This is a genomic window from Singulisphaera rosea (assembly GCF_054877945.1).
Genome location: NZ_JBTYIP020000032.1, coordinates 53999 through 111669 on the forward strand (window position 1 = coordinate 53999; position 57671 = coordinate 111669).

General features: G+C 63.6%; 56 protein-coding genes (1 of these 56 cut by a window edge). 41 read left to right on the top strand and 15 right to left on the bottom strand.

Annotated features, from left to right (window positions below; translation table 11 throughout):
- Window positions 1-140: 140 nt before the first annotated feature.
- Together ACYOEI_RS34490 and ACYOEI_RS34495 are read right to left on the bottom strand one after the other, a co-directional pair.
- Window positions 141-395 (bottom strand): hypothetical protein, encoded by a 255-nt coding sequence (locus tag ACYOEI_RS34490; RefSeq protein WP_462854755.1) that lies wholly within the window; start codon window positions 393-395, stop codon window positions 141-143.
- A 248-nt stretch (window positions 396-643) separates the two neighbouring features.
- Window positions 644-1039: a hypothetical protein gene (locus ACYOEI_RS34495; protein WP_462854756.1), complete on the bottom strand. Its 396-nt coding sequence runs from the start codon at window positions 1037-1039 to the stop codon at window positions 644-646.
- Between the two features lie 260 nt (window positions 1040-1299).
- On the opposite strand from ACYOEI_RS34495, the gene ACYOEI_RS34500 reads away from it, so the two are divergent.
- On the top strand, window positions 1300-1461 hold the full coding sequence (locus ACYOEI_RS34500; RefSeq protein ID WP_462854757.1) for a hypothetical protein: 162 nt from the start codon (window positions 1300-1302) through the stop codon (window positions 1459-1461).
- Here ACYOEI_RS34500 and ACYOEI_RS34505 read toward each other — a convergent pair whose 3' ends face one another.
- The gene (locus ACYOEI_RS34505) at window positions 1462-2079 is read right to left on the bottom strand and encodes a helix-turn-helix domain-containing protein (protein ID WP_462854759.1); all 618 of its coding nucleotides are present in this window, start codon (window positions 2077-2079) and stop codon (window positions 1462-1464) included.
- Window positions 2080-2221: 142 nt separating this feature from the next.
- On the opposite strand from ACYOEI_RS34505, the gene ACYOEI_RS34510 reads away from it, so the two are divergent.
- The 25 genes from ACYOEI_RS34510 to ACYOEI_RS34630 all read left to right on the top strand — a co-directional run bounded on the left by ACYOEI_RS34510 (window position 2222) and on the right by ACYOEI_RS34630 (window position 29341).
- Entirely contained in the window at window positions 2222-2512 is a 291-nt protein-coding gene (locus ACYOEI_RS34510; protein WP_462854761.1) for a hypothetical protein, read from the top strand.
- A gap of 140 nt (window positions 2513-2652) precedes the next feature.
- The gene (locus ACYOEI_RS34515; protein WP_462854763.1) at window positions 2653-3384 is read left to right on the top strand and encodes a Rad52/Rad22 family DNA repair protein; all 732 of its coding nucleotides are present in this window, start codon (window positions 2653-2655) and stop codon (window positions 3382-3384) included.
- Window positions 3385-4308: 924 nt separating this feature from the next.
- On the top strand, window positions 4309-4902 hold the full coding sequence (locus ACYOEI_RS34520; protein WP_462854765.1) for a hypothetical protein: 594 nt from the start codon (window positions 4309-4311) through the stop codon (window positions 4900-4902).
- Window positions 4899-6293, top strand: coding sequence for a replicative DNA helicase (dnaB, locus tag ACYOEI_RS34525; RefSeq protein ID WP_462854766.1), 1395 nt, complete (start codon window positions 4899-4901; stop codon window positions 6291-6293). The genes ACYOEI_RS34520 and dnaB overlap by 4 nt, the downstream gene beginning before the upstream one ends.
- Before the next feature lie 96 nt (window positions 6294-6389).
- Complete coding sequence (locus ACYOEI_RS34530; protein WP_462854767.1) at window positions 6390-6764, top strand: hypothetical protein; 375 nt, start codon at window positions 6390-6392, stop codon at window positions 6762-6764.
- Entirely contained in the window at window positions 6754-7776 is a 1023-nt protein-coding gene (locus ACYOEI_RS34535; RefSeq protein ID WP_462854768.1) for a DUF5131 family protein, read from the top strand. Before ACYOEI_RS34530 ends, ACYOEI_RS34535 begins: the two co-directional genes overlap by 11 nt.
- Window positions 7777-7790: 14 nt before the next feature.
- The gene (locus tag ACYOEI_RS34540) at window positions 7791-8579 is read left to right on the top strand and encodes an AP2/ERF family transcription factor (protein WP_462854769.1); all 789 of its coding nucleotides are present in this window, start codon (window positions 7791-7793) and stop codon (window positions 8577-8579) included.
- Window positions 8580-8687: 108 nt separating this feature from the next.
- Window positions 8688-10607 carry a DNA cytosine methyltransferase gene (locus ACYOEI_RS34545; protein ID WP_462854770.1) on the top strand — a complete coding sequence of 640 codons (1920 nt, stop codon included), beginning with the start codon at window positions 8688-8690 and terminating at the stop codon, window positions 10605-10607.
- Window positions 10604-11221 (top strand): hypothetical protein, encoded by a 618-nt coding sequence (locus tag ACYOEI_RS34550; RefSeq protein ID WP_462854771.1) that lies wholly within the window; start codon window positions 10604-10606, stop codon window positions 11219-11221. Before ACYOEI_RS34545 ends, ACYOEI_RS34550 begins: the two co-directional genes overlap by 4 nt.
- Window positions 11221-11787 (top strand): RusA family crossover junction endodeoxyribonuclease, encoded by a 567-nt coding sequence (locus ACYOEI_RS34555; RefSeq protein ID WP_462854772.1) that lies wholly within the window; start codon window positions 11221-11223, stop codon window positions 11785-11787. The genes ACYOEI_RS34550 and ACYOEI_RS34555 overlap by 1 nt, the downstream gene beginning before the upstream one ends.
- Before the next feature lie 12 nt (window positions 11788-11799).
- On the top strand, window positions 11800-12165 hold the full coding sequence (locus ACYOEI_RS34560; RefSeq protein ID WP_462854774.1) for a hypothetical protein: 366 nt from the start codon (window positions 11800-11802) through the stop codon (window positions 12163-12165).
- Window positions 12162-12635, top strand: a complete 474-nt coding sequence (locus ACYOEI_RS34565) for a hypothetical protein (protein WP_462854776.1) — start codon at window positions 12162-12164, stop codon at window positions 12633-12635. The genes ACYOEI_RS34560 and ACYOEI_RS34565 overlap by 4 nt, the downstream gene beginning before the upstream one ends.
- The gene (locus ACYOEI_RS34570) at window positions 12632-13477 is read left to right on the top strand and encodes a thymidylate synthase (protein WP_462854777.1); all 846 of its coding nucleotides are present in this window, start codon (window positions 12632-12634) and stop codon (window positions 13475-13477) included. Before ACYOEI_RS34565 ends, ACYOEI_RS34570 begins: the two co-directional genes overlap by 4 nt.
- A gap of 58 nt (window positions 13478-13535) precedes the next feature.
- On the top strand, window positions 13536-16580 hold the full coding sequence (locus tag ACYOEI_RS34575) for a vitamin B12-dependent ribonucleotide reductase (protein WP_462854779.1): 3045 nt from the start codon (window positions 13536-13538) through the stop codon (window positions 16578-16580).
- Between the two features lie 118 nt (window positions 16581-16698).
- The gene (locus ACYOEI_RS34580; RefSeq protein ID WP_462854781.1) at window positions 16699-17055 is read left to right on the top strand and encodes a hypothetical protein; all 357 of its coding nucleotides are present in this window, start codon (window positions 16699-16701) and stop codon (window positions 17053-17055) included.
- The gene (locus tag ACYOEI_RS34585; RefSeq protein ID WP_462854783.1) at window positions 17052-17930 is read left to right on the top strand and encodes a DNA-methyltransferase; all 879 of its coding nucleotides are present in this window, start codon (window positions 17052-17054) and stop codon (window positions 17928-17930) included. Before ACYOEI_RS34580 ends, ACYOEI_RS34585 begins: the two co-directional genes overlap by 4 nt.
- Entirely contained in the window at window positions 17927-18562 is a 636-nt protein-coding gene (locus ACYOEI_RS34590) for an HNH endonuclease signature motif containing protein (RefSeq protein ID WP_462854785.1), read from the top strand. Before ACYOEI_RS34585 ends, ACYOEI_RS34590 begins: the two co-directional genes overlap by 4 nt.
- Window positions 18546-18830, top strand: a complete 285-nt coding sequence (locus ACYOEI_RS34595; RefSeq protein ID WP_462854787.1) for a hypothetical protein — start codon at window positions 18546-18548, stop codon at window positions 18828-18830. Before ACYOEI_RS34590 ends, ACYOEI_RS34595 begins: the two co-directional genes overlap by 17 nt.
- Window positions 18831-19289 carry a peptide chain release factor family protein gene (locus ACYOEI_RS34600; protein ID WP_462854788.1) on the top strand — a complete coding sequence of 153 codons (459 nt, stop codon included), beginning with the start codon at window positions 18831-18833 and terminating at the stop codon, window positions 19287-19289. It abuts the gene before it with no gap.
- Window positions 19290-19959: 670 nt separating this feature from the next.
- Entirely contained in the window at window positions 19960-20787 is an 828-nt protein-coding gene (locus tag ACYOEI_RS34605; protein WP_462854789.1) for a ParA family protein, read from the top strand.
- Window positions 20784-21686 carry a ParB/RepB/Spo0J family partition protein gene (locus ACYOEI_RS34610; protein WP_462854790.1) on the top strand — a complete coding sequence of 301 codons (903 nt, stop codon included), beginning with the start codon at window positions 20784-20786 and terminating at the stop codon, window positions 21684-21686. The genes ACYOEI_RS34605 and ACYOEI_RS34610 overlap by 4 nt, the downstream gene beginning before the upstream one ends.
- Window positions 21687-21847: 161 nt before the next feature.
- Window positions 21848-22903: an NAD-dependent epimerase/dehydratase family protein gene (locus ACYOEI_RS34615; RefSeq protein ID WP_462854792.1), complete on the top strand. Its 1056-nt coding sequence runs from the start codon at window positions 21848-21850 to the stop codon at window positions 22901-22903.
- Between the two features lie 616 nt (window positions 22904-23519).
- Window positions 23520-27770: an FG-GAP repeat domain-containing protein gene (locus ACYOEI_RS34620; protein ID WP_462854794.1), complete on the top strand. Its 4251-nt coding sequence runs from the start codon at window positions 23520-23522 to the stop codon at window positions 27768-27770.
- Between the two features lie 245 nt (window positions 27771-28015).
- Window positions 28016-28951 carry an IS4 family transposase gene (locus ACYOEI_RS34625; protein ID WP_462854795.1) on the top strand — a complete coding sequence of 312 codons (936 nt, stop codon included), beginning with the start codon at window positions 28016-28018 and terminating at the stop codon, window positions 28949-28951.
- Between the two features lie 123 nt (window positions 28952-29074).
- Window positions 29075-29341, top strand: a complete 267-nt coding sequence (locus ACYOEI_RS34630) for a hypothetical protein (protein WP_462854797.1) — start codon at window positions 29075-29077, stop codon at window positions 29339-29341.
- Between the two features lies 1 nt (window position 29342).
- On the opposite strand, the gene ACYOEI_RS34635 is transcribed toward ACYOEI_RS34630, so the two are convergent.
- From ACYOEI_RS34635 to ACYOEI_RS34650, 4 genes are all read right to left on the bottom strand, one after another.
- A complete protein-coding gene (locus ACYOEI_RS34635) occupies window positions 29343-29492 on the bottom strand; it encodes a pentapeptide repeat-containing protein (RefSeq protein WP_462854832.1) in 150 nt (49 codons plus the stop codon).
- Between the two features lie 46 nt (window positions 29493-29538).
- Window positions 29539-30381 (bottom strand): IS630 family transposase, encoded by an 843-nt coding sequence (locus ACYOEI_RS34640; protein WP_462854799.1) that lies wholly within the window; start codon window positions 30379-30381, stop codon window positions 29539-29541.
- Window positions 30365-30676, bottom strand: coding sequence for a helix-turn-helix domain-containing protein (locus tag ACYOEI_RS34645; protein ID WP_462854800.1), 312 nt, complete (start codon window positions 30674-30676; stop codon window positions 30365-30367). Before ACYOEI_RS34645 ends, ACYOEI_RS34640 begins: the two co-directional genes overlap by 17 nt.
- Window positions 30677-30977: 301 nt before the next feature.
- Entirely contained in the window at window positions 30978-31850 is an 873-nt protein-coding gene (locus ACYOEI_RS34650) for a transposase (protein ID WP_462854801.1), read from the bottom strand.
- A 140-nt stretch (window positions 31851-31990) separates the two neighbouring features.
- On the opposite strand from ACYOEI_RS34650, the gene ACYOEI_RS34655 reads away from it, so the two are divergent.
- From ACYOEI_RS34655 to ACYOEI_RS34705, 10 genes are all read left to right on the top strand, one after another.
- Window positions 31991-33955 carry a hypothetical protein gene (locus tag ACYOEI_RS34655; protein ID WP_462854803.1) on the top strand — a complete coding sequence of 655 codons (1965 nt, stop codon included), beginning with the start codon at window positions 31991-31993 and terminating at the stop codon, window positions 33953-33955.
- Between the two features lie 267 nt (window positions 33956-34222).
- Window positions 34223-34690 (top strand): hypothetical protein, encoded by a 468-nt coding sequence (locus ACYOEI_RS34660; RefSeq protein ID WP_462854804.1) that lies wholly within the window; start codon window positions 34223-34225, stop codon window positions 34688-34690.
- A 939-nt stretch (window positions 34691-35629) separates the two neighbouring features.
- The gene (locus tag ACYOEI_RS34665; RefSeq protein WP_462854805.1) at window positions 35630-35953 is read left to right on the top strand and encodes a hypothetical protein; all 324 of its coding nucleotides are present in this window, start codon (window positions 35630-35632) and stop codon (window positions 35951-35953) included.
- A gap of 122 nt (window positions 35954-36075) precedes the next feature.
- On the top strand, window positions 36076-36732 hold the full coding sequence (locus tag ACYOEI_RS34670; RefSeq protein ID WP_462854806.1) for a response regulator: 657 nt from the start codon (window positions 36076-36078) through the stop codon (window positions 36730-36732).
- Window positions 36733-36829: 97 nt separating this feature from the next.
- Entirely contained in the window at window positions 36830-37306 is a 477-nt protein-coding gene (locus ACYOEI_RS34675) for a hypothetical protein (RefSeq protein ID WP_462854807.1), read from the top strand.
- 29 nt (window positions 37307-37335) lie between these two features.
- Entirely contained in the window at window positions 37336-37638 is a 303-nt protein-coding gene (locus ACYOEI_RS34680) for a hypothetical protein (RefSeq protein ID WP_462854808.1), read from the top strand.
- A gap of 252 nt (window positions 37639-37890) precedes the next feature.
- A complete protein-coding gene (locus tag ACYOEI_RS34685) occupies window positions 37891-38358 on the top strand; it encodes a hypothetical protein (protein ID WP_462854809.1) in 468 nt (155 codons plus the stop codon).
- A gap of 514 nt (window positions 38359-38872) precedes the next feature.
- Window positions 38873-39229: an ArsR/SmtB family transcription factor gene (locus tag ACYOEI_RS34690; RefSeq protein ID WP_462854810.1), complete on the top strand. Its 357-nt coding sequence runs from the start codon at window positions 38873-38875 to the stop codon at window positions 39227-39229.
- 1471 nt (window positions 39230-40700) lie between these two features.
- Window positions 40701-41237, top strand: a complete 537-nt coding sequence (locus ACYOEI_RS34700; protein ID WP_487247904.1) for an STAS-like domain-containing protein — start codon at window positions 40701-40703, stop codon at window positions 41235-41237.
- 248 nt (window positions 41238-41485) lie between these two features.
- Window positions 41486-41920, top strand: coding sequence for a hypothetical protein (locus ACYOEI_RS34705; protein ID WP_462854811.1), 435 nt, complete (start codon window positions 41486-41488; stop codon window positions 41918-41920).
- 25 nt (window positions 41921-41945) lie between these two features.
- Here the strand turns inward: ACYOEI_RS34705 and ACYOEI_RS34710 are convergent, their stop codons facing one another.
- The 3 genes from ACYOEI_RS34710 to ACYOEI_RS34720 all read right to left on the bottom strand — a co-directional run bounded on the left by ACYOEI_RS34710 (window position 41946) and on the right by ACYOEI_RS34720 (window position 43697).
- Window positions 41946-42122 (bottom strand): ComEA family DNA-binding protein, encoded by a 177-nt coding sequence (locus ACYOEI_RS34710; protein ID WP_462854813.1) that lies wholly within the window; start codon window positions 42120-42122, stop codon window positions 41946-41948.
- 253 nt (window positions 42123-42375) lie between these two features.
- Complete coding sequence (locus ACYOEI_RS34715; protein ID WP_462854814.1) at window positions 42376-42897, bottom strand: low affinity iron permease family protein; 522 nt, start codon at window positions 42895-42897, stop codon at window positions 42376-42378.
- A 161-nt stretch (window positions 42898-43058) separates the two neighbouring features.
- Window positions 43059-43697, bottom strand: a complete 639-nt coding sequence (locus tag ACYOEI_RS34720) for a cysteine hydrolase family protein (RefSeq protein ID WP_462854815.1) — start codon at window positions 43695-43697, stop codon at window positions 43059-43061.
- 268 nt (window positions 43698-43965) lie between these two features.
- Between ACYOEI_RS34720 and ACYOEI_RS34725 the strand changes: the two genes are divergently transcribed.
- The 3 genes from ACYOEI_RS34725 (at window position 43966) to ACYOEI_RS34735 (ending at window position 47771) form a co-directional block, all read left to right on the top strand.
- Window positions 43966-44577 carry a hypothetical protein gene (locus tag ACYOEI_RS34725; RefSeq protein WP_462854816.1) on the top strand — a complete coding sequence of 204 codons (612 nt, stop codon included), beginning with the start codon at window positions 43966-43968 and terminating at the stop codon, window positions 44575-44577.
- Between the two features lie 378 nt (window positions 44578-44955).
- Entirely contained in the window at window positions 44956-46941 is a 1986-nt protein-coding gene (locus ACYOEI_RS34730; RefSeq protein WP_462854817.1) for a PAS domain-containing hybrid sensor histidine kinase/response regulator, read from the top strand.
- A gap of 443 nt (window positions 46942-47384) precedes the next feature.
- Window positions 47385-47771, top strand: coding sequence for a hypothetical protein (locus ACYOEI_RS34735; RefSeq protein ID WP_462854818.1), 387 nt, complete (start codon window positions 47385-47387; stop codon window positions 47769-47771).
- Between the two features lie 134 nt (window positions 47772-47905).
- Here ACYOEI_RS34735 and ACYOEI_RS34740 read toward each other — a convergent pair whose 3' ends face one another.
- The 4 genes from ACYOEI_RS34740 to ACYOEI_RS34755 all read right to left on the bottom strand — a co-directional run bounded on the left by ACYOEI_RS34740 (window position 47906) and on the right by ACYOEI_RS34755 (window position 52991).
- The gene (locus ACYOEI_RS34740) at window positions 47906-48256 is read right to left on the bottom strand and encodes a ComEA family DNA-binding protein (protein ID WP_462854819.1); all 351 of its coding nucleotides are present in this window, start codon (window positions 48254-48256) and stop codon (window positions 47906-47908) included.
- Window positions 48253-49668, bottom strand: a complete 1416-nt coding sequence (locus tag ACYOEI_RS34745; RefSeq protein WP_462854820.1) for a hypothetical protein — start codon at window positions 49666-49668, stop codon at window positions 48253-48255. The genes ACYOEI_RS34740 and ACYOEI_RS34745 overlap by 4 nt, the downstream gene beginning before the upstream one ends.
- Window positions 49669-50475: 807 nt before the next feature.
- Window positions 50476-52434 (bottom strand): PAS domain-containing hybrid sensor histidine kinase/response regulator, encoded by a 1959-nt coding sequence (locus ACYOEI_RS34750; RefSeq protein ID WP_462854822.1) that lies wholly within the window; start codon window positions 52432-52434, stop codon window positions 50476-50478.
- A gap of 8 nt (window positions 52435-52442) precedes the next feature.
- The gene (locus ACYOEI_RS34755; RefSeq protein ID WP_462854823.1) at window positions 52443-52991 is read right to left on the bottom strand and encodes a methanogen output domain 1-containing protein; all 549 of its coding nucleotides are present in this window, start codon (window positions 52989-52991) and stop codon (window positions 52443-52445) included.
- A 681-nt stretch (window positions 52992-53672) separates the two neighbouring features.
- Here ACYOEI_RS34755 and ACYOEI_RS34760 point away from each other — a divergent pair.
- Entirely contained in the window at window positions 53673-53873 is a 201-nt protein-coding gene (locus tag ACYOEI_RS34760) for a helix-turn-helix domain-containing protein (RefSeq protein WP_462854824.1), read from the top strand.
- Between the two features lie 37 nt (window positions 53874-53910).
- Complete coding sequence (locus ACYOEI_RS34765; RefSeq protein WP_462854825.1) at window positions 53911-54174, top strand: hypothetical protein; 264 nt, start codon at window positions 53911-53913, stop codon at window positions 54172-54174.
- A 314-nt stretch (window positions 54175-54488) separates the two neighbouring features.
- Here ACYOEI_RS34765 and ACYOEI_RS34770 read toward each other — a convergent pair whose 3' ends face one another.
- Window positions 54489-57671: the 3' portion of a PAS domain-containing hybrid sensor histidine kinase/response regulator gene (locus tag ACYOEI_RS34770; RefSeq protein WP_462854826.1), read on the bottom strand. The gene runs 447 nt beyond the window's last position; the window shows 3183 of its 3630 coding nt (coding positions 448-3630); its start codon lies beyond the right edge, outside the window; it ends in the stop codon at window positions 54489-54491.

Below are 57671 nucleotides of genomic sequence, written 5' to 3' on the forward strand. Positions count from 1 at the left end.
ATATACGCCAGCTTAGTCGATTTGTGACGGATCGGCAATTCGTGCGACAAACGAAGGGGAAACTTTGGCGAGATCAGGCCAAGATCTCGAGCGGTTTCAAAGCGGAATCTATCGAAGCGGGGTAGTCAACGTAAGCCGCCTCACCTGGCGTCAGGCTTTTGTGCCGTCCAACGCCCTATGCCGAAGCCGCCGGCGCTACCTGCCACGAAACCTAAGATGAGGTTCAGCACCTTCTCGAGGGCAGCGGATTGCTGGAAGGTGAGAAAAATAAGGCAAAGAAAGGGGATGAGTACAATCGTGGCACCAACGATCCCGGCGGTCAACCACATGCCCCACAATCGCTCGTCATGTTTCCTCTTGTCGGAGCTTTCAGATTGAGTGATGACCGAGGTCATTTGGGCCTCGGTCAGCTTGCCGACGAGCGAGTCTTGGGCGGTTGCTGGTGGGCCAAAGGCTACTTGGACGCCAAGATTGTGGCCGGTCAAGATCGGCGGCTGCGCAGAGACAAGATTGGGAAATGGTGAGACCGGGGAAACTATAGTCGACTCAGACGGTGGCGGAGGAGACACCGTGGCGACTGTTTCCGCGTCCCGAACTCGTTCAATCTCAGAGTCCGGTGGGTCGGTATGAGAGTCGCCGGTCATCAGAACGATCCCGAGTAAAGACTACTGAGTCTCCGGCTGATCTTTCGTAACTGTCGCAAAGCCCCTCTATCGATCTGCTGGCGGACTTGCTCCTCCGCCCAGGCGCGGACGATAGCCCGCTCGATCTGACGCTCATATTCCTGAAGGAACTCAGGCGCGATCTCGATTCCAGCTTGCCGGATTGTACTGACCACTGCCTGGGCCGCTTCACGGCTGTCTGTATACGTTTTCATCGCGATGGCCTTGGGAGTCGGCGATGGGCAAATCGGTTCAATCCATCCCATCGTTTTTTTCCTTCGGTTCCTACCTGCGTTCTCTGTAACAATGTTGACGCGATACGGAAGAAAGTCCAGCGGAAAGACAAAAAGCGTATTTGACACCATTTCCTGTGCCACTGCGGAGACCTGATCGAGATTCCGGGAATGATTCCGCGCGCGATTCCAAAACGGAATCTATTGCGGCATCACGTCGCGCGTATGTATTTTTAAGTGTGCCGCTCGACAGGCGTCGATGAAGACCGCTCTGATCTCCCCGAAGCCGCTACAGGTGAACGATGTCACTACGCTCCTCCAGGGACGCGGATCCCGCGTCATCGACCCATATTCGCGCCTTCTCTCGACACGGTCGCTGTGCGGCCCCTGCTCCGCTCTGCGAGATGGTCAGATTCCATAACGACCTCGGCGGAGATCGCGTCCTGGAATCGGACGTCCTGGTCGCATCGCCCGAGGAATGGCGGAATCTCCCGCAATCCCGCGACGAGCGATGGCAGGCGATCGAGAGAGGTCGGGTCGTGATCGCGCTCCGGTGCCTGGCCTGATCAGCCTTCTCGTCCGGCCGGCCTGCTCCGCGTCGGCCGGTACGGCTCGGGCGTCGGACGCGGCGTCGTCGGCGAAGGCAACCCGACCGGGTTTCCCAGGCCGCGTCGGTACTCGACGCCGACCTCGGAATCTGCGGACGAGCCGGTCGTGCCGAGGATCCGGTTCAAGGCCTCGTGGACCCCGATCCGTCGGATCGCCTCCCAAAGGAGCTGCTCGGCTCCGGACATCTGCTGAACAGGCGGCCACGGAGGGGCCGAGGGAGAGGGCAACGGGGGTGGCGCCGGGGCCGCCTCCCGTGAATTCCTTTCCTCATCGCCGTCGTATTCGTCCCAACTGTCGTCGGCGAGGAATTCCATAGGGACGTCAAAGTATCGGGCTATTGCCAGCATGTCGCTCGGCGTCGGATGGCCCACCCCGTTCGACCACTTCGAGACCCGGCTCTGCGAACGGCCGACGATGGCCGCGAGGTCGTACTGGGTCCGCTGCTTCTTTTCGAGCAGACTCACAAGCTTCTCACCGAACTTCATGGTCGGCTCCGCATACGGTGCGCCACAGGGGACGGCCTCCAACACCTCTGACGCCGTCGCCTTAACCTTCAGGGTACTCATTCGCGACATCGCCGTAATCCTTGTCGTGAATCAGATCCGAAATTATTTCCGAATCGCGATTGAAACCCGGATCTTCAGGCGCTAAAATGATTCCAGATCGGAATCAAAACCTGAATAATCACTCGGGGAACGGTAACTGGGAGGCCAATCCATGCCAGCGGTAAACGGAATCGACCTGCGGGGCTGTCGCAAGACGAAGGAGGCGGCGGACGAATTAGGGATCCCGCGATCCCAGGCGGAGGCGCTCTGGTATCTCAGCGGGACCGAGCGCGTCGACTTCGGTCCGACGAAAGTCTTCGACGCCGAAGGATTCGAGCGGCTTTCGCGGTCCAAGCAGGTGATGCAGGCGGCGGCCAAGATCGGCCCCTTGCAACGCGAACGACTCCAGTCGCTCTGGGATGAGTTCGAACGGCAGGTCCTCGACCTTGCGGCGGCGTCCTAACGCCGCCCCGTCCGTCCAAGATTATACCATCGCCGAAACCCGCGCAAACGTGACTTTGCGGAATTTGATCCCGCATCGATTCCGCGTTTCGATCCCGCATCGATCGGGGAATTATTCGCCATCGCGAAAAGGATCTGCCCATGACCCAGCATCCCGACCTATTCGCGGCCCTCGCCGCGCCGTTCGACCCCAGCGAGGTCAAGGTCCGGTCGCAGAGCGGCCGCCAGCTCAGTTACATCACGGCCAGGACCGTGATGAACCGGCTCGACGAAGTCCTCGGGCCCGAGAACTGGTGGGACCGCTACGTGCCTGGCGAAAACTCGGTCCTCTGCGAGTTGACGATCCGGCTCCCGGACGGATCCACGCTGATGAAGTCCGACGCCGGTGGCTATGCGGGCATGGCCGACTCGGGTGACGACGACAAGTCCGGCTACAGCGACTCGTTCAAGCGCGCCGCGGTGAAGTTCGGGGTCGCCCGCTACCTGTATCGAGACGGGGTGCCGAGCTTCGTCCGCGAACGATACCCGGCCGACGGGCATCCTGAGGCTGCCGAGGCCCACGTGGCGTCGACCTCTCCCCCGCCCCAGGCGAGCCAAGCGACGAGCGGGAAGCCGAACGGCAACGGGAACGGACATCAAACGCCGCCCCGTTCTGGTAAAGCCCTGTTCGCTTGGGTGCGAGACCAGGAGCAACGCCACTCCGTCGGGTTGTTGAAGTACCTCAACGGATGGGCCAAGCTCCAAGAGTTCTCCGGCAGGATGGTCGATTGGGATGCCGAGCAGGTGAGCATCGCCTACGCGGAGGCCAGCCGTAAGCTCTATGCACTCAAAGCGGCGAGCTCCGACTCGATCGACGAAGCTCCCGAGAACTGATCGAACCCCGGACGCCAATGACCGGATCGACGCGGATCCGGGTTTGAGCCGCACCAAGACTTCGCGCAACGGCACGGCGTGACCGGTGCCGGTGCGCGCACATCGACCGGATGGGGGCGCGGGAGCATGGCGGGAAACGAGGGGCGGATCGCCATCGGCCTTTTGAAGGCGATCCTCGCCGAAGTGGGCGGCCACAAGGGCGTTGTCCTCGGGGCCGTCCTCGAGCGGACGGGCCTCCTGGATCCGTCCGCCGAGCGGAAATCCCCTACCCCATGCCAAATCAACTTCACCCGCCTGGCCGAACAGACGGGCCTCAATCGCGCGACCCTCAGCGAGGCGAAGACGATGCTCCTGGAGGCCGGCACCCTCGTCGACACCCCCGACGGTCTCCTCTTGGACGAGAACTACGAAACCGGGTGGAGACGAGCGACTTTCCTCAAGAAGGGGTCCGTCCGGGCGTACTGCGGGGTGTCAGGAAATCCTGACACCCCGGCTGGCGGTGATTCGAAGGTGTCAGGAAAAGCTGACACTTTGCGTGGCCAACTGTCAGGAAGTCCTGACACCCAACCCAGTGCCGAGTCCAAGGTGTCAGGAAAAGCTGACAGTTTGCACCACAAAGTGTCAGGAAAACCTGACACCCCAAACATCGTCGGCTCCCACGTGTCAGGAATTCCTGACACCTCGCCTGATCCACTGTCAGCAAAAGCTGACACCGCCCGGAGTGCCGGGTCGCAGGTGTCAGGAAAAGCTGACACCCCGCCGGAGCGACTGTCAGGATATCCTGACACCTCGACCGCTCCGGACGCCCAGGTGTCGGGAAAAGCTGACCGTTTGCCGGACAAAGTGTCAGGTTATCCTGACACTTCCTCGCGTGTGCCCGCGGGCGCCCGCGAATTAGAATTAACATCACATAATAAAAATGTGATGTTAATTAATTCAAATTCGCGCACGGACACGCCCGCGAGCGAGCCCACGCACGCACGCGAGGCCGACCCGGCGGCCAAGCCCTGCCCTCCCCTGCCCCTGCCGGACGGCCCCTGGGAGATCTGGCCGGGTAATCATCGGCCGACCCCGGAGGAGGTGGCCCAGACGTTCCGGCTCGCCTGGGCCTGTTTCCCGGGCACGTCGATCGCCTACGGGTACTGGGAGCGTCAGCAACACCATTCGACCGTCGCATGGCAGTTCGCCCTCCGGGATAGTGCGAAGCGCAAGCCGGGCCTCGACGCGATCAGCTACGTCGAGCGGGTCGCGATCTCGAACCCCAAGGGCAAGCCTCACCCGTCCCCGCCGAAGCCGTCCCAGAGGCCTGCGGAGAAACCCGCCCCGATCCCGCCGCCACCCGTGCTCACCGAAGCGCAGATACGCCGCTACGCCCGCCAGACGGCCCCGGCCGACCCCTCTCCGCCCGACCCGACGATCGGGAACTATCCCGGCGGCGTCGTGGCCAAACTCCGCGACGAGTCGATCGCCCGCCAAGCGAAGGCGAAGTCCGGCCGCCAGGGAGGGTCTCTAGCGTGACTCTCCCGAGCGGCCAACCTGGGGCCACACGAATCCGGGACGAGGACCTCTCGTTTCGGCTGCCCCCCCACAGCCTCGAGACCGAGAAGGCGACCCTCGGCTCGATCCTCTTCGTGAACGAAGTCCTCCACGAGATCGTCCCGATCCTCTCGCCCGAGGATTTCTACCGGGACACGCACCAGAAAATCTATGCGACGATCCTGGACCTCTACCGCCTCGGCAAGCCGATCGACGGAATCACCCTCTCGGATGAACTGATTCGCCGGGGCGAATATGAGGCGATCGGCGGCGCCGACGCAATCTCGGATCTCTTCTCAAGCACACCCTCGTCGGCAAACGCGAAGTATTACGCCGGCATCGTCCGCCAGAAATCGATCGGCCGCCAGCTCGCCCACGCGGCCCGTACCATCTCCGCCGAGGTCCACTCCGACCAGTACACGGCCGAGGAGTTGCTCGACCGGGCCGAGCGTGCGGTGTTCAACATCGCCGAATCCCAGTCCTCGGAGAGCACGATCCCGGCCAGTGCTGCGGTCTCGCAGGCGATGGCCCGGCTCTGTCGCCGCAATCGGGGACCTTCCGGGGTCTCGACGGGACTCTCGCAGCTCGACGCGCTCACCGACGGATTCCAGCCCGAGCAGCTCGTGATCCTGGCGGCCCGGCCGAGCATGGGCAAGACGCAGATCGCCCTGAATTTCGTGGAGTACACGGCCCTCGCCAGACGCGAGGAAGTCCTCTTCATCAGCCTCGAGATGGGGGCGATCGACATCGGCGAGAGGCTCGCCGTGTCCCGGAGTGGCGTCCCCAACACACTGCTCAAGTCCCCAGACGACATCTCGCCCCACGAATGGGATCGGCTCGTCATCGCCGACGAGGAGCTCTCGAAGGCCCCGATCCTGATAGACGAGTCCCCTGCCCTGACGACGCTCCAGATCCTCGCGCTGGCCAGGCGGGCGAAGTCCCGGGGCGACCTCAAGCTCCTGGTCGTCGACTACCTCCAGTTGATCACGCCGGGCGACGGCGATCGACGCCACGAACAGGTCGCCTATATCAGCCGCGACCTGAAGCGGATCGCCCGCGAGCTCAAGATCCCGGTGGTGTGCCTGTCCCAGCTAAACCGCGCCAGCGAGGGCCGCGAGGACAAGCGGCCGAGGATGGCCGACCTCCGCGAATCGGGCGCCATCGAGCAAGACGCGGACCTCGTCATGCTCCTCCACCGACCGGAATATTACGACCCCATGCAGCTCCCCGGGTTCGCCGAACTGATCGTCGCGAAGAACCGCAACGGCGCCACCGGGACCGTCCCGCTCCGCTTCATCAAGGAGATCGGGCGGTTCGAGGATTGGGTCGGACCCTCGCCGGATCAATTCCCAGCCCCAGGGCCGGAATTCTGAGAATAATTCCAAAACGGGATTGAAACTGGAATTATTTCCGGCAATGATTCCACTATCGGGAATAAAGGACCCGCAAAACTCGCCGGGCGAGGAATCATGCCCACTCTGCTCGATGAGCCGCCCGTCGAATCCAGGCCGATTGCCGATTCGGAACTCTTCGGCGACGACTGGATCTACGATCCAATCTCGCGATGCGGAGTTCACGTCGAAGACGCCCGGAAGGGCTGCCCCTGCGGGTGCAAGAGCGTCCTGTACGTGACCCGGGGCCGAGAGTTCAACCAAAACCACGTCTACTGCGAGCGGTGTTACGGCGACAAGGCGATCCGCCTCGCGAAGCGAGACGACCTCGTCTACGGCCGCCGCACCCGTCCCAGCCGCGAGATCGCGTACTCGAAGTCCGCCGCCGAGGTCGAGCGCCACTGGGCCAGGCTCGCGGCGAAGGCGAAAGGAGCCTCGAACGATGGGCGTTGAGACCGGCATCGAATGGTGCGATCACACATGGAATCCCTGGCGGGGTTGCACCAAGATCAGCCCGGCATGTGATCACTGCTACGCGGCGGACCTGGCCAAGCGGAACCCGCTCGTCCTCGGGGAATGGGGTGACGACGGCACAAGGACGGGCGCGGCCGAGAACTACTGGCATCTCCCCTACAAGTGGGACGCCGCGGCTCGCAAGGCAGGGGTTAGGCGGAAAGTCTTCCTCGCGAGCATGGCCGACATCTTCGAGGACTGGAAAGGATTCATCCTCGACGTTCGTGGACGCATCATCTGGGTCGATACCGTCAACGACCTTTGGTTGGCCGACGATGGGACGCCTGGGTTTGTCTTCGACAAACGACTGCTGAACGCGAACGACCTCCGGACGCGGGCGTTCCGGATCATCCGCGAGACGACCAACCTCGATTACCTGCTCCTGACGAAGCGAACCAAGAATGTCCGCCCGATGGCGTCTGAGGCCCTCGGATGGGACGTCTGGCTCGAAGGCATGCCCTCAAATTGTTGGCTGGGATGCACGGTCGAGTCCCAGGAGTGGGCCTGGCGGATCGACGACATTGTAAAGATTGGTGCCCCGGTCAGCTTCGTCTCGTACGAGCCGGCCCTAGGCCCTATCGATTGGTCGCCCTATCTCGATCAACCCTCGGGCCCCAAGTTCGATTGGCTGATCGCGGGTGGCGAGAGCGGACCGTCGGCCCGGCCCTCGTACATCGAGTGGTTCCGCACGGCCAGGGACAAATGTCTCGCGGCCAACGTTGCTTTCTTCTTCAAGCAATGGGGCGAGTGGATGACTCCCGGCCAAGCGATCCCCTGTATCAGCGACGTGATCAATGATCGACCCGAGATGTTTTTCGACAGCAACGGCCGAGATGTCACGCATGAACCGCTGTTTCATGGCCCAGTGACACTAACCCGTCGCATCGGCAAGAAACACTCGGGTTCGAAGCTCGATGGCCGTACGCACCAACAGTTCCCTGAACCTCGGTGAAGAGGGGCCTCGCCATGTCATCAGCCGAATCGTATCCCAGCCATCAGCTCGAGATCGTCACGAACCTTTATCGGGCCGATCCGAAGGCAAACGCGACGGTCCTCGCGCATCGTTACAGCGAGGCCACCTTCGAGGACATGACACCCGAAAGGATGGCGAAGCTCCTGGCGGCCGTCGTGGTCGCCGAGATGCAGCGAGCGAGCCGGGCCAAGGTCGATGCGAGGCAGAACCCGCCGAAGCCAAAACCACCGACTCCGCCACCGGTCCGGGCCACTCCCCCTGCTCCGCCCGCTCCGAAGGTCCCGACCGTCGTTCCCGAATTCCCCCCGATCCTCGACGAAACCAACCACGGTTTCCGGGGCATCACGAGAAACAAAGGCGAATCCCCCAAGCCCTGGCGATGCCAGCTCTGTCACGGCGGGAAGACGATCACGGGAGGCAGGTACGCGACCGCCATCGAGGCGGCCCGAGGCTATGACGCGCTCGTGATCGCCCACGGCGCCGACCGTTCCAAGCTCAATTTCCCCGACGAAGCCTCACCAACTCAGGAGAGCACGATGTCGATCAAGGCACCGATCCCGCCCGCGCCGATCCAACGCCCCGTCCCCGAAGCGGCCAAGCCCACCCCGGTCGGCGAAAGCCCGATCGCCCAGGAACTCCGTGCGATGGAGGCGGTTTCGTCGGCGATTCAGGGGCTGCCCCAACTCGCGGCGGAGCGGGTGCTCACCTGGGCGGCGCAGGCCCACCGGATCCGGGTGCGAGTGGAGGCTCGTCCGAGTGCCCCCTCCCCCGAGGCCGCCTGAGGACGACGCCTGGCCGATGGCCTGGCTCTTAGCCATCGGCTTCCTTGCTGTTCGCAGCCTGATCATATCCCTCCTCAATTACCTGACATCGTGAAAGGATCAGGACACGTGGCGACCCGTACTCGCCCGAGGTTCGCCTCGGGGCTGTTCGATGAGATCGTCGTCGACAACTTCGCAGGCGGAGGAGGCGCGAGCCACGGCATCGAGCGGGCGCTCGGCCGGATGGTCGACGTGGCCATCAACCACGATCCCGAGGCGATCGCCATGCACATGGCGAATCACCCGCAGACCCGCCACTACTGCGAGTCGGTCTGGACCGTGGATCCCGTCGAGGCGACGGCCGGACGGCCCGTCGGCCTCGCCTGGTTCTCGCCCGACTGCAAGCACTTCTCCCGGGCCAAGGGCAGCCGGCCCGTCGAGAAAAGGATCCGCGGCCTGGCCTGGGTCGTGATTCGTTGGGCGAAACGAGCCGAACCCCGCGTGATCATGCTTGAGAATGTACCCGAATTCCAGGACTGGGGACCGCTGATCCCTAAGCGGGATAAGAGGGGTGAGCTCGTCCTCGGAGAAGACGGGTCCCCGAAGATGATCCCGGATCCGGCTCGCAAGGGTGAGACGTTCCGGATGTGGCTTGGCCAGCTCCGGAAGCTCGGGTACGACGTGGAATTCCGCTGCCTCAGGGCCTGCGATTTCGGCGCCCCCACGAGTCGTAAGCGGTTCTTCCTGATCGCACGCCGGGACGGTCGCCCGATCGTCTGGCCCGAGCCGACGCACGGCAAGGGTCGACTCCCCTACCGGACCGCCGCCGAGTGTATCGACTGGAGCATCCCCTGCCCCTCTATCTTCCTCTCTAAAGAGGAAGCCAGGGCGATCGGCGTGAAACGCCCGCTCGCGGACAAGACGATGCGGCGGATCGCCCTCGGGTTCAAGCGGTTTGTCGTCGACAACCCCAAACCCTACATCGTCCAGTGCAATCACGGCGGCGGCCAATTCCGCGGCCAGGGGCTGAACGACCCGCTTGCGACGATTACCCAACGCCACGGGTACGGGCTTGTCTACCCTTCGATTGCTCCCTATACGATCGCCCAGTTTGGCGAGCGAACCGGCCAGGATCCCAGAGCCCACTCCGTCGACGACCCGTTACCGACCATCACGCCCCGCGCGGGAGGCGGGTTCCCCCTGATCTCATCCTACCTGTCCCGCTACTTCGGCGGAGAGCGGCCCGTCGTCGGCTCGTCGATCGATGGGCCGCTCCCCACGATCACCGCGGTCGACCATCACGCGATCGTCGCCGCCAGCCTGACGCAGTTCAACGGCCGGAGCATCGGCCAGGTGGCGGACTCGCCGTGCCCGACCGTAACGGCCCAGGTCCTGAAAACAGGGATCCTCGCGGCGTCGCTCGAGCCGACGGTCACCGCGGCGAACCTCATAAGGATCGGCCAATCCGGTGGCAACGGGTCTTATGCGAACAGCGTCTCCGACCCCTTGACGACCGTCGTCTCCAAGGCCGAACACTGCCTCGTCGCGGCCCACATGATCCACATGAATCATGGCGAGAAACAGTGGAGCGACGTCCAGGAACCCCTGAGGACGATCCTCGCGGGTGCCAATCACCACGGCCTCGTGACCGTCTTCCTCACCAAATACTTCGGGTCAGCCCGCGATGGTCAGGGTGTGGATTCTCCCCTCCATACGATCACCGCGAAGGCCCGTTTCGGCCTCGTGACCGTCAACGGCTTCGATTACGAGTGCAACGACATCGGCCTCAGGATGCTCACCGCGAGGGAGCTCTACCGATGCCAGGGCTTCCCCGATGACTACGTGATCGAGATCCCGGTGATGGCCCGTCGAGGAAAGGGCCCCGAGTATCGGCTGCTGAAGCCGCTCTCGAAGACGGCTCAAGTGCGAATGTGTGGCAACTCGGTCCCTCCGCAGTTGGCCGAGGCATTGGTCCGCGCCAACTTCGCGGCGGAGGCGGCCCCGCTGCCGAAGACTCGTCGACGACGACTCGAGAGGGCCGCATCATGACGACTTCTTACCGAGTGTTCGGCACCTTGATGTTCCAGCCGAATTGGGATCTCCCGCACATCTTCATTGATGCCTGCGATGACTCCCTCCCCGACCGCGACCACAGCACTCCCTGGGTCGAGGGTCGGCACGTCTTCGCGACGGACGGGGCGATCGTCGTCTGGATGGAGGGGCGACACCTCCGGCCCGAAACGCTCCAGGTCCTGCCCCGGTGGAGCGCCCGCAGGCCCAAGGATCTGTTCGACTTCGTCCGCGAGTTCGACCGGTTCGAGGACCTGCCCGTCTCGCTGCCCGCGATGGATCACCTGCCCACGCCTTCTCGGCCGCGATGCCGCGAATGCGGGGGCCAGGGGAGTGGCAAGGAAGGCCCGTGCGCACGGTGCAACGGGACCGGGCGGCGGGCCAGGACGGGCGTCGGCGTGCCGATCGTCCCGGCGTCGGCGAAGTCGCGAACCATCGGCCTCGACCGCCGGTACGCCTCGCTCCTCTGGCGAGACCGGGCGACGGTGTGGCCGCCGGCCCTCTCCGGGCTCGACGACGTCGGGCCCTTCCGGTTCCGGATCGGGACCAACGTATTCGGACTCGTTCAACCGTTCGTGTTTATGGGGACGTGATGACCGCGACGCGCACCAAGAAGCCGAAACGCACCCTCGCCCTCCAGCCGGCCGGGACGGTCATCGCCACCTTCGAAGTTGAGGGGGAGCCCGTCCCCTGGAGGCCCGGCCGGGTCACGAAGCGAGGCGTCACCTTCAGCGAGAAGAGGGTGAAGGAGTGGAAAGAGACCGTCGCGATGGCGGCCCACGAGGCCGGGTTCGGCGAGTCCGCGGGGATCGCCCCCTACGCCGGGCCCGTATACGTCCGGCTGATCGCCTGTCGCGCCTGCCCCAAGAACCGGACGCCCGGCGAACGGTGGGATGCCCGCCCTGACGCGGACAACCTCTTCAAGGGATGCGGAGACTCGATCTCCGGGAACGTGTTCAAGAAATCCGGCAAGGACGCGACCGGCAAGAAGATCCGCTCGGCGAACATGCCCCCGATGCCGACCGGCCGGATCATCGCCGACGACAACCAGGTCACGGATGTCTCGATTCAAAAGGTCTATTGGTCCCGATCGCTCGTCTGGATCCAGGTTGTGGCCGTCGACCCCCATCACCCTGGCCCTTTCCCCTTCGCCAAATAATCGGAGCCCCTGATGGGAGACGACAAGCACCTAACGCACTGGATCTGGGACGAGTCCGAGGAGGTCACGATCGGGCACGGCGGGGATGCGCTCGTCCTCCGCTTCGACTGGTCCCCCAATCCCGACGGACAGGTTTGGGTCTACGTGACGTCGTCCGGAGACTTCCGGCTCGGCCGGAACGGCCACTGGTATTACGTCACCCACCAGGGCGAGACGATCCGGTTCCGGGCGAAGTACGCGCAGAGGGGTAACCGCCGGGGCCGGCTCGAAGTCGTCTTCGTCGCCCCGATCCAATGGCGGATCCGCTGGAGACGGCACCACGAAGAAGCCGCGGCGACGCCGGTCCCCGACCAGCCCGCTGGGAGAACCATCCCATGAGGGCCGCAACGGCAATCGACCAGCCATGCCTCGACCCGGCGATCGAGGCGTGGCTCTGCCGCAACCGGGCCGTCGTCGCCTTCGAGCCGCCCGACGCTTTCGGGGTCCGTCGGATCACGGTCACCCGGCCCGGCTATCTCGTCGGATGGGCCCTCGCGATCCGGCCGGCCGACCACCTGGCCCGAACCCTGGACCGTCTCCGGACGGCCCTCGCTCGGGCTGATCGCCGAGAGTCCGTCGTCCGGATCCGCGAACGACGGCTCGCCAAGATGCCCCGCCCCTTCCCCTGTCAGATCGGCCGTCACCACTGGTTGCGACGCGAGCACCGGTTCGAGGGCTTCTCCGCCATCGTCGAAGACTGCACCGACTGCCCACGCAGCCGCCTCATCTGGAGCCCGGCTACCGTGGATGTCCGGCTCGCGAATCGATTCCTTTCTTATCAACGCCACATGAGGAGCCCTGACAAATGAGATCCTATCAAGCTTTGCTCAAGACGATCCTGGACGAGGGCAAGTCGGTCCCGACTCGGGCCGTGCTCCAATCGACGGGCCAGAAGATCGGGGCGATCTCGATCTTCGGACACCAGTTTCGGCACAACCTCCGGAACGGATTTCCCCTGCTGACGACGAAGAAAGTCTCGTGGCACAACATCGTGCATGAGCTCGTCTGGTTCATCACGGGTAGCACAAACATCAGTTACCTGACCAGGAACAATGTCCACATCTGGGACCAGTGGGCGGACAAGAGTGGGTTCCTCGGCCCGGTCTATGGCGTCCAATGGCGACGTCACCTCGGCTTCGACTGGAAATCCCACCAGGGGGTCGAGACCGATCAGCTCGCCAACGTCCTGAGGGACATCGAGCTCGTCCGCGACGATCCGTCGGCCAGTCCCAGGCGTCGCCTCATCGTTTCGGCGTGGAACCCTCCCCAGGTCGCCGACATGGGCCTTCCGCCCTGCCATACGTTGTTCCAGTTCGGAGTGATCGGCGGTTCTCTGTCGTGTCACATGTTCATGCGGAGTGCCGACCTTTTCCTTGGCGTTCCCTACAACATCGCCTCCTACGCGGCGCTGACTCACCTCGTCGCCGCCATGACCGGACTCGAGCCGGGCGAGTTGATCGTCTCGTTCTCGGACCTTCATATCTATGATAACCACATCGATCAGGTCCGCGAGCAGATAGGCAGGGAACCCCACAAGCTCCCCGAGCTCTACGTCAGCCCACCCCGCACGCTCGATGAGGTCTCCGCCGATAACTTCCACCTCGTCGACTACCGGCACCATCCCGCCCTCAAGGGCGAGGTCGCGGTGTAGGGTCTGCGCCGTCCACAAGTCGCCTCCAACCTTCGACGCTGAACATCTGGAGATCCTGATGCATACGCAAGAGCTCGAATCCGACGAGGCCGTCGCCTCGTCCGCACCGCCAACTCTCGCCGCGACTCCTAATGATCGCCCTCCGCATGGGGGCCTGAAATTCCTCCCCCACTTCTGCCCCGAGGATCAGGATCCCTTCGAGCGGCTGCACTGGCGGACCACGACCGCCGAGATCAAGGACGCCGACGGCAACGTCGTGTTCGTCCAGAAGAACGTCGAAGTCCCCTTCGACTGGAGCGACCAGGCCGCGAGGATCGTCGCCTCGAAGTATTTCTACGGCGACCATCGCGTCGAGGGGGATCCATCGGTCGGAGGCCGAGAATACTCCGTACGGCAGCTCGTCAATCGGGTCGCTTCCCAAATCGCCTACTGGGGATTTCAGGACGGATATTTCACGTTCTGGGAAGACGCGACTCGCTTCCGTGCGGAACTCGCCTCCCTTTGCCTCGGCCAGTATGGCGCGTTCAACTCGCCCGTTTGGTTCAACGTCGGACTCTCGGGGAGCTACAACCTCAAGGGTTCGGCCAACAACTGGCGTTGGGATGACATCGCGAGAAGCGTCGTCCCCTGCGAAGACGCCTATCTCAACCCACAGGCGTCCGCCTGCTTCATCCAAAGCGTGACCGACGACATGGGTGGGATCATGGACCTGGCCCGGTCGGAGGCGATGCTCTTCAAGTACGGGAGCGGCACCGGCACCGACCTGTCGACCCTACGGTCGACTCATGAGACGCTCGCCGGGGGAGGAAAGCCCTCGGGACCCGTCAGCTTCATGCGGGTCTATGACGCGGTCGCGAGCGTGGTCAAGTCCGGGGGAAAGACCCGTCGCGCCGCCAAGATGCAGACTCTCAAGGTCTGGCATCCTGACATCCTCGATTTCGTCGACGCCAAACCCAAGGAAGACGCCAAAGCCAGGGCCTTGATTGCGGCCGGCTACTCGTCGGGTTTGACCGGCAGCGACGACGAAGCCTATTCGTCGGTGGCCTTCCAGAATGCAAACCTGTCGGTCCGGGTCACCGACGAGTTCATGCAAAGGGCAGAGGCGGGCGAACCTTGGCCGACCCGGGCCGTCACGACCGGGCGTTCCGAAGGGATGCCCGTGCTGGACGCCTCCGAGGTCCTAGATCGGATCGCCGAGGGGACCTGGCGGTGCGGCGACCCCGGCATGCAATACGAGGACACGATCCAGCGCTGGCACACCTGCCCCAACACGGCGCCGATCAACTCGAGCAACCCATGCTCGGAATACATGCACATCGATGAGTCGGCGTGCAACCTCGCATCGATCAACCTGGCGAAGTTCAGGACGGTTGACGGCGGGTTCGATGCCGAAGGATTTCGGGCCGCGTGTCGCGTCTTCGTCGTCGCCCAGGAGATCCTCGTCGACAGGGCAAGCTATCCGACCAAGGGAATCGCTTCGAACACCCACCGATTCCGACAGCTCGGGCTTGGCTACGCGAACCTCGGCAGCCTCCTTATGGCGTGCGGCCTGCCCTATGACTCAGAGGAAGGCCGAGACCTAGCGGCATCGATCACGTCCCTCATGGGTGCGGAGGCATACCGCACGAGCGCCGAGTTGGCCGTAGTAAAAGGCCCCTTCGACGGATTCGCGGCGAATCGCCAGCCCATGCTCGGGGTCGTCGGCCAGCACGCCAACGCCGCCTACGAGCTCACGATGCGGGTCATGCCGCGGTCTACCGCGGCGAGATTGGCGGACATCGCCTTCAGGACCTGGACCGAGGCTGAGGAGCTCGGAAGCCAATATGGACACCGGAACTCCCAGGTCACGGTCCTCGCGCCGACCGGGACGATCGCGTTCATGATGGACTGCGATACCACCGGAGTCGAACCCTCCGTGGCCCTGGTGGCGCACAAGTCGCTGGCCGGAGGGGGGACGCTGACGCTCGTGAACCGGACGGTGCCGTTGGCGCTCGAGGTGTTGGGGTACGGCCCTCGGACTCAATCGCGTCACATGAACCCACCTCGAGTCACACCCACTGAGACCGACCAGATCCTCGATTACCTGGAGGATCACGGGACCATCGAGGGGGCGCCAGGACTGAAGCCCGAGCATCTTCCCGTCTTCGACTGTGCGTTCCCGATCTCGCCCGAGGGCCGGTCGATCCACTGGATGGGCCACCTGCTGATGATGTCCAGGGTCCAGCCGTTCCTGTCCGGGGCGATTTCGAAGACCTGCAACATGCCCGCGGACTCGACGGTCGCGGACATCCGGCAAGCCTATCTCGACGGCTGGAAGCTCGGCCTGAAGGCGCTGGCCATCTACCGAGACGGCTCGAAGGGCGTCCAGCCCCTCACGACCTCGGGCCCGGCGAAACCCGACGAGACGGCGATCCTGCTCGAGGAGGTATCGGCCCCGACGGCTCCGCTGGGATCGTTCGACCCGCCGGCGATCGCGTATGGCCCCCCTGCCCCACACCGGGAACGGCTCCCGGCGACCCGGCAGAGTCTGACCCACAAGTTCTCGGTCGACGGCCACGAGGGCTATGTCACGGTCGGCCTCTACCCGGACGGCCGACCTGGCGAATTGTTCATCACGATGGCCAAGGAAGGTTCGACCATCGGCGGCCTGATGGACGTGCTGGGCACGTCGATCTCGGTCGGACTCCAATACGGTGTGCCGCTCGAGGTGTTCGTCGAGAAGTTCGCCTATGTCCACTTCGCCCCATCGGGGATGGCGCAGGGCGATCCCGACATCCCGATCGCCCGGAGCGTGGCCGACTACATCTTCCGCTGGCTGGGGATGATGTTCCTCGACGGATACCGGGTCGAGCATGCGCCCCATCGGGGCGCCGAGCCGGCCGCGCTCTCGGCCAACCTCGACACCCTCCTCGAGACGGTCGGCAGCCTCACGGGAGCCCTGGCCGAGCTGAACCCGGAAATGGTCCACATCGCGGACACCTCGAGGCTGAGGCGAAGGCCCGAATCCCACACCCCGCCCTGCCGGAGCTGCGGAGCCGCCACCGTCCGCACCGGCGCCTGCTACACCTGCCCCCAGTGCGGCGAGGCCGGCGGCTGCGGTTGACCCGGGCGACAGCCATCTTTGCAGCCCTGCAAAGATGGTGAACTGACCATCGGACGGGGCGACCCTACGCCCCGTCCATCCCATCCCATTCCCAACGATCACCAAAGGACATGCTCCCATGAGTGTGGGACAATACGTGACCGAACAGGATCCGCCCCGGCCGAGCGACCGACCGGCGGTCTGGCCGCTCGTGATCCGCGACATGACCGAACGGGACGAGGGCGGCCGGAAAAAGTACGGGACCCCGCTCCAGCCGTTCAACGGCCGGGACCCGATCGTCGACGCGTATCAGGAGGGTCTCGACCAGGTCGTCTATCTCCGCCAGGCGATCGAGGAGAGGGCGGAAATCGTGCGACGACTCAAGTGCGTCCAGCAATTTATGGTCGTCTCCGACCTCCCCTACCCTCACCGGCTCGCGGAGGCATCCTCCATGATCAACCGGATCCTCGCCGACTGGGGGGCAATCCCGGCATGATCCCCCTCGAGCTCGACACGATCACGACCGGCGACTGTCTCGAGGTCCTGCGTGCGATGCCGCCCGAGTCCGTCGACCTCGCCTTCGCCGACCCGCCCTTCAACATCGGCTACGAGTACGACCTCTACAAGGACAAGAAGAGCGACGACGACTATCTCGGCTCGTGTCGCGCTTGGGGAACCGAAATCGTCCGGATCCTCAAGCCGGAGGGTTCCTTCTGGCTGGCGATCGGCGATGAGTATGCGGCGGAGCTCAAGGTACTCTTCCACCGCGAGCTCGGGTTGCGGTTCCGGAGCTGGGTCGTCTGGTACTACACGTTCGGCGTGAACTGTACCGCGAAGTTCACCCGCAGCCACACCCACCTGCTCTACTTCACGCGGTCCGACCAGTTCCACTTCGACGTCGACGCGATCAAGGTGCCGTCGGCTCGGCAACTCGTCTACGCCGACAAGCGGGCCAAGCCGGGCGGCCGCCTCCCCGACGATACTTGGATCCTCCGACCCCAGGACGTGCCCGATGGATTCCCCCCCGAAGGCGACACCTGGAACGTGTCCCGTGTTTGCGGGACCTTCGGCGAGCGTCGGGGCCACCACAAATGCCAGATGCCCGAGCGGGTCCTCGCCCGGATCATTCGCGCGTGCAGCCGGCCGTCCGACCTCGTCCTCGACCCGTTCGCCGGAACCGGCACAACCCAGGCCGTGGCGAAGAAGCTCGGCCGCCACTACCTCGGGGCCGAGCTCTCGCCGGACTACGCCGACGAGGCGAGGCGACGGCTCGACTCGATCGCGGTCGGCGACCCGATCCAGGGGGACGACGAGTGGTTCGCGGCCACCCCGAAACACCGCGTCAAACCAGGTGCGGAGGTCTCAGGATGAGGAAACCTCCCCGCCCCGCCGGCTACCACTGGGACCGAAAGACGGCATTCGTCAGGGCCGACGGGAAACGCCCCTGCCGCTGGTGCAAGGGCCCGGTCGCGAAGGGCAGGCGGAACTGGTGCGCGGATCCGGCCTGCGTCCGGGAATGGACACGTCGGACCCAACCGAGCGTGTTCCGGGACCACGTCTTCGAGCGTGACAAGGGTGTCTGTGCTTCGTGCGGGTTCGACACCCAGTCTGTCGACCTGCTGCGACTCGAGCGACAACTCTGCCTGACGAGGCGAGCCATCGCCAGCCCGGGAGAGGACTGGCGATCGTGGAAAACTCCGCCCGAGGCCGACGCCGACGGGCACCTTTGGCCGCCCTCGCACTGGCTTGGCCTGATCGACGCCGCGGCCCTCTGGCGGGCCGAGAACCGTGTCTCCCCGCACGAGACGCCCTGGCAGGCGGATCACATCGTCCCGATCGTCGAGGGTGGCGATTGGTTTGACATGGGGAACGTCCGAACGCTCTGCGTACCTTGCCATAAGCGAGAGACGGCGGCGTTGGCCAGGCGTCGGGCGGAGTCCAGGCGTCGATCGAAGGCGGCGACCCCAACACGGAAGCGAGGGAAACGTGTCGTCCGAGTCTGACCCCAGAGGGGCTTTCGACCCTCCAGACTCGCCGGATCTGCCGGAGCCGATCCGGTCGTTCCACGCGGCCCGACGTCGCTTCGCCGCGACCTGGAGAGTCCCGGATCCGGAGTTCGGCGCAGCGACCGCGGTGATGGTCGAGGAAATCAAGGGCAGGGGGGGACGTTGGGAATTCGGCCGCCTCATCTATCACCTCGACTCCCGCGGCGGTGTCGTGATCGAGCAGATTCCGGTTCTCGAAACAGTCACTCCGAAGGAGGACACCTGAATGCACGTACCGATTAACCGCGCGGACATCCGCCGAACCTTCTTCCGAGGCTCCGGCCCCGGCGGCCAGCACAAGAACAAGACCGAGACGTGCGTCCGCCTGGTCCACGTCCCGACCGGACTCGTCGCCGAGGGCAAGTCGGAGCGGTCCCGGCACGCGAACGAGGCCGCCGCGATGGTGACGCTCCAGGCGAAGGTCGACCGCCTCCACACCGACCGGGCCGAGGCGGCCCGTCAGCTCGAATGGCAGGCGAAGCCGGAGGCCGCTTTCGGAAACGCGATCCGGACCTATCGCCTGTGCGGAAATAGCCAGGGCGTTGTCGACCATCGGACCGGCCACTCCGCGGGCGACGCCCAATCCGTGCTCCGAGGGGCCTTGGACGGCTTCCTGATCTCGACCTTGAAGCGGCTCGGCGCTGCACCGCGCAACACCCTGAGGCCCGGAACCTCCGGGGTATGACGCGCTGCACCGTGCAACGCCTCGGCGCGAACGTTCCGGAATTTCCGGATTGTTGCCCGACCACGGATGGGGCCCGGACCACCGTTCAGTTCGACCATCGTCGACGTCCGCGCTGCACGGTGCAGCGCCTCCACCGCCCCCAGGGACAACCCTCTCAGGCCGAGTAGAACTATGTCCACCAAATCGGTATGCACGTGCAACCCGATCGTCATCTATGAGACGGCCAGCGGCCACAGCCCCTCGTGCCCAACCAGGGTTGGCGCGCTGCACCGTGCAACACCCGCCGAGGATCGCGGGTGGCCCCTGGTGGTCTGGGCCTACGCGGGATGTTTCCGGTTCGAGCCTTTCGTCGGCGTCCATTGCCATCGGTTTATCGTTTCCGTCCCCATCGGTTGGTCGCTCGGCTCGGATCTCGAAGGTGGCACGCGGCTCGTCAGCACTTTCAACGAACGCCTCTCCGCTGCGGCTGCCCATTTACTGGCCGCGACAAAATCGCGAGGATTCCGGGTCATAGGGTAGGGGAGGGATTGATCGGCGTTGGCGCGCTGCACGGTGCAACACCTTGGGATTCGGTGAGGGGTCGACCGAAGCGACGCCGATAACATCGTCGGGGACGTCTCATCGCGGGACGCCCATCGACCGCAAGGTCCGACCGACGAACGGAATCCCGATGATCGCCATTACGTTCTTCAATCAGAAGGGGGGGGTCGGGAAGACCTCCTCCGTATTCCACCTCTCGGCGGCGCTGGCGAAGATGGGCCAGCGCGTCCTGCTCCTCGACAACGACCCCCAGGCCTCGCTCACCCAGGGGTTCATCGGCCCCGACCGGATGCTCGAGATCCCCCGCGAGGCGTCCGTCGCCGCCCTCTACGACGAGGATTCCGACCCCTCCCCAGAGTCGCTCCTCTTGCCGAGCGGCGTTCCCGGCATCACTCTGATCCCGGGCAGCATCCACCTCAACCACTGGAACATGGTCCCGCTCCGAGACTGGGCGACCTACCAGTTCGGGATGGGTCGGTTCCTCGACTCGATCTCGTCGGACTTCGACGTAGTCCTCGTCGACAGCCCGCCGAACATCTACCTCTGCTCCTGGTCATCGCTCTGTGCGTCCCAATACATCGTGGTCCCGGTCCAGTGCGAGGACTTCGGATCCCAGGGGCTCGCTCCCGTCTCGGCCGCGATCGAAGCGGTCCAGCGTGGCCCGAACCCGGCCCTCCGGTTGGGTGGGTATCTGCCGACCCTGTTCGATAAGCGTCTGCTGATTCACCAGACCTACGATGCCGACCTGCGGGCCGCGTACGGCGAGGACGTCTTCACGAACGTCTTCCCGTTCGCGAAGGACTTCAAGGAGTCGGTCAGCGCCCGGATGCCGATCGCCCTGTATAAGCCGAAGTCGGCGCCGGCCAAGGCGATCGTCGCAATCGCCGAGGAGCTGATGGCCCGGACCGGACTCGCCACCGTCGCCATCGAGACCACCAAGAAGAAGGGGGCGGCATGAGCGGATCCGCGAAGTTGCGAGAGCGTCTGGGCGGCAACATTGCCCAGTCGATCAACAGGGATCGCAAGGGCGGGGCAGGGGACCTGCCGGGGGCGGAGGCCGCGACCGCCCCGAAGCCGACGAACCGATACGCCGGCGTCCCGAGGATCAAGGGCGGCCTGACCCTCCCCGTGTCTCGGATCATCCCTGACCCCGAGCAACCGCGCAAGCAGTTCGACGAGGACGAGCTCGCGAACCTCGCCGCGTCGCTGAAGGATCTCGGCCAGCTCATGCCGATCCTGGTCAGGTGGTCCGAGTCGGCCGACTCCTGGATCATTGTCTCTGGCGAACGACGTTGGCGAGCGTCCAGGATTGCGGGCCTGGAGACCATCGACGTCGTCGAGCTCGGCGAGGGCCGGGCCGGCGAGGACATGGTCCGGGACATGCAGATCGCCGAGAACTGCGTCCGCCAAGACCTCCACCCGGTCGACCGCGCGCAGGCCTTCAAGAGCTACATGACCCGCCGAGGGTGGAGCGCCCGGCAACTCGCCGAACACCTTCACCTTTCTCCGTCGACCGTCCTCCGAGCCGTCGCAGTCCTCGACCTCCCCGAGGACCTGAAGGACAAGGTCCAGACCGAGGAGATCAGCCCCGCCACCGCCCGCGAGATTGCGAAGGTCGAGGATCCCGCCGCGCGGGCCGTCCTCGTGAAAGCGGCCTCGGAGGGCACGGTCTCGCGTGCCACGGTCCGCGAATCGATCCGGAGCCGCCCTCAGCAGACGAAGGCGACCTACGCGGTCGGTGACGGTATCCGGGTCACGATCCAGATCGAAAAGGCCGACGCTCCCCACCGGGAGATTGTCGAAGCTCTGATGAGGGCCCTCGCGATGGCCGAGGGTGACCAATCGGTCGCGGCATGAGATGAGGTTGGGATCATCTTCGTTGCCACATCACCCCGGGAAATCCCGGGGTTTTTTTATTGGACTGGATTTTTGTCTTTCGTTTCATACTGTAATCTTGTATAGGTATTGGTATCACCGAAGACGGTGCCTGTCAATAGAGTCGGCGAGGAGTCGGAAAAATGAAATGGGTCGTGACCGGCGGCGCGGGTTTCATCGGGGCGACGGCTGCGTCGAGGTTCCTGGCCCAGGGTGACACGGTCATACTTGTCGATAATTTGAAGCGACGGGCTTCACGCGAGAACCTCGAGTGGCTGAGAGGGCAGGGGGGCGACCTCACCACCTACGAGGCGGACGTCCGAAACCTCTACGCGATGAACTCGATCATCGGCCAGCACGCCGACGCCGACGTCATCCTCCACCTCGCCGCGCAGGACCTGGTCTCCCGGTCCCTTCTCGACCCGATGGCGGACTTCGAGACGAACGCCGTCGGCACCATGCACATCCTCGAGTCGATCCGAAAGCACGCGAACGGCCGCCCTGCCCTCATCTATGCATCGACAAATAAAGTGTATGGAGATCTCGAATCCCTCGACCTCGTGGTCCGCGACGGACGCTACGCCTTCGCGACCGCCCACGGGGTCGACGAGGAACAGCCGCTTGACTTCCACTGTCCATACGGATGCTCGAAGGGCGCGGCCGACCAGTACGTCCGCGACTACGCGCGGATGTACGGCCTCAGGACGGTCGTGTTCCGTCAGTCGTCGATCTACGGCCCTCGCCAGGTGGGCACGGAGGGCAGGGGGTGGGTGTCGTGGTTCGGCACCGCCGCCGTCGATGGCCGACCGGTCACGATCCGCGGCGACGGTCGCCAGGTCCGCGACCTCCTCTGGGTCGACGACCTGATCGATGCCTACGAGCTGGCGGCCCGCAAGATGGACCGCGTCTCCGGCGAGGCGTTCAACGTCGGGGGCGGCCCGGAGAATGCCCTGAGTCTCATGGACGCGATCGGCGCCATTGAATCGTCGCTTCGGATGCCCCTCGAGACGAGGTTTGCCGCCTGGCGACCCGGCGATCAGCGAGTCTACATCTCGGATAACCGCAAGGCTCTGTCGGCCCTCGTCTGGCGTCCCAAGGTTTCCGCCGCCGATGGGATCGACCGCCTCATGCGATGGATCCTGGCGAATCAGACCGAGCTCAGATCCGCTCACCATCCGGACCAAGGTCGACCATCCTGAATCACTTTGCCGGTGCCGACAAGATGACCCAAGCAGAGCAGGGGAGTCACTCCAACTCGGCCGCCTCGCCCAGTCGGCGGAACTCCCTGTTCACGCAAACCCACCAGTTCGACCGCGAAGCGCCTCGGCGGCGACTTTGCGTCGGAGTCCGCGAGAGCCCGGGTGGCTCCCGCTTCGTCGGCCTTTCCCGAGGGACGGCCAGGGCGTAGAGCCGTCGGCGGAGCTACTCGACGGCCTCCACGAACGAGCTGGTATGCGTACGATTCGGGCCCACGCCGAGGAGGACGGATCACTTGCGCACGCCATCGACTTATTTCGTTTTCGATACTTTCTTTATTCATATTTCAAGAACGCGAACGAACCGTGAATTCCGCGGATGGCCGATTGACAACGAATATTAAGCCCGCTAAATTTTTCCTAACCTCCGTTCGCGCAAAAAGGAGATATCCTCAAAATATCTCAATTATCTTGCGAGATGGATTCGCGACATTCCGCGTCTCCGTGCGACCGAGGGGCGACATCGCGGGCGTCCGCGGGCCTGCCCGGACGCACACCGCGAGAGAGAATCGTCGTTGTTGCATCGAGCGAAGGTCCCCCTTCTTAGGATTTTCACCTGATGAGTACGCGTCTCAAGGGCACCCGTCGTCGCAAGGTTAATCCGTCGGTAACCCGGTTGGAAGAACGGGTCCAGCTAAGCGCGGTGGTCCACTGGGTCGGCCAGGACGGCCACGATTTCGTCGGGACCGGAACAACCCGGCCGAACGATTACCAGGACGTCCACCTGCAACTGACGGGCCTGAAGACAGATGCCCAAGGCAATAATGTCCCGATCCAGTCGATTAGTCTCGTCCGATTCAGCGGGGGCGAGGGCGCGACCTACCTGCTGAACAACCCGGCCGGTTCGAGCGGCTACCTCGCGTATACCGGCCCGGGCACGGCCGATTTCTACTACGATCCGATCCAGGCCGATCCGGCGGGCACTCTGTTCGACCAATTTATCATCACTTATGCGACGGGCTCGGAGAACGACCCGTTCCAGATCCCCGCGGGTGCGACGACCGTCAACCCGAACCTCCGGATGCCCGACTCGAAGCTGTCGGTGCAGTGGCTCGGCCAGGACGGGCAGGATTGGACCGGGCCGGGACTCGCCGCGGGCCCCGACGGCTATCAGGACCTCCACCTCGCGATTTCCAACATCTCACAGCAGGGGTCCCCGTTCTCCCCGAGCACCCTCGAGATCATCCTCACGACGAACCCGGCGAACCCCGACGCCGCCGGCGCGACGACCTGGCGTTACGGGAGCAACCAGGACGCGTCCCAGGTCTCCGAGTTCGTCAACCGGGCGATCAGTTCCGTCGCGAACTCGACCGGGAACCACGAGCTCGTCGGCGACTTCTTCGTCAGCCCCCCGAGCTCGGACCTGTTCAACACGCCGCTCACCCTGATCGTTCGCTATATCGGTGATAACAACAACCTCGCCTACAAGCAGGACACCTTCACGATCCCGGTCGGCTCTCCGGCGCGGTCCGCGGGCGCCAACGGCGGACACACCAACGCCACGCTCGCCTGGGTCGACCCGCACGCCGCCCCGACAGTGACGAAGCTGACCACCGGCGCGGCGAGCTGGCTCGGCCAGGACGGAGCCGGGGGCATGCCGACCGGGTCGGTCCACGTCCACTTGACCGGGCTACCGACGAGCACCGCGGCCCTCTCGGCCGTGCTCAGCAACGAGTACGGGATGACCTGGCAGACCGGCTCGGGCGGGACCGCCGCCCTGAACGTCCAGCACACCGCCGGATCTTCCAACGCCGACCTCTTCTTCCTCCCCTTGAGGAACGACGAGAGCAATGACCTGATGACGCTCACCCTGAATTTCGGGGGGACCCAGTACTTCTTCCAATTCCAGGGCGGCGCGTGCTCCGTGAACGCGAGGGGCACCCCGATCGGGACGACGAGCCTCACCGTCTCGACCGTGAGCCAATTGCTCGCCGCCGTCGACACGTCCCACGCGGCCGACAGCACGCACCAGGTGGCGAAGATCCACCTGAGCGCCGGGACTTATAACATGACCCAGCCCCTGGTGCTCAACTATCCCGTCCAGATCGACGCCGATCCCAACGTCATCCTCTCCTTCACCGGGATCGCGAGCGCCTCGGCGGCGGTCCAGATCAACAGCAGCCACGTCACCCTCCAGGGCTTCGAGCTCCTCTATCCCTCCTCGCTGAATGCCGACGTCCCCCTGATCCGCACCGGGACCGACACGATCGCGGTCTCGATCACGGGCATGACGCTCATCGACCCGAATTCGCTCCCGCCGAATACAGGCTATAGCCACTCGATCATGGTCGGCGGCGGCTCGAGCGGGACGATCTCGAGCAACACCCTCAAGGGCGGGACAATCTCGCTGTCTTCCGGGCCCTGGGAAGTCTCCTGGAACGACTACCAGGGGGCGGCCCCGAACACGACATCCCCCACGCTCTTCGAGACCGTCAACTCTCACGATTTGACCCTTGAATATAATCATGCCCACAACGTGGGGACCTCGGGGGTGACCCAGCGATTCCTGACCATGGGGTCGAGCTTCTACGGGAACTCGTTCGGCGACACGATCCAGAACAACACCATCGACGGGGGGTTCGGTCAGACCGTCCAGGACAACGCCCCCGAGATGATGCTGACGGAGAACTACTGGCCGTTCTTCGAAGGCAAGCCGTCCTCGGTCTCGGCGGACGGGTACGTCGTCCAGGTCCCATTCCTGCGGAGCACGGGCGCCCCGCTCCAGTCGGGCGACATCCTGTCCATCCTCTCCCGGTCGAGCTCCGGGACCGGCGCCCAGCCGGGCGACTGGATCCAGATCAGCCAGGTCATCGACCCCTCGAGCGGGTCCTTCAATAATTACACCACGGTCCTCCTGGATAAGCCGCTCCCGCAGGGCTGCATCATCTCGATCAACCGCGGCTTCGTGAACTCGACGTACAAGGCCAACCGGATCGACCTCCGGGACCCGAGCCTCAACCCCAAGGACACGGGGATGGTCTTCCCCGGAAACAACTACGGGCTCACCGTCGCGCAGAACGTCTTCCTCGGGAAGAACTCCTTCGACATCACCGCGGCCGTGACTCAGGACTACGAGAGCGGGAGCGCCTGGCAGGTCACCCCTCGTTGGGGCCAGTTCCACACGCCGATGCTCGGTGTGACGATCACCGGCAACATCGTCTGGGATTCCACGAGCTCCCATATCGGCGTGTTGCATACGCCCTTGACGGCTCTCGACTCCGGTAGGGTCTACTTCTCGGGCAGCCTCACGGACAACCAGTTCAACTTCTCGCCGGCCTATCTCAGCGCCCATCCCCAGGCCGGGCCCTACCTCGGGATCACGGTGGGAGCGCCGTCCTATCCGGCCGGCTACGACTACAGTGGGACCCAGAGCCCCGCGACGCTCACCGCCCCCCCGATCGACGCCGGGGAACTGCGCCTGACGGACTCGGGGAACACGACGAACCTTCGTACGCACGGCGTCTATGAAGACGTGCGCGCGGCGACGATCGCGTCCACGGTCGTCCGCAACCAGCAACGGAGCCTCTCCTACCAGGGGGTCTACCAGGACACCGGGGCCGACTACAACGGCGACGGCATTGCCGACGTCGGGATCTACGTCCCCACCGACGACAAGTTCGCGCTGACGTTCCTCAACAGCCAGGGCCAGTTCGTCGGCGGGAGTAGCCAGTCTGTCTTTACCTACAGCTCCCACACCGGGGGCGTCTACAATATCCCGATCACAGGGGACTTCAACGGCGACGGCATCACCGATGTCGGCGTCTACATCCCCAGCCAGGACAAGTTCGCGCTGACGTTCCTCAACGCCCAGGGACAGTTCGTGGGCGGGAGCAGCGTGTCCGTCTTCAACTTCGGCTACCACACCGGGGGTGTTAATAGCGTCCCGATCACCGGCGACTTCAACGGCGACGGCATCACCGACGTCGGCGTCTACGTCCCCACGGATAACAAGTTCGCACTCACCTTCCTTAACAGCCAGGGACAGTTCGTCGGCGGGTCCAGCCAATCCGTCTTCACTTACGGCTACCACAACGGCAGCGTCAATAGCGTCCCGATCACGGGAGACTTCAACGGCGACGGCGTCACCGACGTCGGCGTCTACATCCCGGGGGACGACAAGTTCGAGTTGGCGCTCCTCAACGGCCAGGGACAGTACCTCGGCGGGGCCAGCAACCAGTCCATCTTCACCTACAGCTATCACACCGGCGGCGCCTATAGCGTTCCCATCACCGGAGACTTCAACGGCGACGGCATCACCGACGTCGGCGTCTACGTCCCCCCCGACGACAAGTTCGCACTGACTTTCTTGAATAGCCAGGGCCAGTTCGTCGGCGGGTCCAGCCAGTCCGTCTTCACCTACAGCTACCACACCGGAGGTGTCTACAGTGTCCCGATCACCGGGGATTACAATGGCGACGGTATCACCGACGTCGGCGTCTACGTCCCCCCCGACGACAAGTTCGCACTGACTTTCTTGAATAGCCAGGGCCAGTTCGTCGGCGGCAGTAGCCAGTCCGTCTTCAACTACGGCTATCACCAGCCGACGGTCTACAGCGTGCCGCTCGTCACGACGTCCGGCCCGGTGACGAGCAATGGCATCGTGGCCAACAGCATCATCAGGACGACGCCGTTGGTCAATTCGGAATCGACCACGTCGTCGACGAGTTCGCTTCGCACGACCTCCGCGAAGACCTCGACCAATGCGAGCGTAACAACCCGATCGACGGGTACGTCCACGACGACCAAGACGCCCGTGCCCCAGGGGATCCTCACCTCAAGCCCGTTCCGGAAAGGTCTCCTTTCCTTCTGATCAACCCGCGCCGGAGGTTGGCCGAAAGGACCACGCGATCCATTTTCGCATCCAGCGACCGAACGTCCTTTAGGTCGACCTCCGAATCGTCATGGGACTACTAAAAGGGGACGGAGCGGGATGCCGCGTAGATAGCGCACAAATTATGGCTAGTGAACGATTTATAGCTTCTTGAGCACAGGAAGGGCGTCCGTCACCCTGGTGGTTGCTTACAAGGCCACTTGGGTTACAGACGGAGCCCTCCCATGCTGCCGCGTATCATCCCCATCCTCGGACGACTGCGCCAAGACGTCGCCGCCGAATTGACCAAGGAAGCTATCGAGGAAGGATGCCGCCAGTGCAACCACTCCTGGCGGAGCCGTGCCCTCGACCCGGCCATCACCATCTACGCCTTCCTGCTCCAAGTCCTCCACGGCAACACCGCCTGCAAACACGTCGCCCACTTCGGCAACTGGTCCTTCACCGACAGCGCCTACTGCCAGGCCCGCAAGCGGCTCCCGCTGGCCGTCCTCCACTGGCTCCTCGAGAAGGTCGCGGCGACCGACGACACTTCGCGGTGGCTCGGCCATCGGGTCTGGGTCGTCGACGGCTCTAGCTTCTCCATGCCCGACGAGCCCGAGTTGCAACAACACTTCGGCCAACCCGGCAATCAGAAGAAGGGCTGCGGCTTCCCCGTCGCCAAGTGGTTGGTCATGTTCGATCTCACGAACGGGATGCTGCTCCGCTCGATAACGGCGCCGTTGCGAAGCCACGAGATGTCTCGGGCCGCGGCGATCTCGAGTGAGTTGGAGCCCGGCGACCTCGTGCTGGGGGATCGCGGGTTCTGCTCCTATGCCCATCTCACCCTATTGCGCGGCCGCAATCTGCACGGTGTGTTCCGGATCCATCAGAAGCAGATCGTCGATTTCACCCCCGGCCGGCCGGGGACTCGAGGGGGGGCGAAGGACATGCCGGGGCTGCCCCGTTCGCGATGGGTGCTGGCGCAGGGGGACTCGGACCAGGTCGTCGTCTGGTACAAGCCGAAGAGTAAGCCTTCGCGGATGACGGCGGAGGAGTATGGGGCACTGCCCGAGGAGATCACGGTGCGTGAGTTGCGTTACCGGGTGGAGGTCCCGTGCTACCGGGTGCGCGAGATTGCGTTGGTGACGAGCCTGATTTATGCTACGGAGTACCCGGCCTAGGCGCTGGCCGAACTCCACTTCCGAAGGTGGCAAGTTGAAAGCAATATCAGACATTTAAAACTTACGATGAAAATGGATGTCCTGCGATGCCAGACGGTGGAAGGAGTGTTGAAGGAACTGGCAATGTTCTCGTTGGCATACAACCTGGTTCGTTCGCTGATGGGTGAGTCGGCCCGTCTGCAAGGGGTAGATCCCGACCGGATCGGGTTGGTGGATGCGATGCGTTGGTTGATCGGGATCGAGGGTGGTGATCTGTCGGTGTTGGTCGTCAATCCGTCGCGTCGAGGTCGGGTCGAGCCACGGGTGAAGAAACGAAGGGCCAAGCAGTATACGCTCATGCAGAAGCCGCGATCGGAACTACGCAAATCGTTGCCGGCGAAGAATATGTAAGCTATCTTCGTGGCATTCGGGCCTGAATGAGTTTTGCCCCGCTAAGGTCGGCCTCGACAAGGTGAGCTTCACTAAGATTGGTCTCACAAAGGTTGACCCTGAAAAGGTTACCCCCGCCAAGGTCAGCCCCAACAAGATTGGCTATACTGATGTCAGCGCCACTAAGTACCGCTCACAGCAAATAAGGATCGGAAATCCTACGCAGTTGCAGCCAAGGGCTTCGCATCCTCGATTTGGCATTTGGCCATGACCTTGGCTACCGATTTGGAGGTCCACTTGAACGGATGAGCGATCTCATTCCAATCGCGGATGAAGGCCATCAACCGTTCCGCCAGCTTCGCCTTGTCGGGGAAGTCGGCGATCCGGAGTCGTTTTCGCTTGAGAATGCCGAACCACTGTTCTACCTGATTCATCCACGAACAATGGACGGGCGGATGATGAAACACGAACCGTGGGTGCTCGGCCAACCACGCTTGCACTTGTTTGCCTTTGTGCTTCCGCAGGTTGTCGAGCACGATGTGGATCGTCTTCACCGACGTGGGGATCTCCCGGTCGAGCTGTTCCAGGAAGGTGATGAACTCCGACTGACGTTTCCGCGATGCGGTCATCCCGTAGACCTTCCCGGTCCGTGTGTCGAAGGCCGCGAACAGGTTCAGTGCGCCACACCGACCGTATTCGTGTTCGACCAACGTCGGTCGGTCCTCCTTTGCGGCCTTGGTCGGCGACTTCCGCGGGCGCGGCTGAAGGCTGGTCATCTCGTCGACACACAAGACGGCCTCGTCGGGCTGCAACGGTCGAGTGTACAGGTCGCAAATCCCTTGGACCTGTGCGGCGAAGGCCGCGTCGCGAGGCACCTTGGCCGACAGCCACATCTTCTGCCGCCACGGCTTAAGGCGGTGATGGAGCAAGATCTGACGGACCGTCTCCGCCGAGATCGACGTCACCACTCCGTCACGGACCAACCGCCGGGCGATCTCCGTGCAGTCCCACTGCGACAAGGACTGCCCGACCTCATCCGGTCGTTCACAGGCGATCTTCACCACGTAAATCGCGACCTCGGGGGGAAAAGACCGGCTTGCGGCCGCGTCCCGGACGATCGCGTAACCCTTCCAGACGATCCTTCAAGAACCGCTGCACCCACTTCCGGACGTGCTTCTCCGTCAGGTCGACCAACTGGGTGACTTCGACGAGTGGCAGCCCGTCGGCGACGGCGAGAATTGTTCGACAACGCCGAGCCAACCCAAGCGAGGTGTTCATGAACCGAAGACGCTGTTCCAACTCAGACCGCTCCAACATGGTCAGGTCAACACGCAACGACGTCTTGCGGCCTCTCATCGGCGCCTCCTAGCCGTGGAATCCATGGGTGCCATGCAGAGATCATGACCGAAAGTTGGGTTTCAGGGAATTCCAGTCCTTATTTGGTGTGAGCGGTACTTAGACGACGGGGCACCCATTGAGGTTCGCCACACGACCCAGGCCCAGACGAGCCGCGACCTCCCCGAGACGCGACCGGCTCGACGCCAGGAATCGCCCGAGAAGCCGATCCTTCCTCAATCTCTCGAGCCGTGCTTGCCAGGTCTCCGCGCTCGACCCTAACCGATTGAGGACCTCGGACACCTCGCGAGCCACCGTCGCTTTACCCTCGCGGAATAGCCGGGAGGTGTAATCGACCAGCAGGAGATAGTTCCCCAGTGGGAACCCTTCGAGCATCCCTTCCCGAGTCGAACCCAACGGGCGACGATCCTCGACCGGGCAGAGCCAAAGCGCGTCCTCCAGGCCCGACGACGCGTCCGACCCCGCGACGCGACGCCTCGAGGTCCTCGCACCGCTCCTGGTCCTTGACGTGATCGACGCGCTCCTTGATCGAGGTGTGCGGGCTCGCCTCGCGCACATCGATCAGGCCGGCCGCGACCGGGTTGAGGTCGATGTAGGCACAGGTCGCCAGCAGCGCCTCCGCATCGAGGATCCCCACGCTTTTGAAGCGGCTTTCGAAAAACGCTCCCCGACATCCGTCCTGAAGATTCGCAAGCCTTGAAAGCGGCTCTTTCACATACTTCATGAACCAACTCAGGCTTTGCAATCGTCGGCGCGCGTTCGCCACCCACTCGACACCAGTGAGCCGTCCCTGGACCCACTCGTCCGAGACGGGCAGCGGCTTACGGGATCGGTCGCGCGGCGGGAAAAGTCGGCCCCAGCGTCGGACGACCTCCTCATCGGACCATCTCCTGGCGACATCAGGGTCGAGGCGGACGAGGACGTGCAGGTGGTTATCCCTGACCGAGAACGCGGCGACCGAAACGGCGAAGATCTCCCCGAGTTCTTTGAGCCGCTGGTCGATCCAGTCCTTGCGACTGTGCTCGGGATCACCCAGGAGGAAGGCACGTCGGACGCAGCGCGTGATGCAATGATACCATCGAGTGACGGCCGGATCGACCAGGTTGGCGCGGGGCATCGTCTGATCATCAGGACAGTAGCGACGTCGAGGCAGAACGTCAAGACTGCGCTGCATGTCCTTTGTGCTCTCCTTCGAGCAAACTCCTGCGTCGCCCCTTGCGAGGGGCACTCGGGAACGGCCTGCGTGTGGTCGCCGGGGCGGTTCTCGCTACCCAGGGCCATTTACAGATTGCGACCCGAGGGAGGATCCTCCGCTTGATCCCCGACTACAGGACCGGCACGACATCGGCCGAGGTCGTCGGAGAGCATTCGGTGTCTGGCACGATCGTCACAGTGGAGTTTGGCGCGTCGCTCCCAGTGCCCGGAACCGCCCTGCGATGGGCGGAAGACGCGATCGCGATGGCAAGGAATGGAGGACCGAGTTACACGGGCAAGCCGTCGCCCCACTGGTTCGATCCCGACTCGTTCTTTGAGCTGCTCCAAGCGGCCAAAGAACGGACGATCCGGGACCTCGTCGCCGGCTTTGATGGATGCGCCGAGCCGAAGGCCGGCAAGATCGTTGCGGGCTTCAAAGGGCGATTGTCGCGGGATCTGACGAGGGGCGAAGCGGATCAGCTGAAGATGATCCTGATGGCCCATGTCACGGCGGTGAGGCCGAGTCGCTTGGGATGCGTCGGTCGTGCCTCACACCTCCCTGCGGCTTACGCCAAGGAAGAAGGGACGTTCTCGATCCGCACGGGCTCGGGGCCGGAGACGCTCCTGCCCGTGGTTGTCGAGGCTTGGGCGGAGGTTCACGACGGAAACGCCGATGGGCAGCTCTTCGTGAACCGCACGCCAGTCACAGCCCCCTTCAAGGCGTCTTACTCAAAACCGGCCCTCACTATCCAAGGATGCGGGCTCTCTATTCGGGTAGACACCGGACGAAGACCAGGCCGCCTCTTGTTGAACATCACGACGCCATACATGCCGATAACCTCCGACGGCAAGGCGCCGAATCTTGGGCCCATGCTCGAGATGATTCGCTCGGCCATCGGCCAGGCTTTCAAGAGGGCCAAGAAACTAGCGTCGGCCATCGCATCATCGCCAACCGAGGGGAAGGTGTCCCAGAAGGATATCATCGTTGCGCGTATACCCGACGCGGTGGCGAAGGCGAGCGGCGACGGGCAGTATCGGTTCTCCATCCGTCAGTTGTACTACGCGGTCCGGCCCTACGTGCTCGAAGCGATGAGGGTCGAACCAAAGTACGATTACTTCTCCCAAGTCATCACCGATTACGAGGCCGCGAACGGCGACATCTCGGGCATGTACCGCGACCCGAGGGGAACCCTCTATCACCCGCATACCGGCGAGGAGATCCCGCTGGGGACGCTCAGCATCGAGAAGTATCGTCGGCCCGAGTGGACGTTCAACAAGGTCCTCTACTGTGAGAAGGAGGGCCTCTTCCCGATCCTTCGCGAGACGAAGTGGCCCGAGCGGCACGACTGTGCGTTGATGACATCGAAGGGGTTCGCGTCGAGGGCCGCTCGAGACCTCCTTGACCTGCTCGGCGAGACGAACGAGGAACTTTTCATCTACTGTGTCCACGACGCCGATGCCTCGGGAACCATGATCTATCAGACGCTGCAGGAGGAGACGCGAGCGAGGGCCGGCAGGAAGGTCCGCATCCTGAACCTCGGCTTCGATCCTGAGGAAGCGTTGGGGATGAGGCTCCAAGTTGAGGAGGTCAAGCGCGAAGGGGCGAGGTCGGCGGCCGTGGCGGATTACGTCGATGTCGATGGGAAAGAGTGGCTCCAGTCGAAACGTGTCGAGCTCAACGCAATGACCACGCCGCAATTCCTCTCCTGGCTCGATGCCAAGTTTGCGGGCGAGGCCGGGAAGGTCGTTCCGCCGACCGAAGTCCTCCTCGGGCAGCTTCGCGGAGAAGTGGAGGCCGGGTTGCGCCGGCGGCTCACCACGAAGATTCTGAAACGGGGTCGGCTCGAGGAAAGAATGTCGGAGGCGTTGGATCGTCTCGAGGACGCGATCGAGGGCGAAGCGGAAGGGCTCCGCGGCATCGTTGACCAACAACTCCGCGCAACGCCGGAGCACGCTTGGTCGGTGCCAGTACGGAAGCGAGCGGCAGCTTTGACTCGAAGGAAGGCACCGACAATCGTGGCTTCGATCGAGCGGGCGGAAGTACCGACGGGCTCAGCCCTCGCCCTCGAAGTGGACAGGGGTTGAACTCCGTATCCAGCCGTGACACCCACGGGTGTCACGGCCCAGACTTGGGTGGTCGTCCAATCCGATGGAGCGATGACGTCGCGACTACGGTCTTTCTGTCCGATGCGTATCTGGCGAGGCCCTCATTCCGGGCGGTTGCCCGATCGCTTATGATGTGCTAGGTTGACATCGGTGATGGTGATAACCATTCGCCAAGGCATCCCCCCCGCTCACGCCCTTCGACTCGGCTTCCCCGGCCAGCTCGAGCTGTGCCGTCCCGGAGTCCGCATGAACGTCGAACGTTCCTCGCCCTGGCTTGTTGCCGGTTCAACCTTCCGCCTCGCTCCGCTCAACCATCGAGACCTCGACAGGCTCTACCGTCGTCGGTTGCTCCCGATGGCCCGGCCGCTCCGCGCGAGATTCGACAAACTCGTCTTCGAAGATGATCGGGACGAGGCCCAGGCGGTCGAGGCCTTGCACCGTTGCCTCGAATCATTCCGAGCCGTGCTGGCCACCTCGCTTCGCAAGGCCCAGCCTTGGCTGAGCCAACCCGAGGCGGAGATACTCGTGGCGATCTACTGCGGCGACGCGGACGGTCGTGAAGACGACGTCACCCTCTTCCGTGAGGTTCAGATCCTGGGCAAGTCGACTCTCGACGGTCTCGAATCTCAGCATCGGGAGCGGCTAACCGAACTGGTAGCTCTGGCCGCAGATTTCGAGACCTTCGCCAAGACGCCCCGGGATACCGAAGGCTGATCGTTGACCGACCGCCCTGAATGACACCCAATGGGTGTCATTTCGCCCGTCGACGATTCCGCGGGGCGTATACTGATAGTGTTGGCGAAGACTTGCCGAAAACACCTCCCTCACGACCCGGTTTCCTCGCAAGAGGACGCCGGGTCGTGTTGGTTTACGGCCATGCTGAAATCGTGGGGGCGATACCGAATTGGCGGGCAGAGGTGTCCGCCGGCGAGGTCTTCGCCAACTCACGGACGAGCATGCGGCAAAAAACGCCCTGTCAAAATTGGTCGGGTATCCGGGCTGGGGCTCGGTGGGCCGACCTACGGGTTTCCCTGGGCGATTTCCCCATCAGCCGCTCTCGTCTCCGAACCGCGCCTTGGCCCAATAGGGTCGGGGTTGTGTCAAGCAAGGTCCAGCGAGTCAGCCCACAGGCTCGCCGGTTAACGGCCTGGGACGTGCGTCTTCATTCACCCAATCCAGGAAACGCCTACCCCGGCGCCCTGGGGGCCATGACCCGCTTCGGCGGGCGAGACGTATCCAGGTCGGCTTAAGCGGTCTGAGGCGGAAACTGACCCCGAGCGGCAACGCCGGGAGCCGAAATATCCCTGGGGCCTGCCCCTGACCCTAAACGGCTATCATGGCCCGTAAGGGGAGTGGTTTGCGCCGGGCGAATCCAAGGACAATACACGCATGCTTTGAGTTGAAATTCGGAAAGATCTCGAAATTCTATTGGTTGGCCCGCCCCGCCTTGATATGTTGGGTAAGCTGCAATTGCGGCTTCGTGCGTGATGTGGGTTGACGATCCCTCGTCGGCCTGTATCGCAGTCGGCGCCTTGAATCAGCTGGAGATGGTCGCCCTTCTTCGCAGCACAACCTGCGGAAAGGAGAAGGCTGCGAGGGCGATCTCTCGGCTTAAAGGCACGCCTGGACGACAAGGTGAAAGGAGGCTCATGCGTGCTCACCGATCAACAGGTTCGGGAGACGATCGATTCCTGCCTGGCTACCTTGAACCACTACCATGACACCGAGCGACGACTACGCTCGAAGGCGAAGCTGACCGCCGAGATCGCCGTTGTCGTGGGATGGCTGTCGGAATGGGGGATCACACTCGGCGACGCGGTGGAACTGATCGCCAGGCCGGTGGGGGAGAGGCTCGAGATGCGTTACGGCTTTGAGGTCGGTCGACGCCTCGACGGCGAGTTCATGGAGGCCTTCGAGATCGCCTGGGCCGACGTCCGACAGTCGGAATTCGCGGGTCCGCTCGGGCATGGTCAATAGGCATCGATCGTCAGGAGCAGATCGGACTGATCGCTGGGACGCTGTTGGTTGAGACGGGTGGGTGACAGGGGAAACGATCCACTCCCACATCCCATCGAGGCCCCCATCCGCAGGGGAGACCAGTGGAACCCAAGCTGCGCGTCCTCCTCGCCGACGACCACAACCTCATCCGTGCTGGGCTGAGAGCCGTGATCGACTCGCAGCCCGACATGAAGGTCGTCGCCGAGGCCACCGACGGCGAGGAGGCCTACAGGCTGGCGGTCGATCTGGCCCCCGATGTGGTGGTCATGGACATCTCCCTGCCGGTGATGGACGGAGTGCAGGCCACCGAGAGTCTCCGCCGAGAACGGCCCGAGGTGAAGGTGCTGGCCTTGACGGTCCACGAGGACCGCGGCTATCTCCGGCGGATGATAAAAGCCGGTGCCATGGGCTACCTGCTCAAGCGGGCCACGGCCGACGACCTGATCCGCGCCATCCGCACGCTGGCCCAGGGTGGCACTCATTTCGACCCGAACCTGACCGGAGACTTGCTCGGCGTACTCACCGAATGTTCGCATCGGCCAAACTCCTCGAAGCAGGCGATGAGCGATCGTGAGTGGGGCGTGCTACGTCTCGTCGCCCGCGGCTTCACCAACCGTGAAATCGCGGCCCAACTCTTCCTCGCCGCCAAGTCTGTCGAGACCTACAGGGGTCGCGCGATGAGGAAGCTCGGCCTCGACAGCCGAGCCGCCGTCGTCGCGTATGCGATCCAGGCGGGATGGCTTTCCGTCCGCCCGTAATCCGACCTATGGCGACCCATGGCCTCCCTACGAACCCGTTGTCGACGTCGCGACCTCGCCTACACCGAGAGCAGGACTAACTCATCAAGAGGCTACGATGCCGTCTCCCCCTGCGATCATCTGGCAATTTTTCGGGATGGATATGTCGCTCGTACCCCTGGATCACATCGACCTCGATCGGCTCTATAAGGATCGACTGTTACCTCACCCCCAGTCCCTCTTCATGAGAGGGAAGGATCCAGCCTCAGCGGCAGAGCCCGGGGCGTTCCGTCGATGCGTCGAATCGTATGAGTCGATACTTTCGGCATCGCTTTTGAAGGGCCAACCCTGGATCGGGCCACGCGCCTCGGCCACGATCGTGTCAGTGTATTGCCGCGATCCTCGCGGGCAAAGGGATGAGGGGCGGCTCTTCCAGGAAGCCCGACAGGTCGGCGAATTGACGCTCGAGAACCTCGTCTCTCAGTACCGAGAGAGGTTCGAGTTGCTGGTCATGCTGGCGGGCAAATTCGAGCACGCCGTCTGTCTGTTACGGGAGGTCGAGCGAAACATCGAGGATGAACATCCCTTTTCCTGATTCAAAGTCGCTACAAAGCCAGGTAGAGCATGTTCCGCTTCACGCCGTCCTGGGAACATCCCGACACCAAGGCGACGCTACTCGCCATGCAGGCGAAGCTTGAGGAGGCACAAGGGGAGTCGGCCCGTCACGATGGCGACCGGGCCGTCTTCCTGTCCGCCCTGAGTGAGGTCGTCGCCCTCGGGGCCGCATGCCTGGCCCGCTACCCAGAGCGGGGCGAGGTTATCGGCTCTCCCGACAAACAAGAACTGGTCGACATCCTGACGATGCTCTGGACCGATCCGAAGCATGAGAAGATCGATCCCGACGCAGGGGCAGACCAGGTCGCCTGAGCGAATCGGGTTTGATCCCCAATGGGTGTCAGGAGATCGGTTGCGGAATTCCGCACTCGGCACGGGCGAGGCGAGGTTCGAGTCCGGGGTCTTCCCCTCTCAGGCCAGTCGTCGCGATGGAAGTTGCACGGCCGCCGCGGATGTGTTAAATAATCATTACTGATGGCGTCAAGGATTCACTAAGACATCCCCACCGCCATCCACCGGCTTGAACGTCCTCCCCGCCCCGAGCAACGCCGCTCCGGAGCCCACATGGACACCAAACGCCCCTCGACCTGGATTATTGCCGGCTTGGCCTTCAGGCTCACTTCACTCGACCATAGTGACCTCGACGACCTCTACCGCAGGCGGTTACTCCCTATGGTGGGGCCGCTCCGGGCGAGGTTCGAGAAACCCACCTTCGATGGCGATCAGGACGAGGCCCAAGCGGTCGAGGCTCTGCACCGGTGCCTGGAGTCGTTCCGGGGGATACTGGCCGCGTCACTGCGGAAGGCCCAACCGGGGCTATCCGAGCCCGAGGCCGCGTACGTGGTAGCCGTCTACTGTGGCGACGAAGACGACTCCACGGACGAGGTCACCCTCTACCGCCAGGTGCAACGCCTGGGCAGGTCGACGCTCGAGGATCTCGCGTCCAAGCATCGAGGGCGATTGACGGATCTGGTCTCGCTGGCCGCGGCGTTCGAGGCGATCGTGACCATGCCCGGGGATGGCGAGAATTGACTGTGGGCCGAGCCTCGCTCATGACACCCAATGGGTGTCAGCGGTTCCTTGCCTTCACAGAAATCAACGGCGAAGGTCCGACCTCTCAACGGCCTTCGATGCCTTGGCGACGTGCCACTGTCCGCCCTCGCCCCTTTCGAAGGTTACGTCGAGCACATCCCCTACCTTCGAGTCCTCGGGGATCCGTTCCGCCGTGACCCTGATTGGCGTGCCGAGCTCGCTCAACAGGACGACTAATGGGGGGTCGAATCGGCCGACAGACAGCGTCAGATTCATCGATGGCTCCCAAAGGGTGAAGGGGAGCAGCTCGGGTTGGTGGACCTACCAGCCGTCGCAGGATTGAGTTGCTGATGGGAGTTATACGCACGCGGCAGCCAGCGACAAGCCCCGCCCTCGAAATTGCGGCGAGCCTGCCGAAGACTTTCCCGCACAAAGCTTCCGATGCGCCGATCGCTCCGTTGAACGGTCTAATAATGCGTGCTAGGCTCGTATTAGTGATGGCATCAACCATCCGTTGAGGCATCCGCTCCACCGATCATTCACGATTCGGAGGTGCTCCCATGCTGGATATGACCGCGGCCCAAGCTACCGAGCAAATCCCCGTCGAGGCTATCTCGGAAGCCGCGGCGATCCTTCAGGTCATCTCGAGCCCGATTCGATTCTCTGGCTACTCGACTCGAGAGAGCGATGCGTCACCGACTTGTGGGGTGACCTCGAGGTGGATGACCCGAGTACCGTCAGCCATGCCCTCGCCAAGCTGAAACTCGCGGGGTTGGTCGAGCATCGGCAGTCTGGGAAAACCGTGATCTACAAGCCCACGGCTTTCGGGGAAGAGGTCCTTCGGAAGGCCAAGGGGTTCATGCCGGATTGAACGCCGCACGAGGCAATGCCGCCTCGAAGGGCGGCCACGCCACCCAGGCCTTTAGGCTTGGCCTTTGCCCTCGAGGTTGTGGAGCGAAGGCCGAGTCACCCGAAGGCAGCATGTCGCCGAGATTCCCTGCACAAGAAGAATCTTGAGCAGGGCCTAAACCCGATCGGGTTCGCCTGCGCCCATCGGAGTCTTCCGAGGCCGAACCGTTCGGGGTCGTCGCCGAAGGGCCAAGCTACCCGAACGGTTCAGGTACGTCGCTACGGCGGAATAAGGTCTGCCCTTTCTTCGCCCTCATCAATGAACACGACGGACATCCGAGTCCCGCAGCATCGGGGCCAGAGGACGTCGTCCCGGATGTAGAGGCGGACATCCTCGGCCGTACCCGGCTCGAGATGGCCGCAGGTCCGGCAGTGGAAGCGGACCGTATCGGGGAGTTGATCGAACGATTCCGTGGGAATCCTGTCCTCGCGATCGGCGACGATTCGCCGGCTACATGCATGCAAACGCGGGGCCGGCTTCTCGACCCTTTTTTAAAGGCGTAGGACGTTGTAGGAGGTTCGACTCCCACCAACTTGCTTAACCCTTCGCCCCGCTGCAATGGAACTTGCCAAGGAGGGTGAAATTCAGCACAACTGCCCATCCCAATATTTTCCCGCTATTCCCCGCTGATTCCGTGATTTTGCTCTTGTCACGCTGGGTGCGGCGCTTAGATTGGGATGATCGGCTGTCACCTAACGGTCAAGGGGGCACAAGCAACGGATGGCGAGCCAGCTTGTAGCGAACCGTTGCTCTGTGCCAACGGTCGAATATCGGGAAGGGCCACCTGGCATTGCTCGGGCACTCCGTCAGCTCGATACCGCTTGGGGTAGCCCGAAGGCCGTCATGCTCGATTTCTCCCGCTGCCGCGGCCTATGCGCCGACGCGTGTGCGATCCTGGTCACGATGAAGCTTCTGCGAGACCAAAAGGGGCTGACCACGGGCATCGATTGGGATACCGCCTCGCCTCGGATCCTGAACCGACTCCGAAAGTGGCAGGTCTCAGCGCTTTTTGGGGATAGTGAGCACGGAGGTGTTCGGCCGGAAATCCCTCTTCTGCGATTGCCCGGTGTCGACCATTCCGCAGTAACAGGGTACATCGAAAGGCACATTCTTTGCTGGTTGGAATGGTCAAGGGTTTTTACGAAGTGTGCCCGTTGTGACATCCATGAACTCCTTGGCAACGTGTTTCAGCATGCGAAGTCTTCGATCGGGGCGATCGTCATCGGTCAAGTTCATCGCCGCGCCGGCGAACTGCAGATTTGCGTTTGCGACGGTGGCCGAGGCCTGGTAGACATGGTCCACTCTAGCGGCTTTGCCACCGAATCCGCCCCGAGTGCGATTCTGTGGGCGATGGAGTCCGGAAACTCGACGGTTGTCGATAAGCCCTCGGGCGTCGGTCTTCACATCCTTCGACGGCGGATTATTGAACAAGGTGGCGGCAAAATCCGAATCTATGCGAACAGAGGCTATTACTCCGCAGGCGAAGGTGACGCCGGTTCAGGCCTACTGGGCACTGCTTTGCAGGGAACTTTGGTTGAATTTCGTTTCCGCCTTGACTGTCCAGAAAACCGGCTATAATGTCACGATGGAGACTTCTGGAGAGGGGGACACTCCCGTGCAAGTGGTCAAAGTCGCTGAAAAATTTGGTCCTGTCTGCGTTGACCCGGACGCCGGAACGGATCTTTGCGACGTCTTGGCGGCTGCCTTGGCTTCGGGAGAGCATGTGCAGGTTGATTTCGAGGGAGTAAGCTCCCTTGCGACTCTTTTTCTGAACTCCGCCATCGGCTGCCTGTACGGGAAATTCCCGCACGAGTATGTCGATGCCAAACTGGAGCCAGTGGGCCTGGATGACTTGGACCTCGAGTTCATGAGGGTCGTTCGCGATAACGCGATCCGATTCTACTCCTCGAGTGATTCCCAAAAGGCTCAGCTTGCTGATCACTCGGATCATCTTGCGTATTGCCATTGATGATCCGCGACACACTTGTCAAGGCGGACGTCGCAGACATATCTGATAGTAGGTGGGACCATTGTCCCCCTCCGAAGCGCATTGCACTAGATGCAAATGCGCTTTATTTTTTTTCATATACTAACTTCGGTACGCTTCGAGACTTGGGTGCGAAAAATACGCCAAACACTAGGCAACTTCGCCAGTATGGAGGATGGCTTCGCAGAGCCCTGAATGCGAAATCGGAGTTCTTTACGACCATCGACGTGATGGGCGAATTGGTCGAGACGATGGAGCACTCGGAGCTTTATTGTGAATATCTGAGAAAGGGGTACGACAGTAGCTCTTTTAACGCCAAAGAATTCAGGTATAACGAGCAATTAAACTTGACTGAATTGCGGGACCGGGTTCGAGTCTTGACCGAGTCCGCCAAAAGATCGCTACGCCTCGTATTCTTCCCGAAGTCCAGCCCGGATTCAGCCTTCAATCTAACCCTGAAGGAATGGATCGGCTCTCATGCCGACTGGTTTGACTCATCGTTGGGAAGGGCAGCCGTCGGGGCAAACATTTGCCACATCTTGAGTGATGACCAGGATATGGCAACGCTGTCCGGGATTACCCTCTACACGGCAAACCGGAACACGGTGATTGCGGCTGGCGACGCAGGCAAACTAATCGAGCCGCCCGATGAAGAGTTCGATTAGGCATCCCATCCTGCGATCAACGAACCTACTCCGCCCTTGTCAGTGGCCGGATCTCCGCCAGTCGCTTCGGCCCGATCCCCGGCACCCGCTCGAGCTCGTCCACCGTCGCATAGGGCCGCCCCTCGACGATCCGCCTTGCCAGGACCTTCCCGATCCCTGGCAAGGCCTCGAGCTCGGCCACGCTCGCCGTGTTGGTGTTCACCAGGCCCGACTCCCGCCCTCACCATGCCCTCGCGCATCGGCGTTTCCCGGGGGCGGCCTCGGCGGGTCTTGGGAGGGATCTGGTTCAATGACCGGCCGCCTCGAAAGGGCGTTACTTGCTGTGTCGACCGATGTGCTTCCTTCCGGACCGAGCCGGGCCGCGAATGGCTCGCTTCGGATCGGCTGCTCGGCCATGCGAGCCCCGGCGAGTCTTCCCCGAGTGGCCCGCGATCGCGAACATCCTCGTTACGTACTTACCGAGCTCGGCCGTTTTTCCAGCCTCCCGAGGGCCCGTCTCCCCGACTCCGGGGCAGCCCATGAGCGCCACTCCCTTGGCCGGCCCCTTGCGGTGACTCTGAGCTTTCGTCTCCCGAGCCATTGACCAGGTCGTCGATCGAAGTGCACGCATTGTGGTTCTCTTGGACCTTCTCGTACATGTCATGGATCTGCTGCACCTCGCTCTCGGGACGATCCTCCAGGTTGATGAGCGTCGGGCTGGCCTTGTTCACGGCCGCCAGCAACTCGTTCAGCTTGACCTGCATGGCCAGGGTGTCCTTCGCCTGGGCCCTCTGGAGCAGGAAGAGCAGCAGGAACGAGGTCATCGTCACGATCTCGTCGACGTATTGATACGCCTGCGACCACCCGACCACAACGGCCGCACCGAGCCAGAAGGCGAGTAAGGCGAACCCCGCATGGGTTCCCCACGGCCCGCTCGCGAATCCGGCCGCCCAACCCGCCATCGTTTCCAAGCGATCTGCCGTTCGCAGCTTGAACACGTTCGTACTCCCCGTCGGCGTCCGAAAACCTGCCGAATCCGAATCGGTCGAGAGGGATCGCTTTCACGGTGGGGGGGATGTGAGCCTCGATCACTGGCCTGGCCGTGGCGAGTCCCGAACTCGGGCGCCACGCCATCCGGGCCTCTCTTCTCAAAGATAACTCATTGTGTCCGCGTCGTCGGCTTCGATGGCGAAGCGGGGTGGCGTCGGATGAGTGCCTCGAGATCGACCTCCGCCGAAGGACGGATGTCCGCCTTGAGGACCTTCTCCATCTGGGCCAGGGCGATCTCGTTGATCTCCTCGGAGTTCGACGCCGTGCAGTCGGCCGGCACGACCAGCGCGAGGTCCCGCATGTAGGCGTCGTTCGCCGTGAAGAGCACGCAGATGTTCCCGGCGATCCCGGTCAGGATCAGGGTCCGGACGCCCAGGTAGTCGAGCAGGATGTCGAGTGTCGTGGAGAAGAAGCCGGAGTGCTTGGGCTTCAGGACGAAATAATCGTCCTCATCGGGCTTGAGGCGTTCGACGAGCGGCTTCCCCCGGACCTTGTCCTGGAGGCAATGCTCGACCTGGGCATGGAAATTGGACTGCCAGCGTCCGAAGTTGTCGTTGACGTAGACCACGGGGATCCCCGCCGCTTTCGCTCGCCGTTTCAGCTCGACGAGGCGATCGGCCATCGCCAGTGCCGGCCGAAGGATCTGATCCCCCTCGGGGAACTCCAGGTCATTGATCGTGTCGATCATCAGGAGCGCCACGCTCGACTTGTCGGGCGCGTTCCCGTGCAGGCTCTGATTCTTGTTCATCGCTGTCGCCAACCCCTGTTTATCGCGTGTGCCGGATCGTTCTTCGAAGCTCCCGCAACTCGCGGACCAAGTGGGCGGTCCCCAGGACTTGGGCACGTGTCTTGCATTGATGTTCGTCACTCCCTGATTCACACCTCGCTCATCTCCGGTCGAACCGAACCAAGTCACGTGCCGTGTCCGGCCTCCCAGCAGGGACGCGGCCGAGCCTCAATACACAACCTGGGAAGCGGGCTCCAGGAGACGACCCGCTTCCCGCAGGGTGGTTGCTATGTTCGCCAAGATCAGGACGGTCGCGCTCTTGGGGATCCTCGGGTTAGGCACTGTGGGGTGCGCCGGCGTGCGCGAGGTGCGTTACGTCTACCAGGACGGAGAGTCTGGGGTGGTCGGGCTCCCCGAGAACACCTCGCGGTCGCCCATGAACTATCGCAAGCATGCGGAAGAGCTGATGGCGAAGCATTTCCCGGAAGGCTACGAGATCGTCCGCGCCGAGGAGGTGGATGAGGGTTCGAGGACGTTGACCATCAAGGGTACGAACGCGGCCGAGATCGACGCGGCCGGGCCGATCGATCTATTCTCGGTGGCGAAGCTAGGCCGGACCTCGAGCCGGACCCAATCCGACACGTTGAAGATCCGAGAATGCCGGATCGTCTACAGGAAGGCCCGGCCGGCGGATCACGGCGACTACGCCGAGCAGGCCAGCTGGACCCCGCCCGTTTACCTCGCCCCCAATCTCCTGGCTCGGAAGGCGGGGGCGACGACCAAGGCGGGAGCCGAGGAACGCCCCGATCTGCCTGGCCGGGCGAAGTCCTCGCCCGATGAGACGAAGGTCGAGGATCCGAAGCTCGACGAACCCGAGCTCATAAGGGGCCTCGGGGCCTGACCGCCCCGCATGTGGAAGGATTTGACGGGCGACTCGAGCTCGCATCAGCCGCGGATCGGGCGGCCGAGGCGGAACTGGCTCCTCCTAATATTCCTGGGCCACTGCCCATTCGGACAAGTGTCCACGGCGGCCGCGTCAACATCTCTGGACCACACGGGGCCATCATCGTACGGCTGCTGGGGTGAAGCCTCGGCCAAGAATGCCAACGCCTCAACATTGCCCACGTCCTTCTCCATGCTTATTCCCGACGGTCGGCACAACACTTGCTGCAAAGGAAGCTGATCGACTAAGGAATTTGCCTTGAACATCGGTGCCGTAGCAAACGAAGAGCCGGACGCAGGCTCCGCCTCCTCGAAGGCTTGGCAGGAAACCACGAGCATGACTGCGCACTTTCCTCGAGAACACGTCCCGTCGCCGACTCAGTCCGAGTGGGAGCGGATCGTGCTCTTGAGCATCGTCGAGGGCGTCATCGCCGCCGACGCCGGGGGACATGTGACGTTCCTCAACCGCGAGGCCGAAGTCATGACCGGTTGGTCCCAGGCCGATTCGATCGGACGGCCCCTGGCCGAGCTACTCCGTCTCACCGAGGAGGAGACCGGGCGAGCGGTCGAGAATCTCTCGGGACCACGTCCCGACGAAGGGGACTCGGCGCCGACTACACGGCGGGTAATCCTGCAAGGGCGCGACGGGACCGAGCGAGCCATCGAACTGTCGACGACATTCGTCAACGCCCGCAATGGAGATGCCGCGGGGGCAGTCCTTGTTTTCCGCGACCTCACGGAACGTCGGCGTGCCGAGGAAACCCGAGCCCTTCTGGCCTCCATCGTCGACTCGTCCGATGATGCGATCGTCAGCAAGACCCTCGACGGGGTGATCCGTTCGTGGAACGCCGGGGCCGAACGCCTCTTCGGCTACGCGGCCCACGAGGCGGTCGGCCATCCCATCACCCTGATCATCCCGCCCGATCGTCACAACGAAGAACCCGAGATCCTGAGACGACTCCAGCGAGGCGAGCGAGTCGAGCACTTCGAGACCGTCCGGCGCACCAAGGACGGCCGGCTGATCGACATCTCCTTGACCATCTCGCCCGTCCGCGACCGCCAGGGGAAGATCATCGGGGCGTCCAAGATCGCCCACGACATCTCCGCCCGGAAGAGTACCGAGGCCGCGATGGCGGCCTTGTTGGAACAGACTCAGACGGCAAGGCAGGAGGCCGAGTCCGCCAACCGCATGAAGGACGAGTTCCTCGCGACGCTCAGCCACGAGCTGCGCACGCCCCTGAACGCCATCCTCGGTTGGGCGAAGATCCTCCACTCCGGGCCGGTCGACCCGACGGACCTCGAAGATGGGCTCTCCGCGATCGAGCGAAACGCAGTCGCGCAAGCACAGATCATCGAGGACATCCTCGACATCTCCCGGATCGTCTCGGGCAATTTTCGGCTCGAAGTCCGACCGGTCGACATCCAAGAGGTCATCGAGGCCGCGATCGCGGCCGTGACTCCGGCCGCGATCTCCAAGGGGATCCGGCTCCAGAAGGTACTCGATTCGATCGCGGGCCCCGTTTCCGGGGATTTCGCCAGGCTCCAGCAGGTCGTCTGGAACCTGCTCTCCAACGCGGTGAAGTTCACCCCCAAGGGTGGCAAGGTAAAAATCCTGCTGGAGCGGGTCAACTCGCACATCGAGATCAGCGTCATCGACAGCGGAGTCGGTATCGCGCCCGACTTCTTGCCGCTGGTCTTCGACCGATTCCGCCAGGCCGACTCCTCCACGACGAGGAGGCAAGGTGGCCTCGGGCTCGGACTGTCGATCGTCAAGCAACTCGTCGAACTGCACGGCGGGTCGGTACGGGTGAAAAGCCCTGGAGAGGGTCAAGGCGCCCACTTCATCGTGACGTTGCCGATCACGGTCGTGCACCCGCGACCGTCGGGATCCGAGAAGACCAAGCCGAGCGACTCGGGGGCGAGCGTTACGGCGGTTTCACTGGCAGGTGTAAGTGTGCTGGTTGTCGACGACGAGCCGGATGCCCGCGAGCTCTTGAGGCGAGCCCTGGAACGCTGCGGAGCCGAAGTGACCCTGGCTTCGTCGGCACCGGAGGCGATGCAGGCCCTCGGACGATCCCACCCTCATGTGATCGTCAGCGACATCGGGATGCCCGACGAGGACGGATACAGTTTCATCCGGAAGGTAAGGTCAAAGCACTCGGCCAAAGACCTCCCCGCGGCGGCCCTCACGGCCTTCGCACGCCCGGAGGAACGCAGGCGGGCCTTGCTGGCCGGGTTCCAGATCCACGTGACGAAGCCGGTCGACCCGGCGGAGCTGGCGGCGGTCGTGGCGAGCCTCGCCGGCAGGATCGACGGGATATAGGGTTTGCCTAAAACCATCGACGTTGGCCCCGGCCTCATGATCACTTGGTTCGACCAACGCGCTTCCGCAAGTCGTCCTGCGAAGGGGCCAGCCCCGCGGCTTGAAGATCGACCGACGCCTTCCCGGCCCGATGGACGGGCCGTTGCTGCCGGGTTGCCTCCGCTTCCGACTCGGCTGGAGTGGAGGATACGTCCCTGACCGGCATGGCTATTGAGGCTCGCAAAGGGGATGGGTACGCGCCGAACGGATGGAAGGCCATGCCGCCCTCCTGACGTATGAATTTGGACAGATCTCGAAACGCTGTTGGTGCGTTCGCCCCTGTCTGGTATGGTGAGCATGCCGCATCCCTCGCTGCCGTCCCTGCTCCGCAGGGGGCTTCGAGGGCGTCGGTGATTACCCCGCTCGAAGGCATGCTTGGACGGCGAGTCGCAGGGGACTCATGCATGGTCCGCGAACAGCAGGTCCGGGAGACGATCGATTCCTGTCTGGCCACTTTGGACCGTTACCATGACACCGAGCGTTGGTTACGCTCGAAGGCGAAGCTGGTCGCCGAGATCGCCGTCGTCGTGGGGCGACTCTCGGATTGGGAAACCTCGCTCGGCGATGCGGTGGAACTGGTCGCCATTCCGGTGGGGGAGCGGCTCGTGGGCCGATACGGCTCCGAGGTCGGCCGACGCCTCGACGCCGACTTCATGGCAGCCTTCGAACTCGCCTTGGCCGACGCCCGGCAGGCGGAGTTTGCGGGGACCCACGAACGGCTGATCGACCATGGACAGCAGGGGACGACCGCTAGCGGTGACGAAGGTTCTCACTCGTCACCGTGGACGTAATCCGGTGGTGGCGATGACACCCATTGGGTGTCGCTTGGAGTACGCCGGGAGGCCCGTTTCATCTCCCGCTTACCATCCCCGACGCCATCCGCCCCACCTTATCCCAGCAGTAGGATTTGGCCCGTTCGAGATCCTCAACCTGCCCGGCACGGCCTTCCCTCGCCGATCCGCCTCGCCAGCGTCTTCCCGATTCCCGGCAGCGCCTCGAGCTCGGCCAGGCTCGCCGTGTTGATGTTCACCAGGCCCGACGTCCCGCCCTTCTCGAGTCTCCGCTGGCCCTTCCCGGCCGGCGGCCCTCGAGTCGCGAGGTGTCGCTCGACGACGCTCCAGGTCCTCCCATCGCTCTGGACCTCGACCGTCCCGTCCAGGTCCGTGGAGCAACCGGACGCCCTGGCGTGCCACCAGCGCGAGCGTCTGGGGGCTCGGGTGCCCGTAGTCGTTCGTCGCTCCGACGCTGCACACGGCGAGGCGATGGGCGGTCTCAATTGCTCGTGCCCCTGAGGCGGAATAGCCACCCTCGGCCACGATTGCCGCGAGAGTCGAGTCGAGACTGGGTCTCCTCCCAGGGCTCGGAGGGACCCGGGTCTGGTGCCCACACGTAGGGTGCGATCCACCTGGCGATCTGGCGGTTGGCCACGGCATCCAGGAGGGTGTGTTCCTGACCGAGTAGGTCGTGGAGGTCATGCTCGAAATAGCGGGCGGCCAGAGGGCCGAGCTTCCCAAAGTCGTGGTTGGTGAGCCCGAGTTTCCCTAACGATCTGTGGTGATCGCTCCGCGAGAGCATGGGATAGAAGCGGAGGGCCTCGTCGCGCCGGTTGTACAAGTTCAGGAACGCCTGGCAGCCGAGCAGCACGTGATCGAGTCGTGCGGACGGGTTGAGCCAGGTGTGGTCGCTGGCACCGGCCAGGATCACCGCGTGGATGAAGAGGTCAGGCCGCATCATCGGGAGGCCGACCTTCGGGTCGTGGTCCTGGCTGTTCAACCGGCCGCCGCCCAACAGATGGACCGCTGAAGGGACGACGCGTCCTCCATAGCTCTGGCCCAACAGGCAGATCCGGCTTTGGGTTGGGAACGCCTGGACGAAGCGAGCGAGGTGATAGCCGGCGATGTAGGCACGCCGACCCTTTTCGTTGATGTCACGCACGTCGTTAGAATAGACCCGCTGGCTCGGCCAGTCGAATGCGATGATCACCGTGCCGGGCAAGATCGCCCGGTTGCGTTCCAGCCAACTGTGCGTCCAGAGCAAGCCACCGAGCGCGATGTCGGGCGTCGTCAAACTCCCTTGTACCTGGATCAGGACCGGGGATCCCGCCGCCTGGGAAAACAGGATCGCCGGATCGGTGTCGACCAGGTGGCCCTGCGCATCGAAATGTTGGACTCGCAGTTTTGACCAGGGGTCGGATCCCATCTCCTGGGGACACTCGCGGGTATCCACGACCCAGAAACGCTCGACGCGTTCGGGCCTGGGGGCGAAATGGTCGAGGAAGACGAACGGCCAGCCGGTGTCGGGGTCGAGTGCCCCATCGAGGAAGTTCTGCTCCTTTTGGCTGATCCCCGGCCCCGTCGCCCCGGGGTCGAAGATGCCACCGGGCCTCGGGCGGCCAAACCTAGGGGGAACACCCGGAGGAGCGGACCGGGCCGAAGGGAGGGGCAGCGGTACGAAGCCACCGAACCCACGGCGTGCGGCAGCCTCCTCGGATCCCTCAGGCGGCCTCGCCCCAGGAATCGACGGAGACGAGGCCGCCAGGTTAGGATCCGGCGACGGGTCAGCAGCCGACCGGGCCGGCGCCGTCGGACTCGATGCTGAAGATCCGGATTCTTGCGAGTAGCCCCGTTGGGTAAGGGTGATCAAGATGAGGCCGACAAGAAGTGAAGAGGCAAGCTTCGAAATCGCCATCAACAGGCCACTCCGGAACCGGGAAGACCATGTATTCGCTTAGGCTTGAAACCTTGGCGATTTTATCGTGATTCGGATCCGAATAGGTTGAAGGAGATATCGTGTTGGCATCGAGTTTCAAGGGGGACTGGTCCGACGCATAAATTCGGAGCTCATCTCACGATCTACGGTGTCTGCGCAAGCTGTGCTTGGCCAGGCCATTTGGTTGGAGGTCGATTCCTACATACTCCTGACCCCACGAAAAATTTGGGCGTTCCCCGACTTCCGTCGTGGGGGTTGGATGAGGCCATCAAACTCGGCCAGCATGGTCTGCTCAAGCAAGTTCTATCTGCCAGGGCGACCGGCGAGGACCATTCTCACGACCAGGACGCCAACCGTGGCGCTTACCACGAAGAATCCTAATGCTATCGACAAGAGTGGGCTCGCGCCCGCAGGCAAACTCCAGGCCGCGACGGCTCCCATGATGGCCCACCACGAGACCAGTGCTCCGAGTCGCATGCCCCACATCGCCGCGGGTTTCAGATGGGCGAGAGCGACTACGCAGCGATTGGTAGCACGCCCTGGGCTGGCCCTTGAGGGGATGGACGGTTTCGGATCAGGCATTGAATCCTCGGCGATACCCAGAGCGCGCCGCTGGCTCTCGGACTCGGCATGGACCCATGGTGTCAGATCAGCTCGGCCGACTCAACGGCCAACGTCGCTCGTCGGTCATCCTATGAATTTATCTTGATGTAAAGAAATATTCGCCAGCGTCGTCAAGATGGTCGACGGGTGGCCACCACTTCGGCGAAGTCAGCGGGATGGGCTTCAATCCGTCCGGGGGGCGAATAGCGCCAGCAGGGTGTCATAATCCACCGGCTTCACCAAGTGATAGTCGAACCCCGCCGCTCGGGAGCGGCGGAGGTCCTCCCCACGGCCGTATCCGGTCACCGCGATGACGTACGCCGACTGGCAACTCGCCTCGGCCCTCAGTCGCTCGGCGACCTCGTAGCCGTCCATCCCCGGCAGGCCGATGTCCAGGAGCACGACCTCGGGTCGGTGGGCGCGGGCCTCCTCGATTCCGGCCGGGCCATCGTTAGCGACCCGGACATCGTGCCCGAGGAGTCGTAAGATCCTCGCAAGCGCCGTCGCGCTATCGGCATTGTCGTCGACGACGAGCACGCGCGAGTTCTGGAGTGCAACCCGTGGGAGCCTCACCCCTCGGCTCGGCGACCGACTGGTCGCGTCCACCAATGCGGGAAGCCGAACCGTGAATTCGCTCCCTTTGCCCGGGCCTTCGCTGGCCGCGACCACAGTTCCGCCGTGCATTTCCGCGAGCTTCCTGACGAGGGTCAAGCCGATCCCAAGCCCCCCCTCGGACCGGGCGATCGTCCGGTCACCCTGGGCGAAGAGCTCGAAGACACGGGGCAACAACTCCGAGGCGAGACCCATACCATTGTCCCGGACCGTGATCACGACCTCGCCACGCTCCCGACAGGCCATGAGCGTGATCCGTCCCCCGGCCTCGGTATACTTGGCGGCGTTCGTCAGCAGGTTGACGAGGATCTGCTCGAGCCGGATCGGATCGGCCTCGAGTCGTAGGCCCTCGTTGACGAGGGAGACGCCCAGCTCGTGTTTCCGCTCCTCCATGAAGGGCCGGACAGCCTCGACTGCGGCACCGACGACAGGCGAGAGATCGAGGGTCTCCTTTCGGAGGCGGATTTTACCCCGCGAGATCCGCGAGACGTCCAGGAGGTCGTCAATCAACCGGGCAAGGTGCTTCACTTGCCTTTGGACGACGTCCTTTGCCCAAAGATGTTCCTCATGGGTCTTCAACTTCCCGAGGAGCTGGACCGCGTTGTTGATGGAGGAGAGCGGATTCCGGAGCTCATGGGCGAGCATCGCCAGGAACTCATCCTTCCTGCGGTCGTTCTCGGCGAGCTTCTCCGCCCGGGAGTAGAGTTCCCGCTCCATCGTCCGCCGGTCGCCCACGTCATGGAACACGAGCACGACACCCTTGACCTGGCCGCCGGGCTCGCGGATCGGGGCGGCCGTGTCGTCGATCGAATGCTCGGTCCCGTCTTTGGCGATGAGGAGAGTGTGGTTGGCGAGGCCGACAATAGTGCCTTCCCTGAGGCACTTGTCGACCGGGTTCTCGACCGTGTGGCGAGTCTCCTCGTTGATGATCCGGAAGACCTCGGCAAGCGGGCGATCTGACGCCTCGTCCTGGCCCCAGCCGGTCAAGGCCTGGGCGACCGGGTTCATGAAGATGATCCGGCCCTCGGTATCGGTCGCAATGACGGCATCCCCGATGCTCGAAAGAGTCACGCCGAGCCATTCTTTCTGCTCCCGCAGTTCGTCCTCAACCCGCTGTCGCCTCCGGATCTGCCTCCCGAGTTCGTCGATTTTCTGATTCAGCGCCAGGAATTGGCCGATCGATGTGCCCTTCGACTCTAGGCGGAGCATGATGACAGCCCGGGGGGCATCCGTTGAAGGGTGGAGGACGCATCCATTCGCCCGGCAGGCGAGTTCCCGGCCGTCGATCCCCCGGAGTGTCAGGGTTCCCGGCAGGGGGGATGACGTCTTCGAGCATCGCCGGAGATAATCCGCGACGGCCTCGGATGACTGGGCCGTCACGTCGGCGAGCCTCTTGCCGCGGAGCTCATCCGGTTCGAGTCCGAGCCGAGCGAGACGGCGGTTGGCGCCGAGGATCACTCCGTCGCCCGCAACGAGAAGCCATGGCTCGGGCAGGCGTTCGATGACCTTGAGGAACGCGTCGAGTGCCATGGTCTCGCCTATCCCTGGAAGTATTCCCGCCCCGAGGCGGCATCCGCCCGGGCGGTCGGCTTCAGATAGACCACCACGCGGCACCCGGGATCGCCCTCTGCGATGGTCTCCTCGAGCACGACCTTCGCGTATCCGAGGTTCTCCGCCGCGATGCCTCCGAAGACGTTGGAAGTCATCATGCACATGGCCGGGCGGCCCACGACCTTTTCGGCGAATGGACAGGCTCTGTTGCCGAAGACGATCTTCTCCTCGTCTTCCTCGATGATGAAGAAGTCGCCCCGGATGCGTCGCTTCAGATCGACCAGGACCGCCGCGACCTGCGACCGGTCGAGCCGGGAGACGCCCAGGGCCGCCTTGTAACTTGCGTTGATCTGCTCTCCGACCTTCTGGCCAACCACGCTGACGAAGCCCGAAGCCTCTTCCATTCCGACCACATCCTGGAGCGTACCCGCCAGTTCCCGGATCAGGGTCCGGAGGAAGACGTCGCGATCCAGGGGGACGTCCAGGGCCTGCACGACCGTCAGGGCGGTACTCGAGGGGATCGGGGCGGATGACATGATCTGACTCCGTCAGCGTGCACGCGGGGGAGGCTCGTCAGGACGCATCCCTGGATCCGTCCGGGCGTGAATTGGAGCATGAGGCGGACCCAGAGTCCAGCCAGCATTCCTGGCACGCGGGCGGGGGCCTCTCGGCGCCTCGATCACATCCCATGTGTGGGCGATCCCGAGCGTCGGCCCAGAGAACTCGCGAAGTAGCCACCCTTGCAAGGCGGTCTCCGCCGACTAGGAGGACTTCGCCTCACTGGCCCCATCTCGATAGCACGGGCATGGAGCCTGTCAAGCCAAACAAGAGGCCTCATGCGTCGGCCGGGGCCGTGAGATCATGCCCCGTTATTGCCGGGACGCAGCACAACTCCCAGGCTAACGCGGCCCGGCCGAGGAGGCAACCCGACCCTCGAGAGACCAATCGGAGCGCCGTTCCCTGGAGTCCTCCCAGGTCCAGCGGCCATACGGGTAATCAGTTCTAATAACTTTTTCGGGATATCAATGTGACAGTTTAATGATAGTATCAATTATCCTAGGACCATATACCGACGTATCGTAGGTCGAGCGGAGCGGCGACCATGTCCGTCACAGTGGCAACCTCACAGCCCCAAGCCATGCCAGTCGAATCGATCGCGAAGGCCGCCACGATCCTCCAGGTTGCCGTGAGCCCCTCGCGGCTCGCCATCCCTGTGGTTGCTCGGCCCGGGCGAGCGCGGCGTCTCGGATCTCTGCCGGGCGCTGGGCCAGCACCCGTCGACGATGAGCCACATGCTCGCGACGCTCCGGCATGACAGCCTGGTGGAGCGGATCCGCCTCGGCCGGTCTGCGTCCCATCGCCTGACGACGCGGGGACGGGACCTGCTCGGGGCGATCCGGTCATTCGTCCCTGCATGACTCGACTAATCAACGACAACCCTTGGGAGTCCTCATCGTGAATGGATCGACAGATCAAGAGTCGCGGACTCGCGAGGCCCTCGAGTCCGGGAATTGCCTGGTCGGGATCGTCGATCTCGGCAACAAGCCGACCTCGCTGGGCCGATCCTTGGCCGCCCGCCCGCTTCTCATCGCCGACGATGACGAGCCCGAGGAGGGCTCGCCTCTACGCTTCGAGAGCACTACGGCCGAGCCGATTCTCGTTTACCTCCTCGGCTCGCGCGTTCCCCAGGCCGGAGATGTCCTTATGGCGACCCGCTAGTCCCTCGCGGGACAGTGGGTCGCGCACTCCAACTAGTACATCCCGGCTAAATCGGTCTACCACGATCGGGGATCCTTTGCGATAACCCCCAAAACCTGCCTACCTTCACGAAACACCTGGGAGTCGGAGCCATGCCTGGGAGGGCACGTAAGCTCATCGTCACGAAACGGCAGCAGTCCACTCTCTGGACGATGGCCCGCTCCAGTACCTGTCCCCAGCAGACTTCCGAGGACCTCGCGGATGTGCGTCAGCTCACCCCCGCACAGGTCCCTCAGTGCCTCGACGGAGAACGACTGAAATGCGGTTTCCGTGAGTTATCCTTCCGCCGACATCGCACGCTCGCTTCCGAAACTCCAGGCGAGGAGGGCCTCGCGAAGAGGGCCTAGCTTGAGCGGCTTCGTGAGATAGTCGTCCATCCCGGCCGCCAGGAACCGCTCCCGGTCCCCCTGCATCGCATGCGCCGTCAGGGCGATGATTGGGGCGTGCCGGTCGGACCCCCGCTCGCGCTCGCGGATCGCGGCCGTGGCGGCGAGTCCGTCCATCTCCGGCATCTGCACGTCCATCAGGACGACGTCGTGGCGGCCGCGACCGAGGGCCTCGATCGCCTCGCGGCCGTTGCAGACGGACTCCACGACGCAACCGAGCCGCTCCGCCAGTCGGGTCGCCACCATGCGATTGACCTCGTTGTCCTCGGCCAGGAGGATTTTGAGCGCCAGGGGCGGCTTCCTTCGCTCGTCGTCAACGTATCGCGGATGGGTATGGAGGGGGACGGGCGAGGCGACAGCCCGGCGGAGGATGTTGTAGAGCTGCGAGCGTCGGATCGGCTTCGTTAGCCGTGCGGCCCAGAGGCCGGGGTCGAATTCCACGCCCCCTGCGGGCGAGCTGAGCGAGGAGAGGAGCACCAGCGGGACACCGGCATGGCGCGGGATGGCTTTGATGACGCGGGCCAACTGCTCCCCGTCCATGCCCGGCATCTCCTGATCGAGGAAGATGAGCCCGAATCCTTCATCCCCGTCATTCGACAGGAGCCTGGACAGGGCATCGACGCCGGAGGCGGACACCTCGGGTCGGCAATCCCAGGAGCGGAGCGTCTCCCGGAGGATCACGCGGTTGGTCTCCTCGTCGTCGACGACCAGCACGCGGAGCCCCTGCAACCCTTCGGCCGACACGTCGGGCTCGCCTTGCCCCCTGCCGAGGGAGACTTCGAACCAGAAGGTGCTCCCGAAGCCGGGGCGGCTCTCCAGGCCGATCCTCCCCCCCATGAGCTGCGTGAGCTTCTGGCAGATCGCGAGACCGAGACCCGTGCCGCCGTATGAGCGGCTGTTCCCGCCCTCGACCTGCATGAAACTATCGAAGATATCGGCCTGGTGGTCCTCGGGGATGCCAATGCCGGTGTCCCGGACCAGGATTCGGAGCTTGGCGAATGGTCCGTCATCGGCGATCAATTCCGCCCCAAGATCGACCGTGCCGAGGTCGGTGAACTTGACGGCGTTGCCGACCAGGTTGGTGAGCACCTGGCGGATGCGGACCGGGTCGCCCACCAGTCGGCCGGGGACATCCGGCGCCACCCGGCAGCGGATTTTCAGGCCCTTCTGTTCGGCCATGGTCGCGACCAAGTCGACCACCTCTTCCATCACGGTGCGAAGGTCAAAGTCCACCGCCTCGATCTTCAGCTTGCCGGCCTCGATCTTGGAAATGTCGAGGACGTCGTTGATGACCGTGATCAGGGCCTCGCCGCTGGTGCGGATCGTCTCGGCGTAGCGGCGCTGGAGATCATTGAGCTGGGTGTCCAGGAGCAGGTCGGTCATGCCGATCACGCCGTTCATGGGCGTCCGGATCTCGTGGCTCATGTTGGCGAGGAAATCCCCCTTGGCCTGAGTGGCCGCGACCGCCTGATCGTGGGCTTGTCGGAGTTCCTCGTGCTGTGCCCTTCGCTCGGTGATGTCCTGCGACGTGCCCTGGAGCCTGACGACCCGACCGCTCGCGTCGCGGATCGCCTCGCCCCTGGCGATGATCCAATGATGGAGGCCGTCTTCGCGGGTCATCTCCAGCTCGACCTCGTAGGGCTCCCCGATCTCGAGGGCCCTGGCCACCACCGGTTTCAGGAGGGCGAGGCTCTCCGGGGTGTAGAGCTGGTCGTGCTCTGCATAGCGGGGCGGCGGCAGGGCCGGGTCTCGACCCGCGATCCGATAGAGTTCGTCCGACCAGTTCACGACGTCCGCGACCGGGTCCCACTCCCAACTGCCGACCCCGGCCAGCCGTTGCGACTCCCTCAATGCCGCCTCGCCCCGCCGGAGCGATTCCTCGGACGCCCTGCGTTCGGTGATGTCGCTGTTGACCTCGAGGACCGCCCCGCCGTTCGAGCTGTCGCGATCAACCACCCAGCGGCTCGCGACGACGATGTGGACCCCATCCCGACGGACGTGGTTCAGCTCCCCGTCCCATGACCCCAGCTCCTCGAGCTCCGCCTCGATTTCGGCCAACGGCCTCGGGAAACGCGTCTCCAGCAGTTCGTGGGAGATGTGTCCCACGGCCTCCGCGCCGGTCCATCCATAGAGCCGCTCTGCCCCCTGGTTCCAGGAGGAGATCACGCCCGCCCTATCGCGGACCAGGATGGCGTCGTGAGCCTGATCGATGAGCCGGGCTTGCAGTCCCAACTCGACGGTCCGCTCGCGGACCCGCCGCTCCAGGTCCTCATTCGCCTGCCGGAGACGTTCCTCGCTGTCCTGAAGCGCCTCCTCGGCCCGCTTCTGCTCATCGATGTCGGTATTCGTTCCGAACCAGCCGAGCACCTGGCCGTCGGCACTTCGGGTAGGCACAACCCGGGTGAGGAACTTGCGGAACTGGCCGTCGGCTCCCCGGAGCGGAAAGACCATGTCGAACCGCTCGCCGTTGGCGATCGACCCGCTCCAGCGTTCCATCACCGCCGGGAGCACCTCGGGGTCGTGGACCGATTGCCACCCCAAGCCTTCCATCTGCTCGGCGGTCGTGCCGGTGTAGTCGTACCAGGGCCGGTTGTACCAGAAGATGTGGCCGTCGGGCCGAGCCATCCAGGCGAGTTGCGGGATCGACTCGGCGAGCAGGCGGAACTTCTCCTCGTCCCGCCTCCGCGTTGCCTCCGCTAGCTTGTGCTCGCTGATATCACGGGCGATCTGGGAAACGCCGAGGATCCGGCCGTCAGGATTTCGGATCGCAGAGATGGTCAAAGCGACGTCGATCCGACGCCCGACCCTATTCAACCGCACCGACTCGAAATGATCCACCCGCTCTCCGCGTCCGATCCGCTCCAGGATAGCCGCCTCCTCGTCGAGGCGGTCGGGGGGGAGGAGGAACTCGATCGGGCGGCCGATCGACTCGGCGGCCGAGTAGCCGAAGATCCGCTCCGCGCCGACGTTCCAGGACGTGATGACCCCGCCGAGGTCCTTGCCCACGATCGCGTCCTCGGACGACTCGACGATCGTCGCGAGGTACGCCCGGTCGACCTCGAAGCGTTTTAG

Bases quoted from the DNA above. Each gene is read 5' to 3' on its own strand.
- ACYOEI_RS34490 (WP_462854755.1), bottom strand. From the start codon at position 395: ATGACCTCGGTCATCACTCAATCTGAAAGCTCCGACAAGAGGAAACAT.
- ACYOEI_RS34500 (WP_462854757.1), top strand. From the start codon at position 1,300: ATGGTCAGATTCCATAACGACCTCGGCGGAGATCGCGTCCTGGAATCG.
- ACYOEI_RS34505 (WP_462854759.1), bottom strand. From the start codon at position 2,079: ATGTCGCGAATGAGTACCCTGAAGGTTAAGGCGACGGCGTCAGAGGTG.
- ACYOEI_RS34510 (WP_462854761.1), top strand. From the start codon at position 2,222: ATGCCAGCGGTAAACGGAATCGACCTGCGGGGCTGTCGCAAGACGAAG.
- ACYOEI_RS34515 (WP_462854763.1), top strand. From the start codon at position 2,653: ATGACCCAGCATCCCGACCTATTCGCGGCCCTCGCCGCGCCGTTCGAC.
- ACYOEI_RS34520 (WP_462854765.1), top strand. From the start codon at position 4,309: ATGTTAATTAATTCAAATTCGCGCACGGACACGCCCGCGAGCGAGCCC.
- ACYOEI_RS34530 (WP_462854767.1), top strand. From the start codon at position 6,390: ATGCCCACTCTGCTCGATGAGCCGCCCGTCGAATCCAGGCCGATTGCC.
- ACYOEI_RS34535 (WP_462854768.1), top strand. From the start codon at position 6,754: ATGGGCGTTGAGACCGGCATCGAATGGTGCGATCACACATGGAATCCC.
- ACYOEI_RS34540 (WP_462854769.1), top strand. From the start codon at position 7,791: ATGTCATCAGCCGAATCGTATCCCAGCCATCAGCTCGAGATCGTCACG.
- ACYOEI_RS34550 (WP_462854771.1), top strand. From the start codon at position 10,604: ATGACGACTTCTTACCGAGTGTTCGGCACCTTGATGTTCCAGCCGAAT.
- ACYOEI_RS34555 (WP_462854772.1), top strand. From the start codon at position 11,221: ATGACCGCGACGCGCACCAAGAAGCCGAAACGCACCCTCGCCCTCCAG.
- ACYOEI_RS34560 (WP_462854774.1), top strand. From the start codon at position 11,800: ATGGGAGACGACAAGCACCTAACGCACTGGATCTGGGACGAGTCCGAG.
- ACYOEI_RS34565 (WP_462854776.1), top strand. From the start codon at position 12,162: ATGAGGGCCGCAACGGCAATCGACCAGCCATGCCTCGACCCGGCGATC.
- ACYOEI_RS34570 (WP_462854777.1), top strand. From the start codon at position 12,632: ATGAGATCCTATCAAGCTTTGCTCAAGACGATCCTGGACGAGGGCAAG.
- ACYOEI_RS34575 (WP_462854779.1), top strand. From the start codon at position 13,536: ATGCATACGCAAGAGCTCGAATCCGACGAGGCCGTCGCCTCGTCCGCA.
- ACYOEI_RS34580 (WP_462854781.1), top strand. From the start codon at position 16,699: ATGAGTGTGGGACAATACGTGACCGAACAGGATCCGCCCCGGCCGAGC.
- ACYOEI_RS34585 (WP_462854783.1), top strand. From the start codon at position 17,052: ATGATCCCCCTCGAGCTCGACACGATCACGACCGGCGACTGTCTCGAG.
- ACYOEI_RS34590 (WP_462854785.1), top strand. From the start codon at position 17,927: ATGAGGAAACCTCCCCGCCCCGCCGGCTACCACTGGGACCGAAAGACG.
- ACYOEI_RS34600 (WP_462854788.1), top strand. From the start codon at position 18,831: ATGCACGTACCGATTAACCGCGCGGACATCCGCCGAACCTTCTTCCGA.
- ACYOEI_RS34605 (WP_462854789.1), top strand. From the start codon at position 19,960: ATGATCGCCATTACGTTCTTCAATCAGAAGGGGGGGGTCGGGAAGACC.
- ACYOEI_RS34610 (WP_462854790.1), top strand. From the start codon at position 20,784: ATGAGCGGATCCGCGAAGTTGCGAGAGCGTCTGGGCGGCAACATTGCC.
- ACYOEI_RS34615 (WP_462854792.1), top strand. From the start codon at position 21,848: ATGAAATGGGTCGTGACCGGCGGCGCGGGTTTCATCGGGGCGACGGCT.
- ACYOEI_RS34620 (WP_462854794.1), top strand. From the start codon at position 23,520: ATGAGTACGCGTCTCAAGGGCACCCGTCGTCGCAAGGTTAATCCGTCG.
- ACYOEI_RS34625 (WP_462854795.1), top strand. From the start codon at position 28,016: ATGCTGCCGCGTATCATCCCCATCCTCGGACGACTGCGCCAAGACGTC.
- ACYOEI_RS34630 (WP_462854797.1), top strand. From the start codon at position 29,075: ATGTTCTCGTTGGCATACAACCTGGTTCGTTCGCTGATGGGTGAGTCG.
- ACYOEI_RS34645 (WP_462854800.1), bottom strand. From the start codon at position 30,676: ATGAGAGGCCGCAAGACGTCGTTGCGTGTTGACCTGACCATGTTGGAG.
- ACYOEI_RS34650 (WP_462854801.1), bottom strand. From the start codon at position 31,850: ATGCAGCGCAGTCTTGACGTTCTGCCTCGACGTCGCTACTGTCCTGAT.
- ACYOEI_RS34660 (WP_462854804.1), top strand. From the start codon at position 34,223: ATGAACGTCGAACGTTCCTCGCCCTGGCTTGTTGCCGGTTCAACCTTC.
- ACYOEI_RS34675 (WP_462854807.1), top strand. From the start codon at position 36,830: ATGCCGTCTCCCCCTGCGATCATCTGGCAATTTTTCGGGATGGATATG.
- ACYOEI_RS34680 (WP_462854808.1), top strand. From the start codon at position 37,336: ATGTTCCGCTTCACGCCGTCCTGGGAACATCCCGACACCAAGGCGACG.
- ACYOEI_RS34685 (WP_462854809.1), top strand. From the start codon at position 37,891: ATGGACACCAAACGCCCCTCGACCTGGATTATTGCCGGCTTGGCCTTC.
- ACYOEI_RS34705 (WP_462854811.1), top strand. From the start codon at position 41,486: ATGGGCGAATTGGTCGAGACGATGGAGCACTCGGAGCTTTATTGTGAA.
- ACYOEI_RS34720 (WP_462854815.1), bottom strand. From the start codon at position 43,697: ATGAACAAGAATCAGAGCCTGCACGGGAACGCGCCCGACAAGTCGAGC.
- ACYOEI_RS34725 (WP_462854816.1), top strand. From the start codon at position 43,966: ATGTTCGCCAAGATCAGGACGGTCGCGCTCTTGGGGATCCTCGGGTTA.
- ACYOEI_RS34730 (WP_462854817.1), top strand. From the start codon at position 44,956: ATGACTGCGCACTTTCCTCGAGAACACGTCCCGTCGCCGACTCAGTCC.
- ACYOEI_RS34735 (WP_462854818.1), top strand. From the start codon at position 47,385: ATGGTCCGCGAACAGCAGGTCCGGGAGACGATCGATTCCTGTCTGGCC.
- ACYOEI_RS34745 (WP_462854820.1), bottom strand. From the start codon at position 49,668: ATGGCGATTTCGAAGCTTGCCTCTTCACTTCTTGTCGGCCTCATCTTG.
- ACYOEI_RS34750 (WP_462854822.1), bottom strand. From the start codon at position 52,434: ATGGCACTCGACGCGTTCCTCAAGGTCATCGAACGCCTGCCCGAGCCA.
- ACYOEI_RS34755 (WP_462854823.1), bottom strand. From the start codon at position 52,991: ATGTCATCCGCCCCGATCCCCTCGAGTACCGCCCTGACGGTCGTGCAG.